We start from the raw sequence: 57,671 nt of genomic DNA, 5'->3' as shown, positions 1-57,671 counted from the left end.
CAGGTTGTCGATTTCCGGGCGCCCGTCGCTGCAGTAGTAAATGAGCGTCGGCCAGCGATTCAGCGAATACTGAATCGCCTTGGTTGTGTCGGATTTTGCAGAGAGCGTCGCGAGCGTTGCTTCACCCGGTCGATGACCTCGCGCCCGTACTTGACGACGACGTGGAACAGGTCGAAATTTGGAACATGGATTTGTTGCAGATTCACTGTTCGATGTGGGACGCTTTGGACTCTGACCGTCGTTGACAACTACACATGGGAATGTTTGAGCCACCGAGGCCGGACAAATTCTGAAGGGCAGCATGTGGTCCAAGCGCCGACGTGTATTACTGGCATGCGCGGACACCGCGCCATGATCAAGGTCGACAAATGCAGCGAGCTCATCTCGAAGGCAATGGATCGCTGAGCCTACGAACATGGAGTTGAACAGGAATTCAGCCCGCCGGACACGCCCACTGACAACGCCACGGTCGAAAGCTTCAACAGGCGCTTCCGTCAGGAAAGTCCGTCCATCGGGCTTCAACAACTAATTCGTGATTACGGGCGTGAAAATCAGATGGTCGCGGAGATGGTCGTTGCCAACCACCGCGAGCGATCAAAGTCCCCTCATTTTCTGTCAAGAATTCACGGGAGAGTGCGAGCAATAGTGGCTCGCACTCCTGCGATCAAGACTTTGTCGAGCTAGCCGCAACGGGTGAAAGGCTGGCGGCGTTGGCACGAATCCATGAGCGCAGCGTAGCGGGCGTGCGTTTCAGTAGCATGCCGAGGGAACTCGAAGTACATACGGCCAACTCGTGTAATTGTTCGAAGCGATAGAATTCCAAGTAGTAGTCTGCGCCTTTGGGCCCGAAGAGCTGTTTGTACCTCGGGCCTACCGTCTCCAGCCATCGTGTGATGCTGTCGTCATAGGCTATCGGATAGTGCAGGACATCGCTCAGAATTTCGGCGACTTGCTTGAACGTGAAGATGTCCTGACCACTCTCGACATTGAAGTACTGGCCGGCATAGCGACTATCCTCGCTGAGGATGATACGGGCCGCCGCTTCACCGACCTCCGCCGGGTCGGCCCAAGCTACTCGACGCTCGTATGGCATGAGCAGCGCTGCTTGCTCCCTGATCGGGCCACCCCAGCGCAACAGATCATCCATTAGATACGCGCTCATGTTGAGATATGTGACCGGGAGGCCGCTGGCATCGAGGATTTGGCGAGCTAGCAAGTGTTGCGTGGCGGTACCCCCACCAAAATCGCGCAACTCTGGGGTGAGGTTGGCCGGCGTGACGTTAGGTAGATTTCCGACAATGCGGACGATGGTGCGCAGGTTTTTCGACTGCCGCGCGCCATTGACCAAATTGGTCATTGCGCGCTCCTCGTCGAGAAAGTCCGGTGTAACAACGAATACTGCAGTGACGTCAGCAAGAGCCTCGGCCATCGACGAAGCATCTAAATAATTTGCCGAAATCAACTCCGCCTTAGGGAATTGCTGTGCAAGCGATCGCTTGCTGGTGTCGCTACGCGTGGCGAGGCGAAGTAAGGTTTGAGGTGAGCGGTAGTTGATCCAACGTGCAACTGGTAGGCCGAGATGTCCGGCCGCACCGAATATCAGTACGCGATTAGCTGTCATGGGATTCCTTTCGTGGACTCTGAACAATCCGAACTCTTGGCTCAGAAGTTGGATAGAGATTTGGCCGAGGTGTGTCGCTTGGCAAGCGCAAATACTACTGCGACGGGGCTACCAGTCTGCGCGCCTGGGCATCCGCTACACCGAAGCGCACCTATATAAGCGCCAGACCCTATCTATCTCGGGTCGTCATCCGAAATCTAACGCTCCACTCATACGGGCTTATCGCGAACGTGTGACATGTCCGAACTGCGGACATCTGCAGCATCGGTTCGGCTGCGACCCGGCACATCGCTATGCTTTGAGACATCGGTCCGAAGGGCGGACAAAAGTTTCATCTCAATGAGTTCCGGGTCTCAATATGTCGATCCCAATCCAGCTTGTCTTTTCCGACGGGCAAACCAACACGCTCTTGCTCGAAGAAGGGGCAAGCATTTTGGCTGGGGCTCGCGATTGCGGGCTTTCCTTGCTCGTGGACTGTGAGCAAGGAAACTGTGGGACTTGTCAGGCGCAGGTGTCTCGCGGTTCAGTCGATATGGACGAGTTCAGCCCCTATGTCCTCTCCGAATCCGAACGCGCCGGCGGCGTTGTGCTCGTCTGCCGGGCGAAGACGACGCAGCCTGCCGTCATCGAGCTGCCTTACTCCGGTGATGACGCGCTTGCCGCTTCCGCGCCCGGATGCCTGGCAATTGTTGAAAGCATGAAACCGGTAGCCGAGGACACGATTTGCTTGACGTTGCTGACGGAGGAGGTGGTCTCGTTCCTGCCAGGTCAGTACGTCAACATCGCACCCAAAGGTGGAGCCTTTGAGCGATCGTTTTCGATGGCGAATGCCCCAGGCTCGAAGCGACTGGAGTTCTATATCGCATTGCGATCTAACGGGCAGTTTTCCAACTGGTTGACTTCGGAAGCGCGGGCTGGAGATAGCGTCAATCTAGGCGCGCCGCGCGGCACATTCTATCTGCGTGGGGATGCCGGGCCGAAGGTGATGGTGGCTGGTGGAACGGGACTTGCCCCGTTTTTGTCAATGTTGGAACAGATCGCTCAGGACGAGCGCCCTGAGCATCGCTTGGCGCCCGTCATTCTTTTCATCGGCGCACGGCATGAGAGCCAGCTGTTCGAACTGGAGCGAATTGAACACTTCAAGGATCGGCTTGCGAGCCTACAGATCCATGTGTCGTGCGATGACGCAAACCCCGGTTCGTTCTACGGCAAGGGGCGCGTGACGCAACTCTTGGATCGGCTCTCGATCGACCGAACGTCCTCGATCTATGCGTGCGGTCCGCCGCCCATGGTCGACGCCGTCAGAGGCATCCTGAAAACCAAGCAGATTCCAGCCCGACAACTCTTTGCCGAGAAATTCACAGGCTAGCAGTGACTCACGAGGAAACCAGACTCATGAAACAAGACGCACCTTTTGTCCAGTGCATCAGTGCCGACTCGATTGGACGCAGCCGGTTTGCGGAATGCGTGGATCGAGATGCAGGATTGATCAGCCGCGAGATCTTTTCCGATGACGCGGTCTTCAAGGCCGAGCTCGAACGGATCTACACCAGGGCATGGCTCTTCGTAGGCCACGAAAGTCAGGTGAAGAATCCGGGGGATTTTTTCACCTCGCGCATGGGAAACGAGTCGGTCATTCTCTGCCGCGATCAGAAGGGCAAGCTTCATGTCTTCTTGAACACCTGTCGCCATCGCGGCATGAAAGTGTGTCAGTACGACGAGGGCAACACGAAGCAGTTCACGTGTCCGTATCATGCGTGGAGCTATACCACCGAAGGGAAGCTTTTCGGCGTTCCCATGTACGGCTCGCTCTACGAAGAGCACCTCGACAAGGACGCATGGTCGCTGATCGAAGTGGCACAACTCGAGAACTACAACGGAACGATCTGGGCGACTTGGGACAAGGAGGCGCCACAGTTGCTGGAGTACCTCGGCGACGCAAAGGAACACCTGGATCTTGCTATCGATGGCCTTAATGGCGTGCCGGGCGACACGGAGGTGTTCGTGGGTGTCCAAAAATGGATCATTCCGGCGAACTGGAAGATCGGCGCAGAGAACTTTCTGGGCGACACGTACCACAACCCCAGTCACCGCTCCGTAGACGACATTGGGATCGGGCCCAGTGCCCAAGCGGGTAAAAAGGGCCGCCGCGATGACGAGCTCTCTGGTGCACAGCATGTCTGGGTCAACTTCCCGGCGGGGCATGGCGCTCATAGTGCAATTCAGCCGGAGATGCTTCCCTACGCTGAAGCCTACCAAGACAATCCTGAAGTCGAGCAGTATTTCCGGCGTTGTTACGAAGAGCGTCAGCAGCGTCAAGGCGAAAATTCCCGCCTGCTTCCGTTCGTGTGCACGATTTTCCCGAACACCAGCTTCAACGGTCGCCAGCCGCGGTCGATTACCGTGTTTCATCCGCACGGACCCATGCATACGGAAATGTGGCGCTGGTATCTCATCGACAAGGACGCTCCTGCAGAAGTCCGAGACCTGCTCCGCCATTTCTATATGCGGTACCAGGGCCCTGCAGGCATGACCGAACAGGATGACATCGAGAACTGGCAGATGGCCACGGAAGCAAGCGCCGGGGCTATTGCACGGCGCTACCCATACAACTACCAGCAATCGCTGGGACGCGCGGGCTCACACGAGACGCTCGCCGGCAATGTATCGACGCAAATCTCTGAGGAAAATCCGCGAACCTTCTATACGCGGTGGTCGGATTACATGGACGGGAAGCCTTGGGATCATCTGATGGGTGATCACGATCCCGTATTCAGCAGCTTGAAGGAGGGCAAGTCGTGAGCGCAGTCGAGAAATTTGCGATGGACAACAATCAATTGCGCGAACTGACCTGGCAGGCCGAGCGATTTCTTTATCGTGAGGCAGATCTTCTTGACAACCGCCAATACGAGGAATGGCTCGAGATGTTGCATGCCAACCTGGTCTATTTCATGCCGATCCAGCGCAATGCGCGACACAGCGAGCTATCGGAAAGAGAGGCGACGAAGGAAGGGGTCGATATCAGCTGGTTTGAGGAAGGAAAGTGGACGCTTGCCAAGCGTATCGAGCAAATCCGTACCGGTGTGCACTGGGCAGAGGAGCCGGTTTCCAGAATGGCGCATCTGGTGTCGAACATCTACGTTACGTCGGTGAACGAGGTCGAGGAAGATCTGGAAATCGAGGTGTCGAGTCGCATTCTGGTGCGCCAGAACCGAAATCAGTACGAGAACATGATGCTTGCCGCGCGCCGTAAAGACGTGTTGAGTCGTTCTTCCGATGGCTGGAAGCTTCGACGGCGGGAGATCACTCTCACTGAGAACGTGCTTACCGTAAAGATGCTGACTACCTTCCTCTGAACGCGGGTGAGTCTATGCACCCCAGGCATGCGTCATGCGGGCGGCATGTTGCTCCCGTTGAGTGTTCCCCATCAATCGGGACACTTCAGGGCGTACTGGTCGGGGACTCGGGGGCCGTGGCGGAAGTGAATGGAATGGTCGCCGCTGCGACATAGGTCCTCCTGAAGCCCTGGATCATTTTTGAGAATTAGGACGATGAGCGGACCGTTCCTGTTGTTCGATGAACAGCCATATAGCTTGTCGGGCATCGTCTATGGCACGCTGCTGAACCAACGTGACGCACTAGACAGCATTGGTGACGCGGCCTGTCAGCCACCATACAATGCCCGGCCCAAGGCACCTGTGCTTTATGTGAAACCACGTAATACGCTGTCGTACAGCGGCCAGTCGATGCCGATGCCGGAGGAGATTGATGTTCTGCTGCTGCGCGCTACGGTGGGCATTGTGATAAGCCGCCCGGCAAGCCGAGTGACGCCAGTTGAGGCCTTGGCGCACGCGGCTGGCGTGACGTTGATTGCGGACCTGTGCCTGCCACACGAAGGCTTTTATCGTCCGTCGATGCGTTTTGTCGCTCGCGACGGCTCGTGCTTCGTCGGTCCCCGCATTGCACCGCTGTCGATAATCGGTGATCCCGACGCGATATCGATCGCAGTCGAGATCGACGGCGAATACCGGCTGACGACGACTATGGGAGGAATGATCCGTCCGACCGCTCAACTTCTGGCGGACGTGACGGAGTTCATGACACTTTCGCCCGGCGATATCCTGATGTTGGGTGCCTGTGCATGCATGCCATACGTGCGCAAGGGTCAACGCTTTGAGGTGAGTGCCAAGGGGATCGGCGAACTGCAGGGGGCGATTGTATGAAGAGCGCACGTGTTGCTTACGGCGGAGCCATCCACTGTGCTACGCCGCATGAGAAGGGCTTGAAGCTCACCGATGGCCGCGTGGTCAGCTAGGATGCCGTCGTATGGTTGACGCCGTTAGAGGTGGGTACGGTCGTCGCACTCGGCCTGAACTATGCCGATCACGTCAAGGAGCTTTCGAAGGAACTGACGGTGACGTCAAAGGACGAGCCACAGGTGTTCATGAAGGGGCCTGGCACCTTGGTTGGTCATAACGCACAGACGCGGCGACCGCGAGATGCCACCTTCATGCACTACGAGCGAACTGGCAGCAGTCATCGGCAAGCCGGCCAAAGGCGTGAAGGTAAGCGAGGCGATGGCGTATGTAGCTAGCTACACGGTATGCAACGACTGTGCGATCCGCGACTACTTGGAGAACTGGTATCGCCCGAATTTTGCGGGTCAAGAATCGCGATACCTGCACGGTGCTCTGACCGTGGTTCGTGGATGCCGCCGATGTGCCGGACCCGCATGTGCTGCAAATGCGTACGTTGGTCAACGGTGAGGTGGCGCAGCGCGGTACAACCGCCGACATGATCAATGATATCCCGGCGTTGATCGAGCACCTCAGCAGTTTCATGACACTACTTCCACGGGACGTGATTCTGACGGGCACGCCGGACGGTGTCGTTAACGTTAATGAGGGTGACGAGGTAGTGTGCGAGATCGATTGTATCGGTTCCCTGCGCGGCACTATCGTCGGCGACTCAGCGTTTGGTCGATAAGGAATTTCATTGTGCGGATCCAACATCTGATCGACGGCAAGGCCGTCGAGAGCAACCAATACTTCGAGACAGTTAACCCGGCGACGCAGGAGGTGTTGGCTGTGGTCGCCGCGGGTCGGCAGGCAGGCAGAGATACAGGCGGGGGGTGGACAACCTAGATGTGATCATGGTGGTACAGAGAGTCGACGGGGTGTGTTTCGTACCAGCTGATCTTTCGGCCGCTATGGGCTACCTCGGGCAGCCAGATCACCCCGAGGTCCAGCGAGCCATCCTCGACGGGATTGGCGCAGTGCGTCGAGCAGGCAAGGCGTTCTGCCGCCTGACGGTAGAGCGTGTATTGGCAAAGCGCTACGTCGAAGGCGGTGCGTTGTTTGCGGCTGTTTGTGTGGACACTGCGCTTCTAGCCCGCGCGGCCCGGGAACTGGCCGCTTACTTCGACAAGCATGAATCATCCGGAGAGGTTAAAACCTCGTCGGTGTACTAATAACATTCACTATTTTTTCCAATCCCATGATTAAACTGAAGGATGCAGATCTGCTGAAGACAGAATGTCTGCTAGATGGAAAATGGACCGGCGCGGAGAGCGGTGCGCATATTGAAGTCATCAATCCGGCAACCGGTGAATTGGTCGCGACCGTTCCAAGCATGGGCGAGGCCGAAACGCGTCGAGCGATAGCGGGTGCTGAGCAAGCGCTGCATGCATGGCGAGCTCGAACTGCTGAGTCGCGCGCAGAAGTGTTGCATGTCTGGTTCCGGTTGATGATGGAAAACCAGGAAGACCTGGCTATTCTGATGACTTCCGAACAGGGCAAGCCTCTGGCCGAGTCACGCGGCGAAATCGCGTACGCCGCATCATATATCCAGTGGTTTTCTGAAGAGGCTCGCCGTGTATACGGGGCTACAATCCCTTCGCCCTGGCCCGACAAGCGCATAGTCGTCACCAAGGAGCCTGTGGGGGTTTGCGCCGCAATTACGCCGTGGAATTTCCCAGCGGCGATGATCACGCGGAAGGTGGCGCCGGCTCTCGCCGCGGGTTGTACCATCATCGTCAAGCCAGCTCAGCAAACGCCACTGTCAGCGCTCGCCATGGCGGAACTTGCAGTTCGTGCGGGTGTTCCCGCTGGCGTATTTAGCGTGTTGAGCGGCAGTTCACGTGTAATCGGTGGTGTGCTGACGGCTAGCCCCATTGTTCGCAAGTTGACCTTCACAGGCTCGACGGAAGTCGGGCGGCAGTTGGCCGCCCAATGCGCGCCAACACTGAAGAAGATGTCGCTGGAACTCGGTGGCAACGCCCCCTTCATTGTGTTCGAGGATGCAGACCTGGATGCGGCCGTAGAGGGCGCAATGATTTCAAAGTACCGCAACACCGGACAGACTTGTGTCTGCGCGAATCGGATGCTGGTTCACGACAGCGTCCATGATGCCTTCGTCTCGAAGCTCCATGCCACGGTTCGGGCGCTTCGCGTGGGTGACGGGATGGAGCCGGGTGTTGCACAAGGACCGATGATCGATGCTGACGCGCTTCGCAAGGTCCAGGAACTGGTTGACGATGCTACCCGCCGCGGCGCACGTGTGATCACTGGCGGCAAAGTTCATGCCTTGGGCGGTACCTTTTACGAGCCAACTATTATTACGGATGTGCTGCCGGAGATGCGTATTGCAAAGGAAGAGATTTTCGGTCCAGTGGCGCCTGTATTTCGGTTCCATACAGAAGACGAAGCCATTCGCATGGCGAACGACACAGAGTTCGGATTGGCTGCGTATTTCTACACCGAAAGCGCGCGCCGTACGTGGCGTGTTTCAACGGCCCTCGAATATGGCATGGTCGGAATCAATAGCGGCCTGATCAGTACGGCAGCTGCGCCGTTTGGTGGTGTCAAGCAATCTGGTATGGGGCGCGAGGGTTCCTACCTTGGTATCGAGGAGTATCTCGAAACTAAGTATTTATGCATGGCTGTCTAAGAAAATTATCGGATTATTTTAAGCAATTATTTAAATCGAGATTTTAAATATTCTGGATATGTCAAGAGTAGTAGTATTTTATTTCCGCACGGCACACGATGTGCCGGCGGTCTGGCCGGAATGGTAAGTTATTCGAATGCGAAAATGCACGCCGCAGGCGAGTTCTGCCGCAAAGTTCAGTGGGGAGAGTTTCGCCGGCACGACATTCAGAATATTAATATTGGATTTTCGCGCGTCAAGCGGCTCGATATGTTTACACGCATCTAGCGTAATGGAGGGGAATAATGGAATCAACGACGACTGGGTCACGAAATATTTCTGATGCTCCCCCGGAAAATTCTGCGTCGACGCCAGAGGGAACAGAGCAATCACCATACCGTTGGGTTATTCTCTTAGTTGTCTGGATGTCTTTTCTGTTGAGTTGCGTTAGTAGAGCTGCTTGGAGCACCGTGTCAGCACCAGTCGGACATTCTCTCGGAATATCAGTTGCAATGCTGGGTGCCTTTGTGACCGCGTTTTATGTTGGATATGTCGTTGCGAATGTTGGGGGTGGCTTTCTGACCGATGTGATCGGAGGCCGACGCACCCTGACGTACACATTGATTCTTCTCGGAATATCGACGTTTGCATTCGGGTATGCGAATGATTTGAGAACTGGGTTCGCAATTCAGACGATCATGGGGCTGGCTGCGGGAGCTGACTACCCCACGGGCGTCAAAATAATAACGTCGTGGTTCGGAAAGGATCGTGGCCGTGCTCTCGGCCTCTACACGACAGCCACGTCTTTCGCCGTCGTCATAGCTAACGCAACGATTCCGTTGTTGTCGAATGCATTCGGGTGGCAGAACGCATTCAGGGCCCTTGGGCTTTGCACTTTTGGTTGGGCTTTCGTCTCGAGCCGTGCACTGAGAGACGCTCCGACAAAGGCAGCCTTTGCCCACATTACCACGGACGAAATCAGAGCGTTGGTCAAGAACAGGAATCTGGTGCTGCTCGCATTGGCCGGTCTTGGCGCACTCTGGGCGACTGTAGGTTTCACTGCGTGGGGAAATGCGCTGATGATCAAACAGTATGAAATCGATCCGGTAACGGCAGGCCGGATCTTTGTGCTGTTCGGTGTAGGCGCTGTTCTGACGAAACCGTTGCTGGGTTGGCTATCAGATCTGTTTGATGGCGCAACAAAGCTCCTTGGAGTGCTCTCGCTGGCTTGTTTCGCCGGGATGCTTCTCGTGTTCAGCCGTTGTTCGACCGCGCAGGAATTCTATATCGCGGCCCCGTTTCTCGGAGCGGTTGCCTTCGGTTACACGCCGGTGCTCGTAGCGCAGGTCACGCAGACTTCAGGGGCGAAGGCAGCTGGTCTGGCGGCAGGATTGACAACTGCGGTCTGGCAATTGGGCAGTGCGATGGCGCCGCTTGTCGTCGGAGCAGTATATGCGCGATCACACTCCTTCTCGTATCCGCTGCTGACGCTTGCAGCAGGGCCAGTGCTTGGGGCATTGATATTGATTTTTACCCGTCGTCGCTCCAGTAACGTTGCTGCCGTTTCTGCATAGATGATTGGCTCTTTCCCTGGGAGAGTTCTAACCCGATCGGGTCCAGAGGGGAGTTGGAATTAATGTTGATGGGCGGGTTATAAAATTAAAAATGTGTCATTTTTTAAGGTCGATGTAAGGTCCGTGGCTGAAGATAACGAGATTGTTCGCCGGTGGTGATATCGATTTGAGCTGTGATATCGTCAGAGTCGGTCGCGATATGTCGAGAATAATCAAGAAAAGTGGATCTAATGATGAATGCCGGGAACTTGAAAATTGGCACTCGGATGGGGTTGGCAGCTCTGCTATTCCTTTCCGTTTATGCCCTCTGCACATGGTTTGGGATATCGGGATTGAGACTAGTAAGTGTTGAAAATAGTTCGATTATAAATGACGGGTACCGGGGCGCGGCTTATTCTTACGAAATAATTGATATAGTAAACCGTAATGCAAGAAGTATGCGGAATACGCTTATTTTTGATGATCCTTTGAGTTTTGAGAGGGAGAAGGTTGGGATATTAAAAAATAATAGCGAGAACGACGATAATTGTTCAAGGCTGAAGGTCTCTATAAATTCGGCGCGCGGTAAGGATTTGCTTCGGATCGTTCTGGAGACCAGGGATTTGTATGGGGTTTCGCAAAATGAGTTCATGGAACTCGTTGCTTCTGGAAGGAAGGCCGAGGCCAAAGAGTTACTGCTGAACAAATTGAGCACGGATCAGCGAAACTATTTTGATGCACTCAGGGAGCTGATCAGGTATCAGACAGAGCGCGTTCGAGTGAGCGGCGAGCGCGCTGAAAACGTCTTTCAGACTACACGGGCGAAATTGCTGGGCCTCGCAGTTTTGTCGGTTGTGCTGGGCATAGGTGTGTCAGCGTGGCTCAGCTTTTCCATCATCCTTCCCCTGAGGCAGGCTGTGAAGATTGCCGGCACAGTGGCTAGCGGAGATTTGAGCAGCCGGATAGAAGTAAAAACAAGAGATGAGACCGGCCTTCTTTTGAAATCTCTCAAAGAGATGAATGACAGTTTGGTCAGGGTCGTCTCGGAAGTGCGATCCGGTGCCGATACGATTGCTACTTCGACAAGCCAGATTTCCGCGGGCAATCAAGACCTTTCAGTTCGTACTGCTGAACAGGCTGCTTCGTTGGAGCAAACTGCTGCGAGCATGACCGAGCTGACCGAGACAGTCAGGCAAAACGCTGAGAATGCGAGGCAAGCAAACTCGCTGGCTGTCAGTGCTTGCGAGTTGGCTGGCACGGGGCGCCGTGACGTCGATGTCATGGTGGAGACGATCAATCAGATCAACGCCGATTCCGCACGAGTGGCGGAGATCACCGGCATGATCGAAGGAATTGCCTTTCAGACCAATATTCTGGCGCTCAACGCTGCGGTGGAGGCAGCCCGTGCGGGTGAACAGGGACGCGGTTTTGCGGTGGTCGCTGGGGAGGTTCGGTCGCTTGCGCAGCGTGCTTCTGCGGCAGCCAAGGAAATCAAGGACCTGATCGAGGTATCCACGCAGAAGGTTAGCCAAGGTACGCGTCGGGCTGGCGAGGTCAGCATTGCTATGGATCATATTCATCAGGCAGTCTCGCGAGTCTCTGATGTTGTCGCCGAAATCTCAGCTGCTTCTCTGGAGCAGACACAGGGCATCGAACAGGTGCATCAAGCGATCGACCAGATCGATGAAGTGACCCAGCAGAACGCCGCACTGGTGGAGGAATCGGCAGCAGCAGCACAGTCGATGCAGGAGCAGGCCGGCAAGATGAAGGAAGAGGTCATGTTTTTCAAGCTCGGAGTTGAATCAGGCGAATCTCAACAATTCTCAGTTGCTCAGGCTGCGCCGATATGAATGGCAGCGCTGGGGCGCGGCGACGACCCGGCTGGGTAATCCGTAAGCGGTCATTGGGCGATACCCTCTCGTCGCGAGACCTAATCACGGCGGCGAACTTTCCATGTTGTACGAACGTGGACACGCTTATATGAACGAACAAGCGGAGAGAAACAGGGCCGGCTGGTCACGGATCGTAAGCGAGATGGCAGCGCAAATACGACGAACTCGCTAAGCTTGAGGTGATCGAGGGATGCTTGAAACCTGGTGTCACGATAGCTGGAACGACCGTGGACCATGGGTCAATCCGAACCTTACGCTGACGTGGATTACTTAGCTCGCAATGGCGTCCTGAGAGCCGATCGCGTCCTACTCGTCAACATTGCCGAACCCGCTCCAGACGACCTTGGTAGCCTTGTGGAAGCGATGCCGCTTTGCGGCGTCGTCCTCATTCCAGCGAAGAAATACGATCAGGCCTTCCAAACTGGTCATGATGAGTGCGCCGCGCAATTCGCATTCTTCTGCCGAGAGCGCAGGATTGATCTCTTCGACAAGCTTTGCAAAGAGGCGCGTGAACTGTTGCTGTATGTCGACGGCAATATCGCGCGCGAACGGCTCATGCAGTCCGAGTCCCCAGCATTCCAGGACGGATGCGGGAAGGCCGGGTTTGGCAAATTCTACGAAAGCATCGTCAATGATCGCTTCGAGCCGTGCCTGGGGAGAGCGCCTCTTATTTTCGGCGAAGCCTCGAAAGCGTTCGAAATAGCGTTTGGCGATCTCCTCGAGCGTTGCGCGCAGCAGCGCTTCCCGATTCGAAAAATAGTGCTGTAACGTACTCAGGCGAATGCCCGCATCGTTGGCTACGCGATTGATCGTATACCCCGCATATCCTTCTGCGATCAGGACGTTGATCGAGACGTCGATGATCTCGGGTACGCGACTTTTCCGATTGCCACGCCGTCTTGCGGGCTCGTCTGCCAGTGGATCGAAGATCGCAGCAGAAGGAAGGGTCATTTTTCTCACATGGTCTCCGTACCGGCGCGATGAGCATCTTCTCTTCCGCCGCAATCAAGGTTTGCCCTCAGGTCGTGAGCGTTGGCTCGCGATCCTAGTCCCGCAAGCATCCATCTTGCCAGTTCGCCGCCTTTCGACCAGTGCACTGCTGGCCTCTGTGCGACGTTATCCGGGAAGTAGTGCCAGAAAGCAGGCTAAATAACCTATTATAAATATAGGTTGCGCTGCCGTGAGGGCAAGGGTGTATCTAAATTTATCATAAAAAACAATGTAATAGACGGTTAATCGTTTACCCTCGTCTAGCATGTGCGATCTTGCTTTATAGGTTGATTAACCTATAATTTGCGTGTGAGGAGATCAACCGACAGTGCGTTGTTCCCGCGATGCACAGGGGGCATGTCGGAAGCGTGTGCGATGAGGGGAATGGGAAATGAACTCCGGCAATAGGTCCTTGCGTTCGCTGGTTATCAAGTGGTTCGGGTCAGCGTCTGTGGCCCCGATCTGCGTGACGGAGTTCAGTCGAACTCGAACCGACCGAACGCGCTATGTGCGCATCGGAATAGCTCGGCCGCAGGGCTGGTTCGCAATTGTTTTCTTTCGGCACGATGACGGCTCATGGAATGTGTTTCCGCCAAATGTGAGGGGGCAGGCGCTTGGTGCGTACCGGCATGCCGCATGAGAGGCATGGTGAGATCGCGTTCGCGTTCTACAGGGGAACGTAATGAATGTTTTCGAGTTGGCAAGGGATGCGGGAATGCTGGTCGTGCTGGACGGCAGAATCGGTCGCACGGAGTATCGATGTGTCCACGGAACCCTGGACGCATTGGAGCGGTTTGCTCAAGCGCTGGAAATTGCGGTGATGAACGAACGGCTCGAAGCGGCTGCCCTTGATCGCGCCTCGAGCGGGTCCAGTGATGCTCGCTCAGAATTGTCGAACTGAGCATCTGACCACGCGCCGCAGTTCGCTTGTAGGTATCGAGCTGCACCTGGCGTTCGAGTCGGGCTGTGAGCGTTGGCCGAGAACTTTAAGGAATCGCCTGACTGCCATGCTCGCCCTGTGTGCCCAGAATCGAGTTCGGACCGAGGCCCAGACACACTTCCTACGCTTCCTCGACAGATCGCCGATTCTTCGGCGTTCGTGCGCCTTGACCGCCGTAGTGCGCCTGACGCGAAGATTAGATTGAGTCGGAATGTCCGCAACGTGGACATTGCGTACGAAGGAGGGGGGCGCCGCGTTCGCCGCCGTAGCATGAGCAGGAGCCACATTCTCGCATTCTTGTGCAGAGCCGGCTTTCCTTTGCAACGTAGCAGAGCAGAGCAACCATGAATACATCAAATACTTCTCAAAGCGAGATTATCGATCTCCCTCCGCTTCCCGCGACCCTCAATCCGTTTCCAGAATATGCCAAGCTGGCGGAGCGAGGTCCCGTGGTCCGGGTCAGGACGCCTGTTGGAACGGAGGTCTACCTGATCACGCGCTGGGCGGAGGCGATCGAGGTTCTCTCCAATCCCCTGATTGCAAAAGGTTCAGACCATATTCAGGCAGCCCTCGCCGCGCAAGGCCGCAGTGGGCCGGGCGCAGGGACCCCGATCGCCGGCTCTCAGGCTGGAAACCTTCTCAATACCGATCCACCCGATCACACGCGTCTGCGATCCTTGGTGATGCTCGCGTTCACGCCCCGGCGCCTCGAACAACTGCGGGCTACGGTGGAGCAACTGGTAGATCGTCTGATCGACCAGATGCGTGAAGGTCCCGAGGCAGATTTGATCGCGGATTTTGCTTACCCCATCGGTATCACGACGATCTGCACCATGCTCGGCGTACCGGAAGGCGACAGGTCCAATTTCCGGCAATGGGCCGAGTGGGCGATGACGCCTGGCCATAAAGAGCAGGACCATTGTATGGAACTGCTGCGAAACTATCTTGCGACTCTCATCGAATCCAAGCGTGAGGTACTGGCAGACGGCGCTGTTCCCGATGAGCAGCCTGACCTGCTAAGTGCCATGATTGCCGCGCGCAATGCTTCGAACGCGCTGACAATTGAGGAACTTCAAAGCATGTCGTATTTGCTTCTCATCGCTGGTCACGAAACCACGGTGGGACTGATCGGCAATGCGCTGTTGCACCTTATGCTGAATCCGGATCAGCAGCGGCTACTGGTCGAAGATCCTACGCTGATTAAAAACACCATCGAGGAGACGCTGCGTTACGACGGTTCAGTGCCATACACGACATTCCGGGCGACCACGGCAGATGTGAAAATTGGAGATACGGTGATTCCGGGCGGCAGTTTTGTACAGGTCGTGCTGCCTGCCCTCAACCGTGATCCTGAGAAGTTTGAAGATCCGGGCATCTTCGATATCCGCCGCAAAATCAAGCAGCACATGGCTTTCGGGCATGGCGTCCATTTTTGTCTTGGCTCTCACCTTGCTCGCCTGGAAGCGCAAACTGCGGTGGGGCGGCTCATGCAGGCATTTCCCAACGTCGAACTCAGCTGCGACCCAGCGGACATTCCTTGGCTTGGCACGGTGATCCGCGGTGCGCGATCGCTCCCGGTTCGCATCAACGGACAAGAATACAAGGAGTCCTGATAATGTATCGCGGATTCAATGTCAGTGCGGGGCGCCGCGACGTAGCTACGGAATGGTACGCTGTCGAGGACCCTGCCGTCCTCACGCCAATAGCAGAAGCGCCGATAACCACGCCGCAAGCGCTCGACGATGCCGTTGCCTCGGCTGCAGCCGCTCTCGGCAGTTGGGCGTCGGACCTCACGGCCCGTCGCAATGCTCTGAAGCGGTGCGCTGCGTTGCTGGCTGCCAATCTTGAGGAATTTGCCATCCTGCTCAGTCGGGAGCAGGGAAAGCCGCTGCTGGCGGCGACACGAGAACTTCTGTCTGCCAAAGGTTACCTGGAATATTTCGCCGAGAAGAGTGCGCATCAGGAGATCATCCGGTCTGATCCAGGCCGAACGGTTGTGGCAGTGAGTGCCCCGGTTGGGGTCGTGGGGATTATCGTGCCCTGGAATTTCCCTATTGTGCTTCTGATGATGAAGCTCGGCCCCGCACTGTGGGCAGGGAACACCGTGGTGGTCAAGCCAGCACCAACGACGCCGCTGACGACCTTGGCCATCGCAAACCTGTTTGCCGATTGCCTGCCGCCGGGGGTGCTGAACACGGTGACGGGTGGCACGGATGTTGGTGCGTCCCTGGTGAGTCATGCTGGCGTGGCGAAGATATCGTTCACCGGATCGACGCCGACCGGAAAGAAGATTATGGCCAGCGCCGCACAAACCCTGAAACGACTGACGCTCGAGTTGGGCGGCAACGACGCAGCCATCGTCCTTGCGGACGCGGATATCGACGCGTCCGTACCCTTGCTGTTTGAACGATCGTTCATGAACGCTGGCCAAGTGTGCTGCGCGGTTAAGCGCTTGTTCGTGCATCGATCGCTATACGAGCCGCTGGTGGAGAAGATGGCGTCGATCGCAAAGACATGGCGTGTCGGTCCTGGATTGACCGATGGCGTGCAGATGGGGCCTCTACATAATCGCCAACAGTTCGACCATGTGAAAGCGCTCTTGGACGATGCCGTTGCGACGGGCGGTCGGATTGTCACAGGGGGGACGAAGCCGGACGAATGGGCGGGTCACTTCCTGCGACCGGCAATCGTCGTGGATGTTTCGGACAGCAGTCGACTCGTGCGCGAGGAGCAGTTTGGACCGGCGCTGCCCATACTGACTTTCGACGATGAAGACGAGGCAGTCTCCCGGGCGAATGCCTCGGAGTTTGGTCTGGGCGGCTCAGTGTGGTCTACCAATATCGGACGTGCGACGGCATTGGTCCGCCGGCTGGAAGCGGTGAATCTGTTCGTGAATCAGCACGCAACTCCTCCCGATCCTGCGATTCCTTTCGGGGGAATGAAGTCGAGTGGCTTCGGGTACGAATTCGGTGAATGGGGTCTCGATGAATTCGTAGTGCGAAAAGTATTGCACAGCCAGACGGGAGGTTTGGCATGAGCAGGCTGATGAGGGCGGCTATTCTCGAAGGGGTAGGTCGACCCCTGCGCATTGCCGATGACGTGGAGATCGATGACCCGCGGGCCGGCGAAGTGTTGGTGAGAATCACGCATTGCGGGGTCTGCAACACGGATCTGGCGCTCGCCGACGGCAAGGTGGGCTACCCCGTGCCAGCGGTGCTGGGTCACGAAGCAGCGGGCACGGTCGCGGCACTTGGTGCGGGGGTAACTGATCTCGCTTTCGGTCAACGGGTCGTGGTCTCCATGCGACCGGCATGCGGAACTTGTTACTTCTGTGTGCGCAATCAGCCTGTTTTGTGTGTCGCGGCCGAGAGCCCTTCCCGTACGGCGGGACCCGCCGGCCACGATGTGCGCGTTCGGCATCGAGGGACACCGGTGGCTCGGGGACTTCGCCTGGGGGCGTTCGCGGAGTACGTGCTTGTGGAGCGCAGTGGTGTCGTTCCGGTCCCTGACTCCATTTCGTTGACGCACGCAGCGACGATGGGATGTGCAGTGCAAACCGGTATGGGATCGGTGGCAAACGTGGCCGCAGTGCCGGAAGGCGCCACCGCTGCCGTCGTGGGGCTCGGCGCGGTGGGGCTCTCGACGATTCAGGCGTTGCGAATTGCACGCGCAGGACTGGTGGTGGGTCTTGATTTCAATGCTGACCGACGCATTCACGCGCAGAGGCTTGGGGCGAACGCAACGTTCGACAACTCGGCCGCTGGATTTGAAGACCCCTGTCGGACGCTGACGGGGGGGATCGGTTTCGACTTCGTATTTGATGGGGTCTGTAGTCCTGACAGCTTGAATCTGTGTGCTTCCCTGGTGCGCAAGGGGGGGGTGATCGTCATGATCGGTGTCGCCAAGCCAGCGGAATCGGTGTCGATCGGAGCGCTGGACATGGTGTTGCGGCAATTGCAGGTCAAAGGGTCCTACCTTGGTAACTGTCATGCACAGCGAGACCTTCCGCGATATTTCGATCTGTGCTGCCATCGAGCGCTGGACCTGAGCAGCCTGGTCACGAACGTGAGGCCATTGGAAGAAGTTAATGAGGCTCTTCAGGATCTCCGCGATGGCGTTGGCATCCGGACGGTGCTGACAATCTGATTCAAAGCGGGGAAAATCTGATGACTCAACTCAAGATGCGAGTGGCCAGAAAAGAGCGGGAGGCAGACGGAATCTGCAGTCTCGAGCTCGAATCGATCGACGGCCAGGCGCTGCCGCCGTTTCGCGCTGGCGCACATATTGATTTCCATTTGCCGGGCGGCTTGATACGCCAATACTCGCTGTTTGGATCTCCTTTCGATCAGCGGCGTTATCGCATTGCCGTATTGTTGGACGCCAATTCTCGTGGTGGGTCCAAGGCGGTTCACGAGAGCGTCCATGCGGGAGATGAGGTGATCATCTCGTCGCCACGTAATCACTTTCCGCTTGTCCCGTCCGAGAAGTCGATTCTGATTGCGGGTGGCATCGGGATTACTCCAATGCTCTGCATGGCTGAGGAATTGAGCGTTGAGGGAAAGGCGTACGATCTGCATTACTGTGTTCGTACTGCAAATCGCGCAGCCTTTCTCGGTCGACTTGGCGCAGCTCCGTTCGTCGAAAACACTCACGTCCACTTCGACGACGCCTCCGGATCGCAGGGGCCACTTGATCTGGACGCTCTCCTTGCACACCCGAGGCAAGGTGTCCACCTCTACGTGTGCGGACCGAGCGGGCTTATCGATTCAGTTGTTGAAGGCGCGAAGCGCCACAACTGGCCTGACGATCACGTTCACTTTGAGCATTTCGCTCCGCCGCCATCGTCTCAGAAACAGGGGGGGCATGGCTTCGAAGTGCGCATCGCAAGCACGGGTCAGACTTTTCTCATCCTGCCAGAGGAGTCTGTTGCACAGGTCCTGGCCAGAAATGGCATTGATATCCCGGTTTCTTGTGAGCAAGGCGTGTGCGGAACTTGTGTCACAAGAGTCATTGAAGGTGAGCCCGACCATCGAGATCTCTTTTTGACAGAGGCCGAGCAGGCGGCCAATGATTGTTTCACGGCATGTTGTTCTCGTGCTCGCGGACCCCTGCTCGTTTTAGATCTCTAGTGCGTTCGTTCGCGCCGGTCAGCTCGATCTGTCCGCACCCCGAACATGTACGTGTGATTCGTTCGGAAAGAAAAATGATAGACGTATTCTTGGTTCTATCGCCATCGTCAATTTGATGACAACAAGACTCGGTCGGCTACCGAGCGCGTTGTCCGACAGATCAGTGCACTAGGCGTAATAGCCATTGATACCGCCGAAGGCATAACTGACGGCGTAACGGTGGCACGGATTATCACCTGGGCAGGGGATATCGTGCGGATCGAGTGCGTTGGCGACAACGCGAGGGTCTCGAGCGATCGCTTGCCTAATTGACCATGACAACATCAAGGAGAGATAGGCCATGGGCCAGACCATCCAGATCGGCTGCGCAGACGGCAGTTTCAGCGGATACCTTGCCACCCCGGCTGCAGGGAGGGGGCCTGGGATTGTGCTGTGCCAAGAGATTTTTGGTGTCAATGCCAATATGCGCAAGGTCGCGGATTACTACGCCGAAGAAGGTTATACCGTGCTGGTGCCTGATCTGTTCTGGCGCCTCTCGCCCGGCATCGAATTGGAAGACCATGGTGAAGATTTCCAGCGCGCTTTGGGGCTGTGCCAGCAGTTTGACGAGGCCAAGGGTGTGCAGGACGTCGGCGCAGCACTGACGACGCTGCGGCAACGTCCGGAATGTGTCGGCCACACTGGTGTGCTGGGTTTCTGCTTGGGAGGCAAACTGGCTTACTTGGCAGCATGCAGGCTCGAAGGCGTCGCGTGCGCGGTTGGCTACTATGGCGTGGGTATCGAGCATGCATTGAGCGAGGCTGCCAATCTCAAGGGCCGGCTGGTGCTGCATATCGCCCAGAATGATGGTTTCTGTCCGCCGGACGCGCAGGCGGCCATCGTGGAGAGCCTGGGTGGCAAGGAGAACGTCGAACTGCACGTTTACCAAGGGGTTGATCACGCCTTCGCCCGTGCCGATGGTGCGCACTTCGACAAGTCTGCGGCCCTGATCGCGCACCAGCGCTCGATTGCAGCACTGCGTGGAGAGATGGGTCCGCATTACGATCTTTCGGCGCTTTGGGACAAGCACTGCGAGCACGAATTCTTTACTCGCGACGTGGATGCCACCATGGCCACCATGGTCTCCGAGCCGTACGTCAATCACATCCCGACCATGACCGGCGGCGTGGGCTATCGGCAGTTGAAGCGCTTTTATCAGCATCACTTCGTGCACGGCAATCCGCCCGACATCAGCATGATCCCGATCTCGCGCACGATCGGCGCGAGCCAGGTGGTTGACGAGAGCCTGCTCTGCTTTACCCATACCACTGAAATCGACTGGATGCTGCCCGGCGTGAAGCCGACCGGCAGGCGAGTGGAAATCCCGCTTGTTGGCATCATCAAGTTCCGCGGTGACAAGCTATACCACGAGCACATCTATTGGGACCAGGCCAGCGTGCTGGTGCAGATCGGTCTGCTCGATCCCGAGGGTTTGCCGGTGGCCGGAGTGGAGACGGGGCGCAAGCTGCTGGATGAGTCGCTGCCTTCGAACACGCTGATGGCGCGCTGGAAAGAAAGCGAAGGGAAGTAGGCTGACTGGCATCTCCGCCAGAGCGGGGATGCCGAGATTCACCAAGAAAGAGGAACCATCATGAAAGGACTGCAGGACAAGGTCGCCATCATCACCGGGGGCGCGACACTTATTGGTGCCGGTGTGGCCCGCGCGTTCGTCGCGGCAGGCGCGAGCGTGGCGATCCTCGACATCGACGTGGTCGGCGGGGAGCGCGTGGCCGCCGAGTTGGGAGAGAAGGCAATCTTCATCGCCACGGATATTACCAAGGACGATCAAGTCAGCGCAGCGGTCGCCAAGGTTGTGAGTCGTTTCGGAGGCGTGGACTTTTTGGTGAACCTGGCCTGCACGTATTTGGACGACGGCTTCAAGTCTCCCCGCGCTGATTGGCAGACTGCCCTCGACGTCAACGTGGTGTCCGGAATCATGTTGGCCCAGAAGGTTCATCCAGAGATGAAGGCGCGTGGGGGCGGTGCAATTGTCAACTTTACGAGTATCTCGGCAAAGGTTGCCCAGACGGGGCGTTGGCTCTATCCGGTTTCCAAGGCGGCAATTTTGCAGCTGACGCGCAGTATGGCGATGGACCTCGCGCCAGACCGCATTCGTGTGAACGCGGTGTCCCCGGGCTGGATCTGGTGCAGGTTGATGGACGAAATGAGCGGTGGCAATCGAGCGGGTATCGACGAACTCGCCACACCGTTCCATCTGTTGGGACGGGTTGGTGATCCGGACGAAGTTGCGCAGGTGGTGCTGTTTCTGTGCTCCGACAATGCCAGTTTCGTCACCGGCGCCGACTACGCCGTGGACGGGGGGTATTCGGCGATGGGCCCCGAACAGAATGTCCCGCCATACGGCAAGCAGGCCGGCTAAAAATTAACGATATCCTCCAGGAGATATATCATGAGTCAACGTATCGCCATCGTTGGAGCCGGGCAGTCCGGGCTGCAAATGGCCCTCGCTCTGCAGTCCAAGGGCTACCAAGTGACCTTGGTCACCAACCGCACACCCGATCAGATCCGCGCTGGCAAGGTTATGTCCAGTCAGGGCATGCTTCACAGTGCACTGCAGATCGAGCGCGATCTTGGGCTGAATATGTGGGACGACACGTGCCCGCCTGTGCAGGGTGTAAGCCTGACGGTGTTGCAGCCGGGGAAGCCCGGCGAGAAGATGCTTGAGTGGATGGCTTCTCTGGAGCACCCGGGCCAGTCTACGGACCAGCGCGTGAAGATGCCGATCTGGATGGAGACCTTCGTCCAGCGCGGGGGCGATCTGCGCATCGTCGACGCAGGTTTGGAGGAGCTAGAGGATCTGGCGCAACACCACGATCTTGTGCTGCTGGCTGCCGGTAAGGGCGAGATCGTCAACCGTTTCGAGCGCGACGTCGCAAACAGCCCGTTCGATGTGCCGCAACGTGCGTTGGCACTGGCCTACGTGACCGGTATGACGCCGCGTACGCCGTTCTCACGCATTGGCTTCAATGTGATTCCTGGCGTGGGCGAGTACTTCAGCTTCCCGGCACTGACGTTGTCCGGCTTATGCGACATCATGGTTTTCGAAGGTGTGCCGGGCGGCCCGATGGATCGCTGGGCAGAGGCCCGCACGCCGGAGCAACATCTGGCCGAATGCCTGCGTGTCGTGCGTACTTATCTGCCGTGGGAAGCCGAGCGATGCGAGCAGGTCGAGCTGACCGACGAAAACGGCATTCTCTCTGGGCGCTTCGCACCGACCGTGCGGAAGCCGGTCATGACCCTGCCGTCGGGACGACATGTGTTCGGAATGGCAGATGCGGTGGTGGTCAACGACCCTCTTACGGGGCAGGGCTCCAACAACGCTTCCAAGTGCTGCAAGGTCTATCTCGACGCGATTCTTGATCATGGCGATCGACCGTTCGACGCGGAATGGATGGAAGCCACCTTTGCCCGCTATTGGGAATACGCGCGTCACGTTGTCACCTGGACCAATTCGATGTTGGCGCCTCCGCCCCCGCATATTCTTAAACTGTTCGGCGCGGCCAGCGAGTCGCCGGCGTTGGCGGCACGCATCGCTAATGGCTTCGACAACCCGCCGAGCTTCTTCCCTTGGTGGACGGAGGCGCAAGCGTGCGAACAGATGATCGAGCAATACGTTGGACAGGCAGCCTGACATGAATGAATTACCGCAAATCGCCCCTGAGCCGCAAGCGCTGCGCCGGGTGTGCGGACGCTACGCAACTGGCGTGGCGGTGATCGGAGCCTGCGGACCTGAGGGGCGGTTGGTCGGCATGACGGTCAATTCGTTTGCTTCGCTTTCGTTGACGCCGCCGCTGATCCTGTGGAGCCTCGCATTGCATTCGCCGAACGCTGCACTGTTCGCGCCGGGGGAACGCTTCGGTGTGAGCATCTTGCGAGCTGGGCACGGCGAGCTAGCTCGGCACTTCGCAAGATCGTCACCCGATAAGTTCACTGGCGTTCCGCATCAGCGTTGCGAGCGAGGCGTTCCCTATCTTGAAGAGGCGCTGGCACAACTGGCTTGTCGGGTAGAGCGCGCCGATCCGGTCGGAGATCATCTGCTGATCGTCGGTGAGGTCGAGAGGGTGGCTGTGTGTGAAGGTGAACCATTGGTGTTCTACGGCGGCGACTTTGTCAGCCTGGCGGCTTGATCAAGAAGCGCAGGAATTTCGCAGAAGGACCACCCGTGAACTCGCACGCTCGTGCGAGTTCCGGCTTCCCTCTATCGAATGTTGCCTCGACCGTCGAGTCCTGTTTTTACAGATGCTTTAGGGTCGGCCCTGCCAGGGGTGTCGTCTCGTTCCGGCGAGCGCCGGCATGTGCTCGTGATGTACGTTTGTAGCATGAGGAGACACGATCTGTCCGGAGTCCGAACATGCATGCAACTTCTGAGCGTGGTGCGAAACACCCAGCATACGCTTGATTGTCACTCTATTCACGCTTTCAAATCCAAGCTCGAAGCAATCATATGAACAAGATTCTGGAAGACAAAGTTGTCGTAGTCACGGGCGCAGGCCAAGGTATCGGCCGTGCCATCGCAAAGCAGGCCGCCGCCGCCGGTGCCCGCGTTGTCGTCGCGGATATTGCCGTCGCTAAACTCGACGACGGCAGCACTCGATCGGTCGCGGAGAGCGTCGTTGAAGAGATCGTCGCACTCGGTGGAAAGGCCGTCGCTTCCACGGAGGATATCTCGGAATCCGCGGCGGCAAGTCGAATCGTTGAACAGGCGGTCGACACGTACGGGCGAATCGATTGCGTTGTCAATAACGCCGGCATTCTGCGGGACCGCATGTTTTTCAACATGGATGACGCGGAATGGGATGCAGTCGTCAAGGTCCATCTGTACGGGTACTACAACGTATCACGTGCGGCCGCACCGCATTTCAAGGAGCAGAACTCCGGCAGCTATGTCCACTTTAGCTCGTCATCCGGAATTATCGGAAACGTTGGGCAAGCCAACTATGCCGCCGCCAAGATGGGGGTGGTCGGACTTTCCACCAGCATCGCGTTGGACATGGCCCGGTTCAACGTGCGGTCGAATGTGATCGCCCCATGGGCCTGGAGCCAATTGCTCGAGAGTGTTCCGATTCGCACTCCAGAGCAGGGTGAGCGGATGCGCAAGATGAAAGAGACCATGAGAGCCGAACAGATTGCCCCGCTTTGCGTGTTTCTCGCGAGCGATCTGTCTTCGTCTATCTCGGGGCAAATCTTCGGGGCCCGTGGCAACGAAGTCTATTTGTTTAGCCAGCCGAGAATCGTTCGATCCGTGCAAAGATCCGACGGATGGGATGCCGAGAGTCTTGCCGCCACGATGCTCCCGTCTTTCAAGAATGACTTCTTGCCTGTCCAAACGCATCGCGACGTCGTCGGCTGGGATCCGATCTAAAGGCCGAAAATGCTCAATCTGGAACAAATCAGGAATCTCCCGGACACAGAGATTTCGCTCGACTACACCGAAAAGGACGTCGTCCTATATGCCCTAAGCATTGGCTTGGGGCACGCGGCGAACGAGGAGCTGAAGTTTGTCTTCGATGAGAAGCTTGTGTCCACGCCAACGTTCGCCATGATCTTGGCGCATCACCTGCCTTGGTTGCGCCAGCCGGAAACTGGTATTGACGTAAGGAAGATGTTGCACGGGGAAAGCAGTCTGGTCGTTCATCACCCGCTACCCAAAGCGGGGCACGTGACAGTCCACGGGCGTATCGCCGGTGTCGTCGATCGCGGTCCCGGAAAGAGCGTGTCGATCTATTTCGAGCAACGGGTGATCGAATCCGCCACGGCGAGCCATCTGGCGACGGTAGGGGGGTGCTTTGTATTCCCGGGAGCAGGGGTCGCCGTTGGCGCTACGGGCGCTCGCCCGGGCACCACGCCGACAAAGGTTCCAGACGGGTGCGCGGATATTGAGTTTGTCGATCATATTCCAAAGAACGCGGCCCAGTTGTATCGACTCAACGGAGATCGCAACACGTTACACGTGGACCCCGAGGTAGCCCGCCGGGCAGGGTTTGACCGACCGATCCTGCACGGTCTTTGCACGTTCGGCTATGCAGGAGCGGCAGCTATTCGGACATTGTGTGACCACGATGCCGGACGTGTTGAAAAGTTGCATGTTCGCTACTCGACCCCGATCTACCCAGGTGAGCAGTTGCGCACCGAGTTTTTTCGCATCGACACGAATGAATACGCCTTCCGCTGCATTGCCGTCGAGCGGAACGTAACGGTGCTAGAGGCCGGCCATCTTGTCTTACGGAACGAGAAATGAGCGAAACCACCAGTCGGCTGTTGCCACGGCCAACACCTGAAACAGCGCACTTCTGGGAAGGGGCTCGTCGCAAGCAGTTGCTGCTGCAGCGCTGCACAGAATGTGAGCATGTGTACTTTCCACCCCGCGCTTTTTGTCCGTCATGTAGTTCGCATAACGTATTACCTCACGCGTCGAGCGGTTCCGCAATACTGTTGAGTTACGTTATCAGCGCGAGGCCTGCGCCTGGCATCGAAGCTCCATACTCGGTCGCCATCGTCAAGCTCGAGGAGGGGCCCACGATGATGACAAACATCGTCAATTGTCCGCAGACACCCGAGAGTCTGATTCTGGACATGCCATTACGGGTTCTGTTCGTCGCGCAGAACGACGAAATCACCTTACCGTTCTTCGAGCCTGTGGACGTCGTATGAAGCAAGGAATTGCAATCGTTGGCGCGTCGGAGACGGCGCGCTTGGGTCAGATACCCGAACAGTCGCAGATCGGCTTGAGCGCCGATGCTGCCCTGCGGGCATTGGCAGATGCCGGCTTGGCGGCGCGTGATGTGGATGGCATTGCCACCGCCGGTGAATCACCGACGATGCTGGCGCATTATCTCGGCGTGAAACCTGCGTGGCTCGACGGTACCGCCGTTGGAGGGTGCTCGTTCATGCTGCACGTGCGGCATGCGACGGCCGCGATCGCCGCGGGCCTCTGCAAGACTGTGCTGATTGTACATGCCGAGAGCGGAAAGTCACGTATTGCGAACACCCCGCTGCCATGGCCACCTCAGGCCGGATCGCTGCCTGGGCAGTTCGAGGCGCCCTATGGCGCTATTTCGTCTCCCACGATGTTCACAGTTCCGGTCTTACGATATCTCAAACAGCATGGACTGACACCCGATGCACTGGGCGAGGTAGTTGTCGCTCAGCGCAAATGGGCGGCGCTGAATCCGCGTTCGCTGTACAAGGAGCAGATGAGCGTCGCAGACGTGCTTTCCGCAAAGGTCATCGCATATCCATTCACGCTGCCGATGTGTTGTCCCCTCACAGATGGCGGCGGCGCTTTGGTGTTGGTCGCAGCCGAGCGCGCCGTGGAATTCCCTCACAAGCCCGTCTATATTTGCGGGTCCGGCGAGAGCGCTGAATCGCCGATGATCAGTCAGATGAACGATCTGACGAGTTCGCGCGCTTTCCGTGACTCCGGAAACGCTGCGTTCGAGAGCGCCGGTATTGCGCGTAGCGACGTTGATCATGTGATGATTTACGACGCCTTCGCCCATCTGCCGTTGTATGGGCTCGAGGATCTGGGTTTCTGCAAACCTGGTGAGGCGGCCGGTTTTATTGCGGAAGGAAACACTTCCCCCGGAGGGCGTCTTCCAGTGAACACCAATGGTGGAGGACTTTGCTATACGCACTCCGGCATGTATGGCATGTTCGCCCTGCAGGAGAGTGTCAGACAGGTGCGGGGCACGGCGCCGGCGCAGCAAGGCGACGTGAACTTCTCCGTGTGCCACGGAGTGGGTGGAATGTTTGCAACGGCCGGGACCATTGTCCTCGGTAGCCAACTTACGCGAGGTTAATTGTGTACATCGGAACGCGAGCGCAGGAAACGCCGAACAAGCCGGCAATCATCAATGCGAATACTGGCGTCGCTGTCACCTACGGCCAGCTTGACTTGGAGTCCATGCGAGTTGCGCGGTTGCTGCACGCACGCGGGCTTCGTCGAGGCGATCGCATTGCTATTTATATGGAGAACCATCTCTCCTATATGGCTGTAATTTGGGCAGCATTGCGGTCCGGCCTTTGTGCCGTGCCGGTGAATCGCTACTTCAATGCACAGGAAGTAGCGTACGTGGTCAACGACTGCTCTGCCAAGGCCATCTTCACTACGCTGGCGCAAGCGGAAGTCGTCAGCTCATTGAGCGACTCGATCCCGAACTGTCAGATTCGGTTGATTGCCGACGGAGGACTCCCTGGATGGGAGGGCTATGAAGCGACCATCGAGCGATACGATGCATCGCGCTTGGACGTGGAGGCCATGGGTACGATTATGTCGTACACGTCGGGCACTACGGGGAGGCCAAAGGGGGTTTTGCGGCCTTTGCCCGATATGGACGCTACAGAAGCATGGGCTGGCTGGTCCGAGACAGGCGGTCTCTATAACTTCGACGCCGAGACAGTCTATCTGTCGCCGGCGCCCCTATACCACGGCGCGCCCATGCGCTTTTGTCGCGCGGTGCATATGGCAGGGGGAACGGTCGTGATGATGGAGAAGTTCGACGCTGAGACTGCCCTGCAGTTGATCGCCCGCTACCGGGTGACGCACTCGCAGTGGGTGCCGACAATGTTCGCGCGCATGCTGAAGCTCGATGCCTCAGTTCGAAATCTCTATGATCTTTCGTCGCATCATGTAGCTGTTCATGCGGCTGCACCTTGCCCCATCGATGTAAAGCGCCAGATGATTGCGTGGTGGGGACCCATCGTGCACGAATACTACGGAGGCACGGACAGTGCTGGAATCACCGCCATCAGCTGCGAAGAATGGCTTCAGCACCCAGGTTCCGTGGGCCGTGCGGATCCGGCGCGAGTGAAAGTCTGTCTGGAGGACGGCACTGAAGCGGCAATTGGGCAGGCAGGCACGGTGTACTTGGTTGGCAAGTCCGGTTCGTTGCCGGAGTACCTCAACGATCCCGAAAAGACGCGTGCCGCGCGCCATCCGGAGCACGATGATTGGGTGACGGGCGGGGATGTCGGTATCGTCCGTGAGGATGGCTACCTATATCTGACTGACCGAAAGGCGTTCACTATCATCTCAGGGGGCGTGAATATATACCCGCAAGTGATCGAAGATGCCTTGATCGAGCATCCACTCGTGGGAGATGCTGCCGTGTTCGGCGTTCCGAATGAAGAGATGGGCGAGGAAGTGAAGGCCGTGATCGAGCTTGCGGACGGTATTATGCCGTCCGCCGCCGTGGCCGATGAATTGATTGCCTATTGCAAAAGCCGCGTGGCGAGGTACATGGTCCCTCGTTCGGTGGAATTCGTGGAAAAGCTCCCTCGGTCGGCAGCAGGAAAGCTCATGAAAAAGGAGCTGCGGGATCGCTACTGGGTGGGCCGTAGTTTGGTTGCGTGATTAGTTCGGGGCGGGCAACGCCCGCTTGTCAATGTGAGAGAAATAACGGAACAAATATTAAGAAGTGCTAAATAAAAATTAGATAGATATTGAGAAATTAAAATTTCCGAGACTCAAGTGGAGAAAATCGTGGCTACCTGGAACAATGTTCGGCGCGCGCTTGCGCTGGCGACAATCGCATTTTCACCCTTCGCAGGAGCTACGGAAGGTGGAGGCTCAATTTACCCTGCAGGTGTAGAAACTTTCGCGTGTTGTGCTGCTCCTCCTCCTGGCATCTATGGTGTTGTCTATGGCGAACACTATTATGCGAACTCGTTCCGCGGTAATGACGGCAATGAAGTCCCCATTCCCGGGTTCAGTGCACGGGTGTCTGCTATTGTCCCTCGGGTCGTCTGGGTAACTAATCAACAGCTGTTTGGGGCATCGTTGGTGTTCCACGGGTTACTTCCTCTCGTGAACATGGACGTCAAAGCAGCGGGTGCTAGCCAAAGAAAGACTGGCGTCGGTGACGCGACTATTGGAACGGCGCTCGGATGGCACTTGGGTCCCCATCTTCATACACTTCTCGGACTCGATGTATTTGTTCCAACTGGCTCCTTTAGGAAAAACGATCTTGCTAACATCGGGCGCAACTACTGGGCAGTACAACCCGTTTTGGGCGTCTCTTATGTCGACCCGAACGGGTTCAATGGCGACCTCAAGGTCATGTATACGTTCAACTCGATCAATCGAGATACCGATTACACGTCGGGTCACGAATTGATTGTCGACTATGCTGCGGGCTACGGGATCGGCAAAGGATGGGTTCTCGGTGTCGGGGGGTACTTCTATCGGCAGACTACGGACGACAAGCAAGACGGAAACGATGTTCCGAACAACAGAGGGAGGGCTTTAGCCGTGGGGCCGATGGTCAAGTACGACAGCGGCAAGGGGTGGTTTGCAACGGTAAAGTACGAATTTGAAACAGCCGTTAGAAATCGGCCAAGCGGCAGCGCGCTCTGGCTTCGGGCGGTCTTTCCGTTGTAGCATTTGCCGAATTGGGGGGGCGTGGTGTACCCCAAGCGAGTTGCTGAATCCGATGCGCTCGCGACGGCTCGGACGGCGGCCGGCTGCGCACGCTCGAACGCTGGCTCGAAATCGCGTTCGTCGCTGTCGAGCGCCGTTACGAGCGCGGCCTCGGGTGAGCGCTCGCGCATCGCAAGCCGATGCTCGCGGTTACCGTCGCGCTGGCGGCCGCGCTGTTCGTCACCACGCCGAAGGGCTTCTTCCCGCAAAAGGATTCGGGGCTAATCATGGGCGTCGCGCAGGCCGCGCCCGACATCTGGCCGCAGGCGATGGCGCAGAAGATGCAGCAGCTCGACCGCATCGTCGACGTCGATCCAGCCGTCGACAATACCTATTACTGGATCGGCCCGAATCCGACCCTGAGCCAGGGCGCGTGATGATCAACCTGAAGCCGTTCGGCGTGGGCACGGCGAGCGCGGCGCAGGTGCTCGCGCGGTTGCAGCCGAAGCTGGCGAAGGTGACGGGCATCGCCTTGTCGATGCAGGTCAGGCAGGACATCCAGGTCGGCGGATGGATCAGCGCCGCGCAATACCAACACACGGTGTAGGACGCGGACGTGCAGGACCTGAACCGGTGGGCGCAGCGCCTGACGAAGCGCTTTGCCACGCTGCCGCAACTGACCAACGTGACGTCCGACCAACAGGCATCGGCGACGAGCGCGACGATCGTGCTTGACCGCAACACCGCGTCGCGCTTCGGCATCACCACGCAGGCGATCGACGACACGTTGTACGACGCGTTCGGCCAGCGCCAGATCGCGGCGCTCTTCACGTCGCTGAACCAGTACCACATTGTGGAGGAGCTCGATCCGGCCTTTCAGTTGAAGACCGACGCGCTCGCGAACCTGTACGCGCGTTCTGCGCTGACGAACGAACTCGTGCCGATGAACGTGCTAGTGAGCATCGAGAAACCACGTGTCGCCGATCTCGGTCAGCCACCAGGGGCTGTTCCCGGCCGTGACGATCTCGTTCAACCTCGCGCCGAGGCAATTGCTCGGCAACGCGGTTGCGGCCATTCGTGCGGCGGAGGCGGTCGCAGCCGCAGGCAAGCCCGACACGCTCACGGGCACGTTCCATGCGTTCCAGGCATCGCTCGCGAGCGAGCCGTACCTAATTTTCGCCGCGCTGTTCGGCGCGTTGCCGCTCGCGATCGGACATGGTACGGGCGCCAAGTTGCGCGTGCCGCTGGGCATTGCGATCGCTGGCGGCCTGATCCTGTCGCAACCGCTGACGCTGTTTACGACGCCTGTCGTCTACCTGTATTTGGACCGGCTGGCGCGGCTCTTCGAATGCGGTGCAGGGGACGACGATGCGTTGCTCGAGTCAGTGGCCGAGACGAGCAGTCGGCGTGATGGCAACGTGTCACCGCGGGTCCGATTGATCCTCGGATTTTTTCCGCGACGCTGCATGGTTCATTTTCGCGCAGGAGCGTGGGCGATGGGCCAATGTACAGCACTGCTTCGAGGACATCGGGGGACAGACCCGCGCGCGTAGCGCTCTCCCTCTCGAATTGCGTGCTGCCACAGCGGTGATCGAAAATTGGCGTCGCCACTCCCTTGGCGTTCCTGCATCTCTGACGTTGGCGAAGACGCCCCGGTGGGTGGGTTCATGGGCATTGCGCCACATGCGGGCCTGGAGGTTCTTCGACTCGGGCGTGCTGCAGGAGAGGCGGCTCCGGTTGAGCTAGTGCTGAAGGTGCAATGCGAGCACCCGCATCGCGACGGTTGCAGGAGCGGATGCAGTCGATGCTGTTGGGCGTCTCCCGGAGCGCTCGCCTTCCTCGATGGTCCGATCGTTGAGATTGCCCGATGCTCAGGAGCCTCGCTCCCGAAGCATCCAACGCGTTAGTTCTCGAATCTGATCGGTCGTGACGCGCTCGTGCAGGATTAGCGTGCGTAGATAAACGGCGCCGAGCAGGCAATGAAGCAGGGGCATCGGATCCGCTCCCTGCGGCCACTCGCCCACTTTTGTGGCGCGGTCGAAAACCTGCTGAACCGCCGAAAAGCGGTTCGTCCACAACCTGCGCAGTTCGCCCGCCACGGCCGCATCGTTGTACGTGGCCAGCACGAACTGAATGGCAGACCTGCCCACGCCCGTTCGCAAGTAGCGCGCGGTTGCCGACAGCAGCGCGACGAGATCCGCGTGAAGCGAGCCCCGATCCGGTATCGCAATGTGTTCGGCGAAAAGCTCGAAGACGGCTTCCATCATCAGCCCTTCCTTGCTCTTCCACCGGCGATAGATCGAACTCTCATGCACGCCCGCGAGTGAAGCGATGGCGCCGATGTTGAGCCCCTCGAAACCCGACGCCTGCAATTGGGCAATCGTTGCGGAGATCACCGCGTCACGGACGCGTGCGCTACGGCCGCCCAAGCGACGACGGGGCGACGGCGATTCTTGTTCGGCTGACTTTGGCATGAGCGGATTTTACACATCGTTGCATCGACTGCCCGCGTCGTCACAGCAGCCCGACCATGAGCACGACCCTGGGCGATGGCCGACAGGCATGCGGTAAACACTAGCGCAAGTTTACTTGCGTTAGTGGAGCGAGTCGGGAAACATGGCAACTCGTTCACCAGTGCTACGGAGGCTCAAGTGAAAGCAGTGACGTTTTTCAAGTCAGGTACGGAGGTGGCCGGCGAGGACATCCTCAGAATGGAGGTCAAAAGGGCGCGCTACATGATGGCCTTGCTCATGGAGAAACTGGGGGCAGACGGCATGGTCAGCCTGTTCGCGCAGGAGATCGCGGAGCACGAATCGAACGAGAAGGATTGGTCGCTGCGTGCGAACGGCCGCTTCAGTTCGTCAGTTGCCGAAGCGCACGTGGCAGTGGGCACCAGCGCGGAGTTCGTGGCCTGGTTCTGGGACGGATATGGCGGGCCGAACAGCCCGGCAATGCTTCGTGCTCACCCTGAGCATCTCGGTGCGCTACCGCTCCCGGATGGGCGTGTCGGCATTCTGGAAGTACCCGGCCATACGAAGTCGCCGGCCCTCCTGAAGCTCCGCCATCTGGATGACTGGAGCGGTATCCCGATCGAACTGGCACCCGATATGCCGCATCGAATGATGGGGCGCGTCGAGACGCCCGATGGTGTGACCGTCGGCTACTTGCTGCACCAGTTCAGGGACACGCTTCCGGGGTTCGATGCGCGGCTGGAGATCTTCTGGCCATCGACCGCGCCGGAAGTACTCATTCACGGCCACTCGGACCACCTGATGGTCGAGTGGTGCAACTGGTTCGAGCTGTACGTCCTCTCGCGGACGCAAGCAAGTGACTTGATGCCGTTGGCGCTTTCCGTGAATACGTGACCGCGCGATCGGTTCGCGTACTTCGAGCGGGCCAGTGCGGCGCGGGCCGCTTGGGTGGAGCGGCAAAGCAGCAGCGGAAACACGCTACCGCTTTGCCGCGTCATCGATACCGTGGGCCGATTGCGGCGGATGTGCGATCAACTTTGCGATCCGGTCCCTCGACAACATCGCGAGGGACATCAATCCCTGGCCGGCGGCGGTTCAAGAAAAACCAACGCTCCGGCGTGCGTGCCCGTCAGCACACCGAGGACCGGAGCCGAAGCGGCCCTCTGTCCGGCTTCGTTTGATCGCCATATGTTGGGCGCCGCACGGAGGTGGATTCTTATTCAATTATTTTGCAGTCCTGCATGACTGGAGGAGACATTAAAACGTGAGCAAGATGCAGAAAATCCGTCCGATGCTGCTGATCCCTGTCTCGATCGCGGTATCGGGCTTATCGTCGAACGCGCATGCGCAAAGTAACGTCACGCTGTATGGTGTGGTGGATGCTGGCGTGATGTATACGAGCCGTACCTTCGACGCCGGAACGGGTGCGAGCGGCCCGCATCAGGTATCGGCAACGGATGGCGGAATCTCGGGTTCTCACTTCGGTATCACCGGTGCCGAGGATTTGGGCGCTGGGACGAAGGCGATCTTTACGCTCGAAAGCGGTTTTACGACGAACAACGGGGCGCTGGGCAACTCGAACGGGAATCTCTTCGGGCGGCAAGCCTTCGTCGGGCTCTCCGGACACTTCGGTACCGTCAAGGCCGGCCTACAGTACTCGCCGTTCGGACTTGCGATCGTCGATACGGACGCGCGGCATGCGTCGTTCTTCGGGAGTCAGGCCGGAATCTACATGGGCAATTTTTTTGCGACCGGCATTTTCGTCGCCAATGCCGTGTCCTATACGAGCCCGACGATCGCCGGCTTGCAGGCGAGTGCATTGCTTGCGCTGGGCGGCGATCCAAAGGGATTTCAGGCGGGGCGCCAGTATGCGGCTCGCGTGAGATACGAATGGAAAGACCTGGTCGTGAACGCTGCGCTCTTCAGTGGAAATCCCGGCGGTTCAGCCAGCGTTTCCACGCCATTCCCGTCGACGATCGAATTCAGCGGGCGAACGGTCGGTGCGAGCTACAGGTGGGGAGGTGCAACACTCAAGGGATCGTACACAAGCTACAAGATCGCCGGCTCCTTCAACGAGAAAGTGTATGCCGCGGGCGGCGAATATCTGATCACGCCGGCACTGTCCGCCGACGTAGGCGTTTGGTACATGCGGGACAGTAACGATTCGGCGAACAATTCTTTACTGGCGTCTGCCGGGCTGGACTACTTTCTGTCGAAACGAACGACCTTGTATGGCTCCGCGGCATGCGTGAACAACCACGGGTTGATGCATACGGGATTCACGGTGAATGGCGCGCTGTATGAGCCAACCGGCAGCAGTGTGGGCATCGTCGTTGGTGTTCGTCACTTCTTCTAGCGCACCCGAAAGACACATGCGCTGAAATCGCCGCCAGCCGATGACGCTGGCGGCGATTTCGCGCATGCGTGCTGGCGTTGCGGTGCTGTGTTCAAGCACGGCGAGCGAACACGGCGAGTCCACTGGCGGAGCGTTTCAAGGCGCGAGCACCACGAACGTGGTCCTCGCATTGAATCAATGACCGGTTGCGAAACGACGCGCGGTTAATGATCACCTTCCGCGGCCGGCACCGGCAACACGGTTCCATGGTTGGTGCCGAAACCGATTCGTGCAAAGCCATCGCGTTCGCACCAGCCCCGGAAAATGACGGTATCGCCATCGTCGAGGAATGCGCGGCTTTCACCATTGCCGATATCCACGGGTTGAGTGCCGCCTACGGTCAGTTCGATCAACGCACCGGCTTCGCCCGATGACGGGCCCGAGATGGTGCCGCTTCCCAGCAGGTCACCCGGCTGGAGGTTACAGCCCCCCATCGTGTGGTGCGCGATCATCTGCCCTAACGTCCAGTATTGATGCCGGAAACTGGTGCGTGTCAACGTACGTGGCTGGCGTCCTTGCGCGAGCTGACGCGCGCTCAGGACCGACGCCTCGAGCTGGATGTCGAACGCACCGGCCGCGCGGTTGTCGTCCGAGGACAGGTAGTCGAGCGGCTGCGGGCGTTCGGCGGCACGTGACCACGTGGTGCGATACGGCAGCAATGCTTCGAGGGTGACCAGCCAGGGCGATATCGTCGTCGCGAAATTCTTCGCGAGGAATGGCCCGAGCGGCTGCATTTCCCACGACTGGATGTCGCGCGCGGACCAATCGTTCAGCAGGCAGAGCCCGAAAATATGCCGTTGAGCGTCACGCAGCGGGATGGAATTGCCGCGCGGATTGCCGACCCCGATCACCGCGCCCAGTTCCAGCTCGTAGTCGAGCCACCGACAGGCGTCGTGAACGGGAGGGGCGGACGGGTCCGGGCGGTATTGCCCCATCGGTCGGTAGACCTGCTGACCGCTGACGTCGATCGACGACACGCGGCCGTGATAAGCAATGGGTAACCAGTCGAAATTCGGGCTGATCGCCATGCCGAGCGGGCGGCTGCAGTTCACCGCATGATCGAGCGAGGTGTAGAAGTCGGTGTAGTCGCCGATACGCACGGGGACGGCATACTCGGCTTCCGCTTGTGATACCAGCGTCTTCCGTACGTTCGGCTCATGCGGACTGCCGGCCCGAAGCAGTTCGAAGAGTGCGTGGCGCAGTGCCTGCCACGCAGGCGGCCCCATATCGAGCAGTGCATTCAGTGTGGTTGCCGTGGCCGCTCGCACGGCCTCGAGTGCCAGGCCGTCCATGCAGCCCGCCTGCTGTAACGCAGCGAGGTCGACGATCTGGTCGCCGATCGCGATCCCGCCGCGCCAGGTTTCGCCGACGCCCCTGCGGCGAAACACGCTGAGTGGCAAATTCTGCAACGGAAAGTCGGTCCCCGCCACGTTGGCCGTTTCCAGCCAACTGCGTTGAGTGACGTCGTGTGTGTGATTCAGTTCCATCGAGGCTCCTTGCCTATGCGGTTCGATGCGGGTCGCAAGCTGTTGCATTGAGGGCGTCGTCGAAGATCGCGACTGCGCGAGTCCAGCCGGCGGAGCCGCCCCGGATTTTGTGCGGGAAGCACGAGATGAAGAAGCCGTGAGGTGGCAGCACCTCGAGATTGTGGAGTTTCTCCAGGTGGCAATAGCCGATCTTGCGGCCGGCCTTGTGTCCTTCCCAGATCAGCGATGCATCACGCGTTTCGGCATATTTTTTCGCGGTATGGACGAACGGCGCGTCCCAGCTCCACGCGTCGGTGCCCGTCAGGCGAACCCCTCGCTCGAGCAGGTACATGGTCGCGTCGAAGCCCATGCCGCAACCCGAGGAAACATAGTCGGGTTGTCCGTAGCGCTTGCCTGCACGCGTGTTGACGACGACGATTTCAAGCGGCTTGAGTTCGTGCCCGATGCGCACAAGCTCGGCTTCGACGTCGGTAGCGGTCACGACGTAGCCATCGTCGAAACCGGTGAAATCGAGCTTCACGCCGGGCTGGAAACACCAGTCGAGCGGGACTTCGTCGATGGTTGTCGAACGCTCCCGCTCGCCCTTCGAATCGTTCATCGTGCTGTGGAAGTGATAGGGCGCATCCAGATGCGTCCCGTTGTGTGTGCTCAACTGGATGTGTTCAATGGCCCAGCCTTCGTTGTCCGGCAGGTCGGTTTCCTGCAGTCCGGGAAAGAAGGCCGTCACGGCTTTGGCCGTATTCCGGTGCGTCAGATACTGGATCGTGGGGCCGTAACCCGGTGGATCGGAAATGACGTCGTTTTCCAGATAGATCGAAAGATCGACGAAGCGTCGTGTCATGTGCGGTTGCTCCTGGTTTGGGGGACTTACCACCGACGCCGCATGGCAGCGTTCACGTTATGTGGACTGTACGATCGTACAGTCAGTATCGTGTTGGTGTAAACTGACGTCGCGTAATGAACGGATTGGCATTCGCGGCAATCGAGCCACAGGACAGCGGAGACACCATGCAGGCGAAGGAAGTCACGGGAAAGGCGACCGGTGTACGGGGGGGGAAGGGAGCGCAACAGACGGTCGAGACGAGCAAGCGCGAGCGGGTGCTCGACGTGGCGGAGCGGCTGTTTGCCGAAGGCGGTTTCGATGGCGTTTCGATGCGGGATATTGCGTCGGCGGCAGACGTTGGCCTGCCGTTGATCGTGTATCACTTTGAGACCAAGATGGGCCTGTACCGCGCGCTGTTCGAGCGCCGCAAGACGGTGCTCGACACCCGGTTGGCTTTGCTTCGTGAACCGGTCGCCGCGGGGGAAGACCCCCTCGAGCATATCGTGCGCGCATTCGTGCTCCCGGTGATGCAGATCCAGAATACCGAGTCCGGACTTGCGTATGCCAAACTTGTTGCGCGCGAAGCTTCCGATCCGCGCGAGGCCGAGCGCGGCATCGTTGCTGAATATTTCGATCCTTTCGCGGCGGAATTCATCAGCGCAATCAGGAAGACGCTGCCGGGCCATAGCGCCAACTATGCGCACTGGGCCTACTTGTTCGCAGTGGGCGCGTTGGTGATGAGTGCGTTTGACAGCCGCATCGAGCGTATCTCGGGCGGCAAGGTCAAGGCCGGCGCCCTGAAGCGCAAGGCCGAGCATCTGGTGACTTTCATTTCCGCCGGCATTCGCGCTGGCGCGACCGCTGACGCGCGGGCGTCAGCGGATTAGGCGGCACCTCGTCGTCGAACGCCACTTGCAGTCCAGATTGCTTCCCGGTCCTCAACGCTTCGATGACGCGGCTGGAGTCATTTAGGATTCGGCTGTTGGCGTTCGGCGTTTCCGTGAACCGTGACAGCAGTACCGCTAACGCGCGATTTGTCGGCAGCGCCGCCAGAATTCACCGCGTAAACTACGAGACCATGGCGAGCCTAGGCTACGCTGCGGCAAGCGACAGTAGGGCGAGGTCGAAGGGGTTCTTGCGTGGTGCGGTTCATTGAGCGAAATGCTCGCGAAATCAGAGAGATATTTAACCGGAATTCTTGACATGCAAATAAATCGATCTGATATGGCTGATCTGATCTATTTCCTGGCTATTGCTCGACAAAGGAGCTTTAGTCGTGCGGCGATAGAGCTCGGAGTAAGCGCCTCGACACTGAGTCATGCCCTGAAGGGGCTCGAAGCTAGACTGGGCGTCCGTCTACTAAACCGTACGACGAAGAGCGTCACGCTGACCGCTGCGGGAGATGCGTTGGCGGCGTCGATCGGCATGCCTTTCGAGGCGATCGACACGGCTCTGGAGACCCTGAATCGCTTCCGGGATGCGCCTACAGGCCGCATTCGGGTCAATGCGGCCGTCGAGGCTTCGACGTTGCTGTTGGCACCGGTGCTGCCGACATTTGTCGAGCGCTATCCTGACGTGGAACTGGATATCGTCGCGAGCAACCGTTTGGTCGACGTGACGGAGGGGGGCTTTGACGCGGGTATTCGCTACGGCGGAACGGTTCCGGAGGACATGATCGCGCAGCGCCTTTCGGCCAATATACGTTGGGTCGTTGCAGGGGCACCCGATTATCTTGGCCGCTTCGGTATCCCAAATCACCCCAATGATCTGCTCGAGCATCGTTGCATTAGCAATCGCCTTGGCGACGATCGAATTTACCGATGGGAATTCAAACGCGGCGATGAGAAGCTCGAAGTGGCGGTACCGTCGTCGTTGACGGTCGATCATGCTGAAACCGGACTCGTCGCAGTACTCGGCGGAGCTGGGCTGATGTATTTTCCCGAACCGTTCGTCGCGACGTATGTCAGGGAGGGGCGGCTGCGTCTCGTGCTGAACGACTGGGCGCCTTCGGAACCGGGTTTCTACATTTACTATTCGAGCAGACGTCAGATGCCGACTGGCCTGCGCTTATTGATCGATCTTGTCCGCGAACTTCAACCGCTTGGATTGTAACCGGTGCCGGTGACGAACACATGATTCTTGGCTCTGAGTCGCTGACGCTTGTCCATACCGGCGCGACGGGGCCCATGCCGATATCGAAAACAAGTATCGTGATCTGGTGGGGAGTACGTTTGGCGACGAGATTGCCGAGTCGTTGTCGGACCTGACCATACCTGATCATGAAGCTCGAAGAGGCAGAAAGCATGCGGCAGATAGGGAGCCTGTTCACGCGCATGTGATCTGGCGGCGCCGCAACGACCATTTCACTCCATCCGTACGTGCTACGTCACCGGAAGTCTTTTCGGCATGGACGGTCGCTTCATAGCGGGCGCGTTCACGGAAGCCGCCGCGGCCGTTCTGCGGTCGACCCCGATGGCATATGAGCATCTCGTACCGAGAAGGGACCGCGCGTTCGTCAGGTCTGAGCGGGCTGGGGAGTATCAGCTTCGGCGCAGGCCTCGTCCAGCCAGATCAGGGCCTGGGCCGCTTCGAATGCAACCAGCGACACCCCCATTCCGCACAGCAGCAAACCTTCGAGCTGCACTTTGGTCACGCCGCGCGACAACGCGCGCAATGCATGAACCTTGAAAGGGATCTCGCGGCCCAATACCGCCAATTGCATCGCGAGCATGATTTCGCAGGTTGCTTCGTCGACATTCTCAGGCGGAAACAGTTGGCCGCGCATCTTTCTGTAGTGCGACATGGCGTCGGGATTGGCTTCAACAAGGCGTTGAGACGACGGTTTGCGATCGAATGTGTTCATGGCGGGTTTTAGTTGGATGTCACATATCTCGACACTCGACGGCTTCGCGAATCCGCGACCGGCACGCCAAGCGCTGGAGGGACGTTCGGCGACGCAGATTCCATGCCACGCACGTTTGTGGTGATGTGGTCCGCTCCGGCTGCGTGCAAAGCTATGCACGGTCGAAATCGTTTCGCAGCGAGCGCGCGTCTGAACCATGTGCACGGCAAGATCGCACGACCGGATCGGTATCACATTTCGCCGCAGACGGATACCCTTGAGCCAGCAGTTGGCGGATTCGCAATGCACAAGTAGCGTTTCCGCGCCCCTTCCACTGATCGTCAATCCGCGAAGCCAACGATGCCCGCCGCCGCATGAACTGGCGTGTATTTCGCGCTGTTCGCCATCGCACCCATACCGACGGCGAAACTCCATTTCGCCGCCGCATGTCAGGTGTTCCGAACCATCTGCACGGTAGAACGCGTTTTATTCGATAAAAAAGCTCGCGTGATGCCGTTGTCGACGTCGCGGCTCAACGAGATTTTCAGCGAGCATCGGCGGCGGTGTCTGCCCCGACGACATGTCCATGCGTTTCGTCGACATGCTGACCATGCCAACGACACGCATGCGAGTCGAGGTGTGCGCTTGCTAGCCGCACGGGGCGGTTATCTGGCAAACGTGTTTGGGAAGACGATCAGCGCCCGTATGGCACGGGACTTGCCGTGCGAATGCTGCTGCTACCAATTTCCTGACAAAAAACATGAACGCATTCGACCCATTGCCCACTCTCTGCGAGAAAACCCCTTTGAAACTACTTGACGGGGTGCGCGTGCTGGACCTCACTTCGTCCGTTGCAGGACCGTACGCCACGCTGCTGCTCGCGGATTTCGGGGCGACGGTCGTCAAGATCGAGCCGCCTGGCAAAGGTGACGACGTGCGCGCTTGGGGACCCCCGTTTCTTGATGGCGAGTCGCTCTGGTATCTCAGCGTGAACCGCAACAAGCACAGCCTCACGCTGGATTACAGCAAACCCCAGGGACTCGAGTTGCTCAAACGGATGGTTGCAAGCGCCGATGTCGTGGTTGTCAACAGGACCTCGCCAATTCAACGCAAGCTGGGTATCGACTACGCGAGTCTCCGACAGGTCAACTCGCGGCTTATCCATGCTTCGGTGTCGGGTTTCGGTCTCGATGGCGAACGCAGCGACATGCCGTGCTACGACCTGATCGCCGAAGGCTATAGCGGTGTGATGGATCTGACCGGCGAGGCGGATGAAGGCCCACAAAAAATCGGTACGCCCGCTGCGGACCTGCTGGCCGGCAGCGATGCGGCACTCGCGGTGCTCGCAGCGCTCGTCGATCGCAATCGTACCGGACACGGACATTGTATTGACATCTCGATGATCGAGAGCATGACCCGCTTCATGACGCCGCGAATCGTGCCTTATCTCGGCTCCGGGGAGGTGCCGCGCCGTTCGGGGGGGCGAGACAGCGTCATCGCCGTCTACCAGGTTTTTCAGGCTGCCGACGCGCCGCTCACGATCGGTCTGGGCAATGATGGGATCTGGACGCGATTCTGGCGCGCGGTAGGTGAGCCCGAATTCGGACAGGCTGCCAGCTACACGAGCAACAGCGACCGGCGTCGTTTGCGTGACGAGATCGTCGAAAAGATCCAGTCCATCATCGGCACGAAGCGTCGCGATCACTGGCTCGACATCTTCCGAGATGCCCGTATCCCGGCTGGTCCGATCAATCGGATCGACGAAGTGGCAGCAGATCCCGAACTGCGTCGCCGCGGATTCTTCTATGCGGTTCCCCGCGGTGACGCGCAGATTCCGCAGGTGGGACTGGGCATCCATGTCGACGGGAACTCACATACGTTTCGCAAGCCGCCACCTCGGCTCGGCGAGGACAGCCAGGACGTGCTGCGTGCGTGGCTCGACATTGAAGCTGACACACTTCGACAACTGAAAGAGGATGGCATCGTGTAATCCCTATCGGCAGTCCGTGTCATTGACACGGTGGCGCGCGATTTGCGTGACTGCGATCGAGCCTCGGAACCATTCATATACATCCGATGGAGGAGACATGACATCGACATCTTCATTTCACCGCTCATGCGTCGCGGATACAGCCCGCGCATGCGAACAGTATCCCGGGCGACACGGAGAAGTTCGCCGAATCCGTCACGAGGCAGACAGGGGGGCGGCATGGCGCACGCACGTGGCTTGAACAAGGACGTTTGGGGCGGCTTGCTGATGACGTGTCTCGGGCTATGGGTTGCCGTCCATTCCATTTCCTACAGCGTCGGTACATTGACGCGCATGGGGCCCGGTTATTTTCCGCTGGTGCTCGGTGTGGTTCTCGCGCTGACCGGTATTGCGATCGGTATCAAGGGGATGAAGGGCGGTCCCGATGAACGACGCAGGGGACGCCGGCTGGAGTGGAAAGCATGGGTGCTCATTTGCGCAGGCCTCGTCGCGTTCGTTGTATTCGCCAAATATCTGGGGCTGGTTGCGGCGACTTTCTCGACTGTTTTCATTTCAGCGCTCGGTGACCGGAACAATTCGTGGCGTTCTGCGACCGTGCTTGCACTTGCGATGGTTGTCGTCGGCGTCGTCGTATTCGGATGGGCGCTCAATGTACAACTTCCGCTATTCACGTGGGGTGGCGCATGATCTGGCAAACGCTTCATGATCTCTGGTACGGCTTTTCGGTCGCGATGCTGCCGCAAAACCTGATGTGGTCGTTCTTCGGAGTGCTGGTCGGAAATCTGATCGGCGTGCTCCCCGGCATGGGCGCGCTATCGACGATCGCGATGCTGTTGCCGTTGACCTACACGATGCATGCCGTGCCGGCATTGCTGATGCTGGCCGGCATCTTTTACGGATCCCAGTACGGCGGCGCAATCGGCGCGATTCTGCTGAATCTGCCGTCTCATCCTCCGCACGCGGTGACGTGCATCGACGGCTATCCGCTGACGCAGCAGGGAAAGGGCGGCACTGCGCTCGGCATAACGATGATCTCGTCATTTTTCGCCGCCTCGGTCGGCATCGTCGTGATGATCGTCGCGTCTCCGCTGCTGGTGAAAGTCGCGTTCGAATTCGGGCCGGCCGAGATATTCTCGATCATGCTGCTCGGGTTGATCGCCGGATCGACGATGGCTCGCGGCTCCGCGCTCAAGGGGATCGCGATGACGACGCTCGGCCTCTTGTTCGGCATCGTCGGAACGGATGTCAACACCGGGGTCGAACGATTCACGTTCGGTCTGGTCGACCTGTCCAACCATCTCGAACTCGTTGCACTGGCAATGGGGCTGTTCGGCGTGGCGGATTTTCTCCGTAACGTCAACCGCGTGCATTTCGTCGGCACGAACGCGAAAGTACGTCTGCGCGACATGCGGCCATCGCGGGCGGAACTGAAGCGTTCGTTCATGCCGATGGTGCGCGGCACGCTCGTGGGCACACTGTTCGGTGCGATCCCGGGTACCGGCCCGACAATTACGACGTTCATCGCGTACGCGCTCGAACGCAAGGTGTCAAAAACGCCGGGCCGGTTCGGCCATGGCGCGATCGAGGGCGTGGCGAGCCCCGAAGCGTCGACGCATTCGAAGACCCAGGTCGATTTCATTCCGACGATGAGCCTCGGTATCCCGGGAGATGCGGTGATGGCACTGCTGCTAGGTGCGTTGTTGATCCAGGGATATCAGCCGGGACCGCAATTGATCACGGAGCATGCCGATCTGTTCTGGGGTTTGATCGCGAGTTTCTGGATCGGCAACGTTCTGTTGCTGATTCTGAACGTGCCGATGATTGGCATCTGGGTGAAGGTGCTTCAGGTGCCGTATCGGTACATGTATCCGGCGGCGCTGTTCTTTATCGCCGTGGGCGTCTACAGCACGAACAACAGCCTGTTCGAAGTGGGCGAGGTTTTGGTATTCGGCCTGATAGGCGCCGTGCTGCTGGCACTGGAGTTTCCCGTCTCGACCATTCTGCTTGGATACGTGCTGGGCCCGATGGTGGAAGAGAATTTTCGGCGATCGCTACTGCTGTCCCGCGGTGACGCGCTCGTGTTTTTCGAACGTCCGATCAGCGCGGGGTTCATGGGCATCTGCGTCGTGTTGCTGGTGGCGCAATTGTTCTTCGCGTGGCGCGCGACCAGAAGCCGGAGACAAGCCAAATCATCGGACGATCTTCGCTCGATCGAGGGCGCTGGGGCTGAGTAGGTGGGAACGGTCATGCCGCCGCTGCATCGTGGCTGCATGCCGGCAGTCATACCGGTCGGCCTGCAGTTGTCGCGGCGGGCAACACACTGTCTTTTGTGCGGACACTCGCTGCGCTGCAAGTGTCGATATAGGGAGATTCCGGTGTTGGCGCGATGTTTGCTTATTCATGGTGGACGGGCGAAATGTCGCCTTCCGAATGTAGTCAGGAGAATGGCATGCCGATTCAAACCAGTGTCGAAGGTCCGATTGCGTATATCACGCTGAACCGGCCGGAGGCACTCAACGCACTGAGTTTCGAAGTCCTGCAGGAATTTTCCGATGCGCTCGATCGAGTGTCCGCGTCGGATGCGCGCGCGCTGGTGATCACCGGCCACGGCGACAAGGCATTTTGCGCGGGCGCGGACATTCGCGAATTGATGGGCCGGGATCTTGTCGCGGAGCGGGACGGCGCATTGTTCGGCCAGGCGACGTTCGCGAAGCTCGACCGTTTGCGCATTCCGTCGATCGCCGTCATTCATGGCTATGCGTTCGGCGGTGGTCTGGAGCTTGCAATGGCGTGTACGTTCCGCATTGCCACGGCAAAGGCGAAGGTCGGCTTGCCGGAAATCAAACTCGGCCTGATTCCCGGTTACGGCGGCACGCAACGCCTCCCTCGCCTCGTGGGCCACGCGCGGGCGCTCGACATCGTCATGTCCGGGAGAACCGTCGGTGCAGAGGAGGCGGAGCGTATCGGTCTCGTGAACTGCATCGTCGAGGACGGCGATCCGCGGGCGCTCGGGGCCGAGTATGCGCAGCGCTATATCGGCTTCAGCACGTGTGCGTCGCTGTTGGCGCGCGAAGCCGTGTGCCGTGCCGCTGACGTCGATCTCGGCGAAGGGCTGCGTATCGAAGCGGATTTGTCGACGCTCGCATACCGCACGCAAGACGCGGCCGAAGGCATGCGCGCCTTCATCGAAAAGCGCTCACCGGTATTCAAGGACGCTTGACGCGGATATGAACGAGGGCGCGCCCACGGCTGGTGGACTGCCGTCGCCGATATCGGTGCGTCGATGGTTATCAATCGAATCGGAACATGGAATGAACATACTGGAGAGAATCGATTCTCACATTCGCCTGAGCGACGACGAGCGCATGATCGTGGACAGCGTGCGCGCGCTCGCTCGAGATCGGATTGCGCCTCACGCGGCCGAGTACGACCGTACCGGGACGTTTCCGCAGCAGAACATCGACGCGATCAATGAACTGGGCCTGAATGCCATGTTCATCCCGGAAGCGTACGGCGGTGCGCAGTTGTCGTTCACATGCTATGCGCTCTGCGTGCGCGAGATCGCGAAGGCGTGTGCAGCGACCGGCATTATCTGGGCAACGAATTTCCACGCGATCAAGCCGCTGATCGAGTATGGCAGCGAAGCGCAAAAGCAGCGCTTTCTGCCGGCAGTTGCGGGCGGCGCGCTCGCATCGTTGGCGATTACCGAGCCGGGTGCCGGCTCCGACGCGACCGGCATGCGGACGACGTTCCGCGAGGATGGCGGCGAGATCGTGATCAATGGCGGCAAGACGTTCATTACAAACGGGGATGTTGCGGACCTGTATCTGCTGTTCGGCAAGTGGGACGGCATCGACGATCCGAAGCGCGCGATCTCGGTGCTGATTCTCGAGAAGGGGACGCCTGGCCTCAGCGTGATCGGCCTGGAAGACAAGATGGGCACGCGCGCGTCGGGGACGGCGACGCTGTCGTTCGACAACTGCCGTGTACCCCGGGCGAATCTGATTGGAGAACCCGGAGACGGATTGCGAATTCTGCTGGGTTCGTTGAACCGATCCCGGCCCAGCGTGGCTGCGCACGCGCTCGGTATTGCGCGCGGTGCATTCGAGGATGCCGCCGCGTATATCAACGAGCGCAAGCAATCCGGCCGCAAAGTGATCGAGTTCCAGGGCGTTCAATTCATGCTGGCGGACCTCGCGTCGGAACTCGCGCTGTGTGAATCGTGGCTTTGGCAGGTTGCCGGGATGATCGACGCCGGCGAAACGGATTTCGGGATCGAAGCATCGATGCTGAAGATGCGTGCATCGGATGCAGCGATGCGTATCACGACGGATGCAGTCCAACTGCTCGGCGGCTACGGATATTGCTCGGATTATCGCGTCGAACGGCTGATGCGCGACGCGAAGATCACGCAGATCTGGGAGGGAACCAATCAGGTTCACCGTCAGCTGATCGGCCGCAGCTTCATTCTCAAATAGGAGACGCGCATGGCGCAAATCAAGACAGTCGGAATCGCGGGTGGCGGAACGATGGGCACGGGTATCGCGATCGTCGCGGCCCGGGCGGGCTTCGTGACGCGCGTGTATGACGCGCGGCAGGAGGCGCTGGAGCGCGCACGCGGCCAGACCGAAGGCTTTCTAAGGAAGTCGGCGGAGCGCGGCAAGCTTCCCGCCGACGCGGTGCCGGAGATCATGTCTCGCTGGCACGGGACGACGAAACTCGACGACCTCGCCGATTGCGACGTCGTGATCGAGGCCGTGTTCGAGGATCTGGCCGTCAAGCATCAGCTATTCAGTGCGCTGGACAAGGTGTGCCCGGCACATACGCTGTTCGCATCGAATACATCGACGATCTCGATCACCGAGATCGCGGGCGGATCGGGCCGGCCCGATCGCTTCGTGGGCATGCATTTCTGCTTGCCGGCCCAACTGATGAAACTGATCGAAATGTCGCCCGGGCTGAACACGAGTGACGAGTCGTTCGAGCGCGCATGGGCGTTTGCGGAAGCGCTGGGTCAGCGTCCGGTCCGGACTCAGGACACGCCCGGCTTCATCCTCAACTACTTCCTGATACCGTTCAACAACGACGCGATCCGGCTCGTCGAGCAGGGCGTGGCGGAGCCGGCCGACATCGACAAGGCAATCAAGACCGCGCTCGGCTATCCGATGGGCCCGCTCGAGTTGCTCGACCTGGTCGGCCTGGATACGCAGCGCCTGCTTTGCGAAGCGATGTACGGGCTCACGCACGAAGCGCGCGCCGCATGTCCGCCGCTCGTCAGACGGATGATCGCGGCGGGCCGCCTCGGCAAGAAGACGGGGCAAGGCTTCCACACGTACAACGACACGAAGATGTTCGGAGCATGACGATGAGCTATCGCATTATCCAGAACGGCGAGAGCCGTTCATTTCAGGGCGGCCACGCATTCGTCGAAGCGGCGCGCGATGACGCGGCGGCGCGCGTTTACATCGACTCGAGGGCCGGGACGGCATTCGTGCGCGACATAGGGGGCGGCTGGAACCCCGCAGATGCGCCTTTCGTTCTGGTGGAGCTGGGTCACGAGTGCCTCGCGGTTCATACCGGTGATTCTGCGTCGGCCGATCAGCGCGGCAACGCAGCACCGAACGTGTTCGGCTTCGCGCGCTTTCGACTGGGCGATGCCGAGCCGAGCCGGCTGATCGAGCTCGTCAAGCCGGCTCAAACCGACGAATCGGCGCTCGCGCAGGCGAAGCAGGTGTTCGAGGACGCCGGCTTCGTCGTCGCTGTTTGCGGCGACTTTCCGGGCCGAATCGTCGATCGGCTCGTGCGGCCGTATTACAACGCTGCGCTGCGCCGTCTCGACGAGAAGCTGGCCACCGCGTCCGATCTCGACACGACGCTGCGTCTCGGGCTCGGGTATCCGGAGGGGCCGATCGCGCTGCTCGAGCGTACCGGTCTGAGTCATCACTATCGTGTGACGCAGGCGCTTTATGAAGCACTGGGCGACAGTGCATATGCGCCCGCACGGCGGGCCCAGGTCGCATATCGGCGAATGGAAGGCGGCGAGCGATGAATCAGCCTCTGCAGGGTGTCAAGGTCGTCGATTTGAGCACGCTGTTGCCCGGCCCGCTATGCACGTTGCTGCTGGCCGAAGCGGGGGCGGACGTCGTCAAGGTCGAAAGGCCCGCCGGCGGCGACGAAATGCGTTCGTACGTGCCGAAGGCGGGGACCGACAGCGTCAACTTCGGTATGCTGAACCGCGGCAAGCGGTCGGTGGCGCTCGATCTGAAGAGCCCCGCCGGTCGAGACGCGGTCCTCGCACTGATCGACGATGCGGATGTGCTGGTCGAGCAGTTTCGACCGGGCGTCATGGCGCGTCTCGGTCTCGGTTACCAGGAAGTGGCGGAGCGAAATCCGCGCGTCGTCTACTGCTCGATCACCGGCTACGGCCAAAGCGGACCGAAGGCAGGCGTCGCTGCTCATGACCTCAACTATCTCGCGGAAACCGGGATGCTTGCGCTGTCCTGTGGTCCGGACGGTGCGCCTGTGTTGCCGCCGGCATTGATTGCCGACATCGGCGGCGGTGCGTACCCCGCGGTCATCAATATCCTGCTGGCGCTGAAGCAGCGTGACGCGACCGGAAAGGGCTGCCGGCTGGACATCTCGATGGCCGACAACCTGTTCACGTTCATGTATTGGGCGCTGGGCAACGGCACGACGGGCAACGGTTGGCCCACGCCGGGTGGCGAGCTGGTGACGGGCGGCACCGCACGGTATCAGATTTACAGAACGCTCGACGGCCAGTATCTTGCCGCCGCACCGCTGGAAGAGAAATTCTGGAAAAACTTCACCGAAGTGATTGGCGCGTCGGAACTGGCGACGAAGAATGGTGACGAACCTGGCGTCACACAGCGGGTGGCGGAGCTGATCGCCGGCCAGACTGCCGAGACATGGCTCGAACGTTTCGCGGGGACCGACACATGTACCGTGCGTGTTGTCCCACTCGAGCAGGCGGTCACGGATCCGCATTTCACCGGCCGACGACTGTTCGATCGCAAAGTCCGGATGCCGGGCGGGCAGGTCATCGACGCGCTGCCGGTGCCGATTGCCGACGCGTTTCGCGGCGACGCTTCAATCGGTGACGCCCCGGCGCTCGACGCGGGCGGCGGCGGTGTCGGACGCGACGGCTAAGCAACGACGGCGATGTCCCGTTTCACTTTCGGGGGCCACGAGCCCCCTTTTTTGTCAAAGGCCGCGCGATCCGGGGGGGCGCTCCAAATCTTCGTGTTCGGTCACCCCTCCTTGGCAGGGCTGCTGCGAACGGTCATCACACCTGCTTCAGGCGTCAACCGTGCGAAGACCAGTGCCGACGACGCGGTGATGATGCCGATGCACGCAAACGTCGCGTGAAAGGCCGTCAGCGTCTGGGAATGCGTGTGGCGGCCAAACGTCTCCATGAACTGGTCGAGCAACGTACCGGCAATCGTCACGCCGAGACTCATCGATAGCATCTGCGCGAGAGAGAAGAGACTGTTGCCGCTGCTCGCGCCTGCCGTTCCGAGGTCCCTCAGCGTGATCGCATTCATCGCGGTGAACTGCAACGCATTGACGGCGCCGAACAACGCAAACTGCGTGACCTGGAGCCACGGCGGCTGCGGCGGCGATATCAACGCGAAGCTCGAGATCGTCAAACCGATTGCGAGCGTATTGACCAGTAGAACCGTGCGATAGCCGCAAGCCGTGATCAAACGAACGGCCAGAGGCCTCACCGCCATTCCGGCGGCCGCAACGGGTAGCATCATCATGCCGGCGTGAAAAGGAGAGTAGCCGAGGCTTACCTGGAGCAGCAACGGCAGCAGATACGGCATGGCTCCACCGCCAAGTCTCGTGAGCAGATTGCCCAGCAAACCGATCCTGAACGTGCGGATGTCAAACAATTTCAGCGAAAACAGAGGGTCCGGGACGCGGGTCGCATGGACGCAGTACATGACGATGCCGGCGAATGTCAGCGCGACGAGGCCGATCACTGCGCGACGGGTCAGCCCGAATTCCGCAATTCCGTCGAGCGCAAGCGTGATCGACAGCATCGGGATCGCGAGCATCAGATAACCGAGGAAGTCGAATCGAGCGGACCCAGGCAACGGTTCTCCGGGCATGTAGATCGCCGTCGCCGCGCACCCGAGCGCGCCGATCGGCACGTTGATCAGAAATACCCAGTGCCATGATGCGGATTCGGTGAGCCAGCCTCCGAGCATCGGACCAATCAGCGGTCCGACCAGGCCAGGAATCGCAACGAACGTGAGGGCCGGCAGGTAGCGCTCGGGCGGAAACGATCGAATAACGGCGAGCCGACCGATCGGCAACAGCATCGCCCCACCTATACCCTGCACGACACGGAACAGGACCAGTTGCCCAAGCGCTTGCGCATTCGCGCATAACAGCGATCCGAGCGTGAAGACGACGATGGCGGAAAGAAATACCCGGCGCGTGCCGAGTCGATCAGCCAGAAATCCGGAAACCGGAATCATCAGCGCCATCGTGAGCGAGTAGGCGACGACCACCGATTGCATATGGAGTGGCGCTTCGCCGAGGCTGCGCGCCATCCCCGGTAGTGCCGTATTGACGATCGTGGTATCGAGCGTCTGCATGAAGAACCCGGCCGCGACCAGCCAGAGCGTGATTGTCAGCCTGCGGTCATGCGTGCCGCTTGTCGTGCGGTTGCGTTGTGGCAGATGCGGAGTGCAGCCCATGATGGTTACGGTGCTGATGAAGGGGACGTGAGGGACGGTCGGCGCGGTCTCCGGCGGGACCACGGTATGCATCAGTCGGCGGTGGACCGCGTCGTCGATCGGAAGTGCTGAGGCCACCGCTGCTTTACGACATCGCGATGATCCGCATACGCATAGCAACTGTTCAGGATGGTCGGTTTGCCGTTCGCGTCGACGAACTGGCTCGGCGCGCCGGTCACCCCGCGAACCCCCTGCATCATGGTCGTCGCGAGCGGAATCAGTACTTCCCTCAGATGCGTGCAGCTCGCCGGTCCCCGCAGGTTGTCTTTGACGACGGACGACCACCCCTTGCCGATACGCTGCCCGACGAGCACGTTCAAAGTCGTTTCGGCTTCCTTGCACAACGCGAACGGCGTCGCGTCCGATGCTGCCTCTATGCGATGAATCACGTATTGATCGTCGACGGTGACGCGGACCCGGAGGTCATGCAGCGGCGCGCCAGCCGGCAGCGGATCCGCTCGGCCCGAATGCTGGAAATCGAACGGTTTGGTATCGACGAGATGTGCTTCGACATCGTAGAGACCATCATCGCGCGCATACGTGCGCATATCGATCACGCGGTGATGGAGTTCGCGACGGCCGCTCGGCTCGGATAAAGGCACGGAGAATTCTCCCGGAAGTGAACGATAACGGCCCGCATGGCTGGACCGGGCTTGTCACCCGCAGCTTCAGCAATCGTCGTGCCACAAGCGCTTCTTCACTTCGGACGGCGCGGCGCGCAGCTATCCATTTGCGGGTGGCGTGCCGCGTGTCGGCGACGGCGACACAGTGTTGCCCGTCGCGACATGGTGTGCCGCCGGCCGCGCCGGACCCGCGTGCCCTTTGACGATATCGGGAAGGCACGATGATTGCTTGATTGCCAGCGATACTCATTCACACAAAGGAGATCGGCAATGTCGACCAGGCGAGGGTTGTACTGGGAGGATTTCGAAATAGGCAAGGTCATTCAAACACCGGCTCGCACGATCACGTCGACCGACATCGTGAATTTCGCCTGCCTGACCGGCGATTTCAACGAAGTCCACACGAATTGGGAGTACTGCAAGACGACGCCGTTCGGCGAGCCGATCGCGCATGGTCCGTTGATCTACGGGATCATGGGGGGGCTGCAATATGCGAGCGGCGTCAATGACGGCACGTTGCTCGCGCTGCTTCAGGTCGACCAGTGGCGCATGCTTGCGCCCGTCAAGCATGGCGACACGCTGCATGCGGAAATGACGGTTGTCGAGCGCAAGGAATCCAGCAAACCGGACCGAGGGACCGTCAAGATGAATCGTCGCTTCGTGCGACACGACGGGACGGTCGTACAGCAGATGGAAGTGACGTTGCTTTATCGCCGGCGACCGACCGGAGACAGTGAATCTGCATCGAGCGCGACCTGACGCACTCCTGGAGCACCCGGCTCGGGAGCACTCGGCAACACGGGGTGGCAGCGCACGCCACTGAACAGTGGCAGACCATACGAAGGAAGGTGAGATGTCGGACCTCAGGTCGAACGTGGATCGCACAATGGCTCGTCGAGCATATCCTCGCATCGGGCTGTATATCGACGGTGACTGGATTTATGATCGTGCCGCTTGTCACGCAGTCGAAAATCCCGGCGATGAAAGTGTGCTGGGTCCGGTCCCGCGCGCGACGCGGGAGGATCTCGAACGTGCATCGGGCGCAGCGTACCGCGCGTTCAGGACCTGGCGGGATACGGCACCCGACGAGCGCGCGGCGTTGTTGCTTCGCGTCGCCGGTTTGCTACGTGAACGCGTCGATGCGATCGCGTCGATCATTACGCTGGAGCAGGGCAAACCCGTCGCAGACGCCCGAGCGGAAGTCGAGCGCGCCCGCACGTTCCTCGAGTGGGATGCGGCACAACTGCATCGTTCGTATGGAGTCGTCGCGCCTTCCGAGCCGGGCATGCTGCGGATGGTCATCAAGCAGCCCATTGGTCCGGTGGCGGCATTCACGCCGTGGAACGTGCCGATCAGCTCTCCGTCACGGAAGATCAGCGGGGCGTTGGCGGCGGGCTGCTCCATTGTTATCAAGGCGGCCGAAGAAACGCCAGGCGCCGCATGCGCATTCGTTCAATGCTTCGTCGATGCGGGTTTGCCGTCCGGCGTACTCAACCTCGTGTTCGGCGATCCGGCGGAAATTTCGGCGGACCTGATCGCGTCGCCGGCGATCCGGATGATTACGCTGACCGGTTCAGTGCAGGTCGGCATGCATCTTTCCCAGCTTGCCGGCGCCGCGATGAAGCCGGTGCTGATGGAGCTGGGCGGGCATGCGCCGGTTCTCGTCTGCGACGGCGTCGACGTCGCCAGGATCGCGCGTCTCGCGGTGGCGGCGAAGATGCGCATGGCCGGCCAGATCTGTGCATCGCCGTCACGCTTCATCGTGCATGAGCGCGTGTACGCCGACTTCGTGGACGCATTCGCACATGCGGCCAATGAAATTCGCGTCGGCGATGGATTCGAGCCGGATGTGCAGATGGGACCGGTGATCAATGCGCGCCGGCTGGCAGCGATGGAATCGCTTGTGGCCGACGCCCGGGCCGCGGGGGCGCGCGTAGCGGCCGGCGGACATCGCATTGGCGAACGCGGCTACTTTTACGCGCCGACAGTACTCGCTGACGCGCCTGTGCACACAAAGGCGATGCGTGCCGAACCATTTGGTCCACTCGGGACATGCGTTTCCGTGAAGAACATGTGTGACGGTCTGACCATCGCGAACAGCCTGTCGGTCGGCTTGGCTGCATACGCGTTCACGAACTCGATCGATGATGCCGAGCGCTTTACACGTGAGCTGGAGTGCGGCGTGTTGTCGATCAACCATTTCGGCGTTCCGGGCGCAGACATGCCGTTCGGGGGCGTCAAGGACAGCGGCGTCGGGCGCGAAGGTGGCGCGGAATCGCTCGACGCGTACATGGTAAGCAAGGCGGTATTGCAGAAGATAGCGCGCGTTTGACTGCGCCGGTTGAGGACGAAACAAGAGGGAGACTGACTATGGAAGCAACCCCACTACCCATTCCGGTTGCGAATGCCGATTCGCAGCCATACTGGGACGCAGCGCGAGAGCGACGCCTGCTGATTCGAAAATGCAAAGCTTGTGGCACGACTCACTTCATGCCTCGGTATCTGTGCCCGAGTTGTTGGTCCGACCAGCTCGAATGGGTTGAGAGCAGTGGGGCTGGTCACGTGCATAGCTTCACGATCATTCGGCGTGCGCCGCTTGCCTCGTTCGGTGCGCACGCGCCGTATGTCGTGGCACTGATCGATCTCGACGAGGGCCCCCGAATGCTGACCAATATCGTCGGCGATGAGGCGTTATCCGTACGAATCGGCGATCGGGTCGGCGTCACGTTCGAGGATCGTGGCGGTGGCGCGATGCTTCCGCAATTCCATCGTGTCAACGCTTGAGATCGACGATATGAAGAAAGCTGAATCGCTGAAGAACAAAGTAGCCATCGTCGGTGTGGGTGAATCCGAAATCGGGCGGGTGCCCAGTATGACGGGCTTGGGTCTGAACGCTCAGGCCGCAAAGCGCGCGTTGGATGACGCGGGTCTCAAGGTGTCGGACATTGACGGCGTACTGACTGCCTATTCCTTTACCGAGCCATACTTCATGCTGGGTTCGGTGCTTTGCGAATATCTGGGAGTCAAGCCTCGATTCAATGCGTCGCTCGTGACGGGCGGGGCCAGTCCTGCCGTGATGCTCAAGCATGCGGCCGAAGCGATCGCCTCAGGGCAGGCTGAAACCATCCTGATCTGCGCCGGGGAGAATCGCGCAACAGGTCTCACGCGCGACGCGGCAGTCGCATCGTTGATGGCGGTGGGGCATCCGTATTTCGAGCAACCGTACGGCGCGTCCATTCCCGGCTTCTACGCGATGATCGCGCAGCGGTACATGCATGAGTTGGGCACCACCCGCGAGCAATTGGCACACGTTGCGGTCAACACCCGCGAGCATGCGCTGCTGCATCCGAACGCACATATGAAGACGCCGTTGACGATCGAGCAGGTTCTGACAGCCAAGCCGATTGCGGACCCGCTTGGCATGCTCGATTGCTGTCTGATATCGGATGCCGGCGGAGCGTTCATCGTCACGTCGGCGGAGCGCGCGGCCGATTTGAAAGCCACGCCAATCTATCTGCAAGGGATCGGTGAATATCACACTCACGAGCACCTGATGTGCGCGCCGAGTCTGACCGAGTTCGGTGCCACGGAATCGGGGCGCCTCGCATACGAAATGGCGGCCCTGGGTCCCGGTGATATCGATGTGGCTCAATTGTACGACTGCTTCACGATCGTCCCGATCATCGAAATGGAAGAACTCGGCCTGTGCAAGCGTGGTGAGGGCGGTGCCTTCTTTGCCGACGGACATGCGCGCATCGGTGGCAAGCTGCCGATCAACACTCACGGTGGCATGCTCTCCCACGCCCACGCAGGCGCGGCGGGCGGTCTTTTCGGGATCGTCGAGGCGGTGCGCCAATTGAGGGGAGGTCTCGGGCCGCGCCAGGTGGAGGGTGCGGAAGTCGCGCTGGTGCATAACGAAGGGGGGATACTGTCGTCCCATTGCACCGTCATCCTCGCGAACGCGATGGGCTGACGCGCTCCACGGCTCGCGCACCATCCGGTCGATACCGTAACCGTGTGCCCGAGAGCGAGCATGGCGATACCCTCGGGCACACGGTCAGTCGCCGTTATAGCGGTTGCGTTGCGGTCAGGTCGAGCGCCTGCTGCTGGGCGTTCGGGTCGTGGGACGATCCGGCAGCGGTCAGTGTGTAACGTCCCGGGTTGACCTGCCATGCATGCGCGTCGGCATTCCACGTCGCGAACCGTCGAGCGGGAATGGTGACGCTGATCTGCCGAGATTGGCCAGGCTGCAGCATCACCTTGTTCCATCCGACGAGGCGTTGTGGCGGTTCGTTGAGGCCGGCCGGCAGCGACGCATAGATTTGCGCGACTTCAGCGCCTACGCGCGCACCGGTGTTCGTGATGGTCAGCGTGACGGTCACGTTGTCCGAACCGTCGCGCTGAGCAGTCATCCCGGAGTAGGCGAACGTCGTGTACGACAATCCGAACCCGAATGGGAACAACGGCTGGATATTTTTTGCGTCGTACCAGTGGTAGCCAACGAGAAGGCCTTCGCCATAATTGACGTTCAGGTTGCTCGGATCGATCGACGGCTGCGGGAGATCCGAATCTTGCTGCGCAAACGTGATCGGCAGCTTGCCTGACGGATTTGCATCGCCAAACAGCACGTCGGCAATAGCCTGGCCACCTTCCACGCCCGGGTACCAGGTCTCGAGTACGCCATGTACGCTCGCCAGCCATGGCATCAGGACGGGACTGCCGTTTTCGAGCACGACTATGACGCGCTTCGCTTTCGACGCGACTGCAGTGATCAGCGCGTTCTGATCGTAGTGCTGATTGAATGGATCGGCATTCGCATCGGGCAGTGCGAGAGTCGGGAGGTCGCGTCCCTCCGTTTCGAACTGCGTCGCGAAAACGATTGCCACGTCGGCCTGCGCAGCCGCGTTGGCGGCAGCGGTCGCGTCCGCGCCATCGAGATAGGTCATGGTGGCATTTGGTGCTTTTGCCTTGATTGCGGCGAGCGGTGACGATTCGTACCAGATCGCGCAATCGGGTGGGAAGAAGCTGGTCGATTGACAGCTGGTTATCGCATTGCCGTTCACTGCGGGCACCGCGCCCGAGCCGCCACCCGAAATGACCCCAATGTTCGCGTGTCCTCCGATCACGACGATCGAGGAAAGTGCGGATCCGAGGAGTGGAAGGACTGGTTGATTGCCACCGGGCGGCGTGCCGTTTTTCAGCAACACGAATGACTGACGCGCAATCGACAGCGCATCGGCATTGCCGGCCGCTTGATCGATCGTACCGCCGGGGCTGGGTGGATTGTCCATCACGCCAGTCGCGATAAGCGTTCGAACCTTGCGCAAGACCATATCGTTCAGCCGCGACATCGGAACGGTGCCCGCCGCGATCGCGGCCTTCAGCTTCGTGCTGAAGTACGAAATGATCGTGAACCCTGGGACCTTGTTCCAATCGGCGCCCGCATCACCGGGTTGCTCTTCGTCGAGGCCGGCCATTGCCGCTGCGACCGTGCTGTGCGTGCCGGTCCAATCGGACTGCACCATACCCTGGAAGCCCCACTCATTCTTCAGGACGGTGGTCAACAAGTACGGGTTCTCGCACGCATAGATTCCATTGACGAGGTTGTACGAGCACATCACGTTGCCCGGTTTGCCTTCCTTGACGCCGATCTCGAACGCCAGCAGTTCGGTTTCGCGCATTGTGCGCTCGTCAACGACGGAATTGCTCGTCATCCGATTCGTTTCCTGGCCGTTCATTGCGAAGTGCTTGATCGTCGCGATCACGTTCTTTGACTGCGTGCCGGAAGTGCGCGCGGCGCTCATCGTTCCCGCGAGCACCGGGTCTTCCCCCATGTACTCGAATGTTCGGCCATTACGCGGTTCGCGCGCGAGGTTGACGCCACCGCCCAGACCTTCGGCGTAACCGAGCGCACGAAGCTCGGTCGCGATGCGCGCGCCGTACGCGGTCGCGAGCTGAGGATCCCAGGTTGCCGCGAGTGCGATGGGGGCGGGCAACGCCGTCGCGCCGGAATTGGCCACGTTCACTCCGCCCGCAGAGTCGGCGCTCGCGATCGGAGGAATACCGAGCCTGGGGATTCCCGGTATATAGCCCGCGCCTTTCGCCCATGACGGGAACGGGCCGCCGAGACCGGCGCCAGGCATCCCGTTTCCATGTACAAGCTGGATCTTCTCCTCCGTAGTCATTTGAGCGACGTATGCAGCGGCTCGGGAATCGACATTCGTATTGCCGGTCGACGAGTCGGAGGTGGTGTCGGAGCCGCACGACGCAAGCGCGACGACGAGCGGCGACACACTGGCGACGGCCAGATACCGTATCGAGTTCTTCAAGGAAATGTCTCCCAATGGATTTTTTTAAATCGATATTTATGTTGCGGTTGTAACGTTTGCGACGTTATATAGGGGTGACGATGTAGTCAAGAAAAAAATGGAATGTAGTTTTTATTTCAAAAACATTTATTTGTTATTCGATGATGAAGGCTTGTGGATGGAATTTATTTGTGTCGTCGATGAGTACACGAAAAATTGAGATTGATTTCGGTAAGGACATTTTTGGGAGTTTGGTGCCATAGAGAGAGAAAGCGCTGCTTGCGGGGGATTCGGACGTCGGAACGCTTCGGAGGAGGGTCGCTGGCAGTCGTGCAAAGCTGAACGGGTAGCGGCAGTCGGCCAGTCTCGAATGGAAAATAATCTTCCGTTGACGGAAGCGACGACAAGCGGGAATATTCGAAAAGTCACACGCGGCCGCCTCGTCTCGAGGCGGCCGCGTGTAATCCGGCGCGTAATTAGAATCGATGCCGCAGCGAT

The 57,671-nt window shown here is 59.3% G+C and carries 52 protein-coding genes and 4 pseudogenes (2 of these 56 only partly in view); 44 read left to right on the top strand and 12 right to left on the bottom strand.

Translation table 11 applies throughout. The features are described 5' to 3' along the window. Positions 1-156: pseudogene (locus tag O1Q03_RS04045) on the bottom strand (transposase domain-containing protein) (its annotated part extends 261 nt beyond the left edge of the window); the annotation flags it as partial. 300 nt (positions 157-456) lie between these two features. Between O1Q03_RS04045 and O1Q03_RS40100 the strand changes: the two are divergent. Next, positions 457-684, top strand: a pseudogene (locus O1Q03_RS40100) (hypothetical protein); the annotation flags it as partial. On the opposite strand, the gene O1Q03_RS04040 reads toward O1Q03_RS40100, so the two are convergent. Continuing rightward, positions 665-1,621, bottom strand: coding sequence for an NmrA family NAD(P)-binding protein (locus O1Q03_RS04040; RefSeq protein ID WP_111442854.1), 957 nt, complete (start codon positions 1,619-1,621; stop codon positions 665-667). The pseudogene O1Q03_RS40100 and the gene O1Q03_RS04040 overlap by 20 nt on opposite strands. 358 nt (positions 1,622-1,979) lie before the next feature. Here O1Q03_RS04040 and O1Q03_RS04035 point away from each other — a divergent pair, with 358 nt between their 5' ends. The 7 genes and pseudogenes from O1Q03_RS04035 to O1Q03_RS04005 all read left to right on the top strand — a co-directional run bounded on the left by O1Q03_RS04035 (position 1,980) and on the right by O1Q03_RS04005 (position 8,569). Continuing rightward, on the top strand, positions 1,980-2,990 hold the full coding sequence (locus O1Q03_RS04035) for a 2Fe-2S iron-sulfur cluster-binding protein (protein WP_111442855.1): 1,011 nt from the start codon (positions 1,980-1,982) through the stop codon (positions 2,988-2,990). Positions 2,991-3,016: 26 nt separating this feature from the next. Then, complete coding sequence (locus O1Q03_RS04030; protein ID WP_059623631.1) at positions 3,017-4,423, top strand: aromatic ring-hydroxylating oxygenase subunit alpha; 1,407 nt, start codon at positions 3,017-3,019, stop codon at positions 4,421-4,423. Continuing rightward, positions 4,420-4,977 (top strand): 3-phenylpropionate/cinnamic acid dioxygenase subunit beta, encoded by a 558-nt coding sequence (locus tag O1Q03_RS04025; protein ID WP_208328494.1) that lies wholly within the window; start codon positions 4,420-4,422, stop codon positions 4,975-4,977. Before O1Q03_RS04030 ends, O1Q03_RS04025 begins: the two co-directional genes overlap by 4 nt. Positions 4,978-5,172: 195 nt before the next feature. Further along, positions 5,173-5,844: a fumarylacetoacetate hydrolase family protein gene (locus tag O1Q03_RS04020; protein ID WP_124456501.1), complete on the top strand. Its 672-nt coding sequence runs from the start codon at positions 5,173-5,175 to the stop codon at positions 5,842-5,844. After that, positions 5,841-6,607, top strand: a pseudogene (locus O1Q03_RS04015) (fumarylacetoacetate hydrolase family protein). Before O1Q03_RS04020 ends, O1Q03_RS04015 begins: the two are co-directional and overlap by 4 nt. A gap of 145 nt (positions 6,608-6,752) precedes the next feature. Further along, positions 6,753-7,091 (top strand): aldolase/citrate lyase family protein, encoded by a 339-nt coding sequence (locus O1Q03_RS04010; RefSeq protein WP_241308746.1) that lies wholly within the window; start codon positions 6,753-6,755, stop codon positions 7,089-7,091. Positions 7,092-7,117: 26 nt separating this feature from the next. Further along, a complete protein-coding gene (locus O1Q03_RS04005; RefSeq protein ID WP_124456502.1) occupies positions 7,118-8,569 on the top strand; it encodes an NAD-dependent succinate-semialdehyde dehydrogenase in 1,452 nt (483 codons plus the stop codon). Positions 8,570-8,647: 78 nt separating this feature from the next. Here O1Q03_RS04005 and O1Q03_RS04000 read toward each other — a convergent pair whose 3' ends face one another. Then, on the bottom strand, positions 8,648-8,944 hold the full coding sequence (locus O1Q03_RS04000; protein WP_166677953.1) for a hypothetical protein: 297 nt from the start codon (positions 8,942-8,944) through the stop codon (positions 8,648-8,650). On the opposite strand from O1Q03_RS04000, the gene O1Q03_RS03995 reads away from it, so the two are divergent. Further along, entirely contained in the window at positions 8,854-10,122 is a 1,269-nt protein-coding gene (locus O1Q03_RS03995; RefSeq protein WP_111442866.1) for an MFS transporter, read from the top strand. The two genes, O1Q03_RS04000 and O1Q03_RS03995, sit on opposite strands and share 91 nt — an antisense overlap. 230 nt (positions 10,123-10,352) lie before the next feature. Continuing rightward, a complete protein-coding gene (locus O1Q03_RS03990) occupies positions 10,353-11,951 on the top strand; it encodes a methyl-accepting chemotaxis protein (RefSeq protein ID WP_111442867.1) in 1,599 nt (532 codons plus the stop codon). Positions 11,952-12,299: 348 nt separating this feature from the next. Here the strand turns inward: O1Q03_RS03990 and O1Q03_RS03985 are convergent, their stop codons facing one another. After that, positions 12,300-12,944, bottom strand: coding sequence for a TetR/AcrR family transcriptional regulator (locus O1Q03_RS03985; protein ID WP_230948488.1), 645 nt, complete (start codon positions 12,942-12,944; stop codon positions 12,300-12,302). Positions 12,945-13,665: 721 nt separating this feature from the next. Between O1Q03_RS03985 and O1Q03_RS03975 the strand changes: the two genes are divergently transcribed. The 18 genes and pseudogenes from O1Q03_RS03975 to O1Q03_RS40095 all read left to right on the top strand — a co-directional run. Then, positions 13,666-13,884: a hypothetical protein gene (locus tag O1Q03_RS03975; protein WP_111442869.1), complete on the top strand. Its 219-nt coding sequence runs from the start codon at positions 13,666-13,668 to the stop codon at positions 13,882-13,884. Positions 13,885-14,267: 383 nt separating this feature from the next. Then, positions 14,268-15,536, top strand: coding sequence for a cytochrome P450 family protein (locus O1Q03_RS03970; RefSeq protein WP_063808307.1), 1,269 nt, complete (start codon positions 14,268-14,270; stop codon positions 15,534-15,536). Between the two features lie 2 nt (positions 15,537-15,538). Then, positions 15,539-16,960 (top strand): aldehyde dehydrogenase family protein, encoded by a 1,422-nt coding sequence (locus tag O1Q03_RS03965; protein WP_111442870.1) that lies wholly within the window; start codon positions 15,539-15,541, stop codon positions 16,958-16,960. Continuing rightward, the gene (locus O1Q03_RS03960; protein ID WP_059623653.1) at positions 16,957-18,069 is read left to right on the top strand and encodes an alcohol dehydrogenase catalytic domain-containing protein; all 1,113 of its coding nucleotides are present in this window, start codon (positions 16,957-16,959) and stop codon (positions 18,067-18,069) included. The genes O1Q03_RS03965 and O1Q03_RS03960 overlap by 4 nt, the downstream gene beginning before the upstream one ends. Positions 18,070-18,089: 20 nt before the next feature. Then, the gene (locus tag O1Q03_RS03955; RefSeq protein ID WP_111442871.1) at positions 18,090-19,052 is read left to right on the top strand and encodes a PDR/VanB family oxidoreductase; all 963 of its coding nucleotides are present in this window, start codon (positions 18,090-18,092) and stop codon (positions 19,050-19,052) included. 340 nt (positions 19,053-19,392) lie between these two features. Next, positions 19,393-20,622 (top strand): dienelactone hydrolase family protein, encoded by a 1,230-nt coding sequence (locus O1Q03_RS03950; protein WP_059623655.1) that lies wholly within the window; start codon positions 19,393-19,395, stop codon positions 20,620-20,622. A gap of 60 nt (positions 20,623-20,682) precedes the next feature. Further along, entirely contained in the window at positions 20,683-21,471 is a 789-nt protein-coding gene (locus O1Q03_RS03945; RefSeq protein WP_059623657.1) for an SDR family oxidoreductase, read from the top strand. 30 nt (positions 21,472-21,501) lie between these two features. Further along, entirely contained in the window at positions 21,502-22,743 is a 1,242-nt protein-coding gene (locus O1Q03_RS03940) for a styrene monooxygenase/indole monooxygenase family protein (protein WP_059623659.1), read from the top strand. A gap of 1 nt (position 22,744) precedes the next feature. After that, a complete protein-coding gene (locus tag O1Q03_RS03935; RefSeq protein WP_081057362.1) occupies positions 22,745-23,239 on the top strand; it encodes a flavin reductase family protein in 495 nt (164 codons plus the stop codon). Positions 23,240-23,556: 317 nt separating this feature from the next. Next, positions 23,557-24,474: an SDR family oxidoreductase gene (locus O1Q03_RS03930; RefSeq protein WP_059623661.1), complete on the top strand. Its 918-nt coding sequence runs from the start codon at positions 23,557-23,559 to the stop codon at positions 24,472-24,474. A gap of 9 nt (positions 24,475-24,483) precedes the next feature. Next, on the top strand, positions 24,484-25,350 hold the full coding sequence (locus tag O1Q03_RS03925; protein WP_111998760.1) for a MaoC/PaaZ C-terminal domain-containing protein: 867 nt from the start codon (positions 24,484-24,486) through the stop codon (positions 25,348-25,350). Next, positions 25,347-25,763 (top strand): Zn-ribbon domain-containing OB-fold protein, encoded by a 417-nt coding sequence (locus tag O1Q03_RS03920; protein WP_059623665.1) that lies wholly within the window; start codon positions 25,347-25,349, stop codon positions 25,761-25,763. The genes O1Q03_RS03925 and O1Q03_RS03920 overlap by 4 nt, the downstream gene beginning before the upstream one ends. Continuing rightward, on the top strand, positions 25,760-26,911 hold the full coding sequence (locus tag O1Q03_RS03915; RefSeq protein ID WP_059623667.1) for a thiolase C-terminal domain-containing protein: 1,152 nt from the start codon (positions 25,760-25,762) through the stop codon (positions 26,909-26,911). The genes O1Q03_RS03920 and O1Q03_RS03915 overlap by 4 nt, the downstream gene beginning before the upstream one ends. Positions 26,912-26,913: 2 nt before the next feature. After that, positions 26,914-28,464 (top strand): AMP-binding protein, encoded by a 1,551-nt coding sequence (locus O1Q03_RS03910; RefSeq protein WP_175904276.1) that lies wholly within the window; start codon positions 26,914-26,916, stop codon positions 28,462-28,464. A 129-nt stretch (positions 28,465-28,593) separates the two neighbouring features. Next, positions 28,594-29,490 (top strand): SphA family protein, encoded by an 897-nt coding sequence (locus O1Q03_RS03905; RefSeq protein WP_059623759.1) that lies wholly within the window; start codon positions 28,594-28,596, stop codon positions 29,488-29,490. A gap of 179 nt (positions 29,491-29,669) precedes the next feature. Next, on the top strand, positions 29,670-29,906 hold the full coding sequence (locus tag O1Q03_RS03900) for an efflux RND transporter permease subunit (protein ID WP_111442754.1): 237 nt from the start codon (positions 29,670-29,672) through the stop codon (positions 29,904-29,906). Continuing rightward, on the top strand, positions 29,903-30,076 hold the full coding sequence (locus O1Q03_RS03895) for a hypothetical protein (RefSeq protein WP_166677946.1): 174 nt from the start codon (positions 29,903-29,905) through the stop codon (positions 30,074-30,076). Before O1Q03_RS03900 ends, O1Q03_RS03895 begins: the two co-directional genes overlap by 4 nt. Before the next feature lie 9 nt (positions 30,077-30,085). Then, positions 30,086-30,877 (top strand): annotated as a pseudogene (locus tag O1Q03_RS40095) (efflux RND transporter permease subunit); the annotation flags it as partial. Between the two features lie 463 nt (positions 30,878-31,340). Here O1Q03_RS40095 and O1Q03_RS03880 read toward each other — a convergent pair. After that, positions 31,341-31,865: a TetR/AcrR family transcriptional regulator gene (locus O1Q03_RS03880; protein WP_230948490.1), complete on the bottom strand. Its 525-nt coding sequence runs from the start codon at positions 31,863-31,865 to the stop codon at positions 31,341-31,343. A gap of 255 nt (positions 31,866-32,120) precedes the next feature. On the opposite strand from O1Q03_RS03880, the gene O1Q03_RS03875 reads away from it, so the two are divergent. Together O1Q03_RS03875 and O1Q03_RS03870 are read left to right on the top strand one after the other, a co-directional pair. Continuing rightward, entirely contained in the window at positions 32,121-32,834 is a 714-nt protein-coding gene (locus O1Q03_RS03875) for a hypothetical protein (protein ID WP_230948492.1), read from the top strand. Between the two features lie 379 nt (positions 32,835-33,213). After that, positions 33,214-34,296, top strand: a complete 1,083-nt coding sequence (locus tag O1Q03_RS03870) for a porin (protein ID WP_269501738.1) — start codon at positions 33,214-33,216, stop codon at positions 34,294-34,296. A gap of 203 nt (positions 34,297-34,499) precedes the next feature. Here the strand turns inward: O1Q03_RS03870 and fahA are convergent, their stop codons facing one another. Continuing rightward, the gene (fahA, locus tag O1Q03_RS03865; protein WP_111442756.1) at positions 34,500-35,822 is read right to left on the bottom strand and encodes a fumarylacetoacetase; all 1,323 of its coding nucleotides are present in this window, start codon (positions 35,820-35,822) and stop codon (positions 34,500-34,502) included. Between the two features lie 13 nt (positions 35,823-35,835). Beyond that, positions 35,836-36,663: a cyclase family protein gene (locus O1Q03_RS03860; RefSeq protein WP_111442757.1), complete on the bottom strand. Its 828-nt coding sequence runs from the start codon at positions 36,661-36,663 to the stop codon at positions 35,836-35,838. A gap of 167 nt (positions 36,664-36,830) precedes the next feature. Here O1Q03_RS03860 and O1Q03_RS03855 point away from each other — a divergent pair, with 167 nt between their 5' ends. After that, on the top strand, positions 36,831-37,532 hold the full coding sequence (locus O1Q03_RS03855) for a TetR/AcrR family transcriptional regulator (protein WP_059623764.1): 702 nt from the start codon (positions 36,831-36,833) through the stop codon (positions 37,530-37,532). A 337-nt stretch (positions 37,533-37,869) separates the two neighbouring features. After that, complete coding sequence (locus O1Q03_RS03850; RefSeq protein ID WP_230948493.1) at positions 37,870-38,757, top strand: LysR family transcriptional regulator; 888 nt, start codon at positions 37,870-37,872, stop codon at positions 38,755-38,757. A 403-nt stretch (positions 38,758-39,160) separates the two neighbouring features. On the opposite strand, the gene O1Q03_RS03845 is transcribed toward O1Q03_RS03850, so the two are convergent. Then, positions 39,161-39,508 (bottom strand): carboxymuconolactone decarboxylase family protein, encoded by a 348-nt coding sequence (locus tag O1Q03_RS03845; RefSeq protein ID WP_124455155.1) that lies wholly within the window; start codon positions 39,506-39,508, stop codon positions 39,161-39,163. A gap of 739 nt (positions 39,509-40,247) precedes the next feature. Between O1Q03_RS03845 and O1Q03_RS03840 the strand changes: the two genes are divergently transcribed. The 8 genes from O1Q03_RS03840 (at position 40,248) to O1Q03_RS03805 (ending at position 48,644) form a co-directional block, all read left to right on the top strand. Continuing rightward, the gene (locus tag O1Q03_RS03840) at positions 40,248-41,477 is read left to right on the top strand and encodes a CaiB/BaiF CoA transferase family protein (protein WP_059623686.1); all 1,230 of its coding nucleotides are present in this window, start codon (positions 40,248-40,250) and stop codon (positions 41,475-41,477) included. 237 nt (positions 41,478-41,714) lie between these two features. Further along, positions 41,715-42,164 carry a tripartite tricarboxylate transporter TctB family protein gene (locus O1Q03_RS03835; RefSeq protein ID WP_230948495.1) on the top strand — a complete coding sequence of 150 codons (450 nt, stop codon included), beginning with the start codon at positions 41,715-41,717 and terminating at the stop codon, positions 42,162-42,164. After that, positions 42,161-43,711, top strand: a complete 1,551-nt coding sequence (locus O1Q03_RS03830) for a tripartite tricarboxylate transporter permease (protein WP_111442767.1) — start codon at positions 42,161-42,163, stop codon at positions 43,709-43,711. Before O1Q03_RS03835 ends, O1Q03_RS03830 begins: the two co-directional genes overlap by 4 nt. Before the next feature lie 215 nt (positions 43,712-43,926). Continuing rightward, positions 43,927-44,697, top strand: coding sequence for an enoyl-CoA hydratase/isomerase family protein (locus O1Q03_RS03825; RefSeq protein WP_111442758.1), 771 nt, complete (start codon positions 43,927-43,929; stop codon positions 44,695-44,697). Positions 44,698-44,704: 7 nt separating this feature from the next. After that, complete coding sequence (locus O1Q03_RS03820) at positions 44,705-45,955, top strand: acyl-CoA dehydrogenase family protein (RefSeq protein ID WP_261324816.1); 1,251 nt, start codon at positions 44,705-44,707, stop codon at positions 45,953-45,955. Between the two features lie 9 nt (positions 45,956-45,964). Then, a complete protein-coding gene (locus tag O1Q03_RS03815; protein ID WP_059623696.1) occupies positions 45,965-46,840 on the top strand; it encodes a 3-hydroxyacyl-CoA dehydrogenase family protein in 876 nt (291 codons plus the stop codon). Then, positions 46,738-47,526 carry a 3-hydroxyacyl-CoA dehydrogenase family protein gene (locus O1Q03_RS03810; protein WP_244113375.1) on the top strand — a complete coding sequence of 263 codons (789 nt, stop codon included), beginning with the start codon at positions 46,738-46,740 and terminating at the stop codon, positions 47,524-47,526. Before O1Q03_RS03815 ends, O1Q03_RS03810 begins: the two co-directional genes overlap by 103 nt. Then, on the top strand, positions 47,523-48,644 hold the full coding sequence (locus O1Q03_RS03805) for a CaiB/BaiF CoA transferase family protein (protein ID WP_059623698.1): 1,122 nt from the start codon (positions 47,523-47,525) through the stop codon (positions 48,642-48,644). Before O1Q03_RS03810 ends, O1Q03_RS03805 begins: the two co-directional genes overlap by 4 nt. Positions 48,645-48,745: 101 nt before the next feature. Here O1Q03_RS03805 and mdtD read toward each other — a convergent pair whose 3' ends face one another. Then, complete coding sequence (mdtD, locus tag O1Q03_RS03800) at positions 48,746-50,203, bottom strand: multidrug transporter subunit MdtD (protein WP_111442768.1); 1,458 nt, start codon at positions 50,201-50,203, stop codon at positions 48,746-48,748. A gap of 71 nt (positions 50,204-50,274) precedes the next feature. Beyond that, on the bottom strand, positions 50,275-50,799 hold the full coding sequence (locus O1Q03_RS03795; RefSeq protein WP_269501704.1) for a DUF2889 domain-containing protein: 525 nt from the start codon (positions 50,797-50,799) through the stop codon (positions 50,275-50,277). Between the two features lie 336 nt (positions 50,800-51,135). On the opposite strand from O1Q03_RS03795, the gene O1Q03_RS03790 reads away from it, so the two are divergent. From O1Q03_RS03790 to O1Q03_RS03775, 4 genes are all read left to right on the top strand, one after another. Further along, a complete protein-coding gene (locus O1Q03_RS03790; protein WP_059623701.1) occupies positions 51,136-51,624 on the top strand; it encodes a MaoC/PaaZ C-terminal domain-containing protein in 489 nt (162 codons plus the stop codon). 94 nt (positions 51,625-51,718) lie between these two features. Next, positions 51,719-53,197 (top strand): NAD-dependent succinate-semialdehyde dehydrogenase, encoded by a 1,479-nt coding sequence (locus O1Q03_RS03785; RefSeq protein WP_269501702.1) that lies wholly within the window; start codon positions 51,719-51,721, stop codon positions 53,195-53,197. Between the two features lie 38 nt (positions 53,198-53,235). Then, on the top strand, positions 53,236-53,649 hold the full coding sequence (locus O1Q03_RS03780) for a Zn-ribbon domain-containing OB-fold protein (protein ID WP_059623705.1): 414 nt from the start codon (positions 53,236-53,238) through the stop codon (positions 53,647-53,649). Between the two features lie 10 nt (positions 53,650-53,659). After that, entirely contained in the window at positions 53,660-54,838 is a 1,179-nt protein-coding gene (locus O1Q03_RS03775; protein WP_059623707.1) for a thiolase C-terminal domain-containing protein, read from the top strand. Positions 54,839-54,932: 94 nt separating this feature from the next. On the opposite strand, the gene O1Q03_RS03770 is transcribed toward O1Q03_RS03775, so the two are convergent. Then, positions 54,933-57,194, bottom strand: coding sequence for a beta-glucosidase (locus O1Q03_RS03770; protein WP_059623709.1), 2,262 nt, complete (start codon positions 57,192-57,194; stop codon positions 54,933-54,935). A gap of 455 nt (positions 57,195-57,649) precedes the next feature. Further along, a protein-coding gene (locus O1Q03_RS03765; RefSeq protein ID WP_059623711.1) for a porin crosses the window boundary here: on the bottom strand, positions 57,650-57,671 show its 3' portion. Its footprint extends 1,157 nt past the window's final position; 22 of the gene's 1,179 nt are visible here — the last part of the coding sequence; its start codon lies beyond the right edge, outside the window; the stop codon is at positions 57,650-57,652.

Origin of the sequence: Burkholderia sp. IMCC1007 (genome assembly GCF_027257875.1) — a bacterium.
GTDB lineage: Bacteria > Pseudomonadota > Gammaproteobacteria > Burkholderiales > Burkholderiaceae > Burkholderia.
Note: the sequence above shows the minus strand (reverse complement) of the source record. Positions and strands in the feature narration are given on the sequence as shown.

What these genes read in the sequence shown, in the direction of transcription:
- O1Q03_RS03775 (WP_059623707.1), top strand. Translation starts at nt 53,660, where the DNA reads ATGAAGAAAGCTGAATCGCTGAAGAACAAAGTAGCCATCGTCGGTGTG.
- O1Q03_RS04005 (WP_124456502.1), top strand. Translation starts at nt 7,118, where the DNA reads ATGATTAAACTGAAGGATGCAGATCTGCTGAAGACAGAATGTCTGCTA.
- O1Q03_RS03810 (WP_244113375.1), top strand. Translation starts at nt 46,738, where the DNA reads ATGTCCGCCGCTCGTCAGACGGATGATCGCGGCGGGCCGCCTCGGCAA.
- fahA (WP_111442756.1), bottom strand. Translation starts at nt 35,822, where the DNA reads ATGGAACTGAATCACACACACGACGTCACTCAACGCAGTTGGCTGGAA.
- O1Q03_RS03825 (WP_111442758.1), top strand. Translation starts at nt 43,927, where the DNA reads ATGCCGATTCAAACCAGTGTCGAAGGTCCGATTGCGTATATCACGCTG.
- O1Q03_RS03975 (WP_111442869.1), top strand. Translation starts at nt 13,666, where the DNA reads ATGAATGTTTTCGAGTTGGCAAGGGATGCGGGAATGCTGGTCGTGCTG.
- O1Q03_RS03970 (WP_063808307.1), top strand. Translation starts at nt 14,268, where the DNA reads ATGAATACATCAAATACTTCTCAAAGCGAGATTATCGATCTCCCTCCG.
- O1Q03_RS04000 (WP_166677953.1), bottom strand. Translation starts at nt 8,944, where the DNA reads ATGGTGATTGCTCTGTTCCCTCTGGCGTCGACGCAGAATTTTCCGGGG.
- O1Q03_RS04030 (WP_059623631.1), top strand. Translation starts at nt 3,017, where the DNA reads ATGAAACAAGACGCACCTTTTGTCCAGTGCATCAGTGCCGACTCGATT.
- O1Q03_RS03990 (WP_111442867.1), top strand. Translation starts at nt 10,353, where the DNA reads ATGATGAATGCCGGGAACTTGAAAATTGGCACTCGGATGGGGTTGGCA.
- O1Q03_RS03940 (WP_059623659.1), top strand. Translation starts at nt 21,502, where the DNA reads ATGAGTCAACGTATCGCCATCGTTGGAGCCGGGCAGTCCGGGCTGCAA.
- O1Q03_RS03815 (WP_059623696.1), top strand. Translation starts at nt 45,965, where the DNA reads ATGGCGCAAATCAAGACAGTCGGAATCGCGGGTGGCGGAACGATGGGC.
- O1Q03_RS03855 (WP_059623764.1), top strand. Translation starts at nt 36,831, where the DNA reads ATGCAGGCGAAGGAAGTCACGGGAAAGGCGACCGGTGTACGGGGGGGG.
- O1Q03_RS04040 (WP_111442854.1), bottom strand. Translation starts at nt 1,621, where the DNA reads ATGACAGCTAATCGCGTACTGATATTCGGTGCGGCCGGACATCTCGGC.
- O1Q03_RS03995 (WP_111442866.1), top strand. Translation starts at nt 8,854, where the DNA reads ATGGAATCAACGACGACTGGGTCACGAAATATTTCTGATGCTCCCCCG.
- O1Q03_RS03960 (WP_059623653.1), top strand. Translation starts at nt 16,957, where the DNA reads ATGAGCAGGCTGATGAGGGCGGCTATTCTCGAAGGGGTAGGTCGACCC.
- O1Q03_RS03830 (WP_111442767.1), top strand. Translation starts at nt 42,161, where the DNA reads ATGATCTGGCAAACGCTTCATGATCTCTGGTACGGCTTTTCGGTCGCG.
- O1Q03_RS03845 (WP_124455155.1), bottom strand. Translation starts at nt 39,508, where the DNA reads ATGAACACATTCGATCGCAAACCGTCGTCTCAACGCCTTGTTGAAGCC.
- O1Q03_RS04035 (WP_111442855.1), top strand. Translation starts at nt 1,980, where the DNA reads ATGTCGATCCCAATCCAGCTTGTCTTTTCCGACGGGCAAACCAACACG.
- O1Q03_RS03820 (WP_261324816.1), top strand. Translation starts at nt 44,705, where the DNA reads ATGAACGAGGGCGCGCCCACGGCTGGTGGACTGCCGTCGCCGATATCG.
- O1Q03_RS03920 (WP_059623665.1), top strand. Translation starts at nt 25,347, where the DNA reads ATGAGCGAAACCACCAGTCGGCTGTTGCCACGGCCAACACCTGAAACA.
- O1Q03_RS03840 (WP_059623686.1), top strand. Translation starts at nt 40,248, where the DNA reads ATGAACGCATTCGACCCATTGCCCACTCTCTGCGAGAAAACCCCTTTG.
- O1Q03_RS03935 (WP_081057362.1), top strand. Translation starts at nt 22,745, where the DNA reads ATGAATGAATTACCGCAAATCGCCCCTGAGCCGCAAGCGCTGCGCCGG.
- O1Q03_RS03900 (WP_111442754.1), top strand. Translation starts at nt 29,670, where the DNA reads ATGCTCGCGGTTACCGTCGCGCTGGCGGCCGCGCTGTTCGTCACCACG.
- O1Q03_RS03965 (WP_111442870.1), top strand. Translation starts at nt 15,539, where the DNA reads ATGTATCGCGGATTCAATGTCAGTGCGGGGCGCCGCGACGTAGCTACG.
- O1Q03_RS03925 (WP_111998760.1), top strand. Translation starts at nt 24,484, where the DNA reads ATGCTCAATCTGGAACAAATCAGGAATCTCCCGGACACAGAGATTTCG.
- O1Q03_RS03860 (WP_111442757.1), bottom strand. Translation starts at nt 36,663, where the DNA reads ATGACACGACGCTTCGTCGATCTTTCGATCTATCTGGAAAACGACGTC.
- O1Q03_RS03780 (WP_059623705.1), top strand. Translation starts at nt 53,236, where the DNA reads ATGGAAGCAACCCCACTACCCATTCCGGTTGCGAATGCCGATTCGCAG.
- O1Q03_RS03850 (WP_230948493.1), top strand. Translation starts at nt 37,870, where the DNA reads ATGGCTGATCTGATCTATTTCCTGGCTATTGCTCGACAAAGGAGCTTT.
- O1Q03_RS03945 (WP_059623657.1), top strand. Translation starts at nt 20,683, where the DNA reads ATGAAAGGACTGCAGGACAAGGTCGCCATCATCACCGGGGGCGCGACA.
- O1Q03_RS03930 (WP_059623661.1), top strand. Translation starts at nt 23,557, where the DNA reads ATGAACAAGATTCTGGAAGACAAAGTTGTCGTAGTCACGGGCGCAGGC.
- O1Q03_RS03805 (WP_059623698.1), top strand. Translation starts at nt 47,523, where the DNA reads ATGAATCAGCCTCTGCAGGGTGTCAAGGTCGTCGATTTGAGCACGCTG.
- O1Q03_RS03870 (WP_269501738.1), top strand. Translation starts at nt 33,214, where the DNA reads ATGCAGAAAATCCGTCCGATGCTGCTGATCCCTGTCTCGATCGCGGTA.
- O1Q03_RS03790 (WP_059623701.1), top strand. Translation starts at nt 51,136, where the DNA reads ATGTCGACCAGGCGAGGGTTGTACTGGGAGGATTTCGAAATAGGCAAG.
- O1Q03_RS03985 (WP_230948488.1), bottom strand. Translation starts at nt 12,944, where the DNA reads ATGACCCTTCCTTCTGCTGCGATCTTCGATCCACTGGCAGACGAGCCC.
- mdtD (WP_111442768.1), bottom strand. Translation starts at nt 50,203, where the DNA reads ATGGGCTGCACTCCGCATCTGCCACAACGCAACCGCACGACAAGCGGC.
- O1Q03_RS04020 (WP_124456501.1), top strand. Translation starts at nt 5,173, where the DNA reads ATGAGCGGACCGTTCCTGTTGTTCGATGAACAGCCATATAGCTTGTCG.
- O1Q03_RS03950 (WP_059623655.1), top strand. Translation starts at nt 19,393, where the DNA reads ATGGGCCAGACCATCCAGATCGGCTGCGCAGACGGCAGTTTCAGCGGA.
- O1Q03_RS03955 (WP_111442871.1), top strand. Translation starts at nt 18,090, where the DNA reads ATGACTCAACTCAAGATGCGAGTGGCCAGAAAAGAGCGGGAGGCAGAC.
- O1Q03_RS03915 (WP_059623667.1), top strand. Translation starts at nt 25,760, where the DNA reads ATGAAGCAAGGAATTGCAATCGTTGGCGCGTCGGAGACGGCGCGCTTG.
- O1Q03_RS03785 (WP_269501702.1), top strand. Translation starts at nt 51,719, where the DNA reads ATGTCGGACCTCAGGTCGAACGTGGATCGCACAATGGCTCGTCGAGCA.